At 48.0% G+C, this 56,959-nt stretch carries 58 protein-coding genes and 1 pseudogene (1 of these 59 cut by a window edge); 33 read left to right on the forward strand and 26 right to left on the reverse strand.

Translation table 11 applies throughout. The features are described 5' to 3' along the window. The 12 genes from EZMO1_RS27050 to EZMO1_RS28325 form a co-directional block, all read right to left on the reverse strand. Positions 1-49, reverse strand: the start of a protein-coding gene (locus EZMO1_RS27050; RefSeq protein WP_160174104.1) for a hypothetical protein. 89 nt of this gene lie to the left of the window's left edge; only the first 49 of its 138 coding nucleotides appear in the window; the start codon lies at positions 47-49; its stop codon lies off the left edge, out of view. Between the two features lie 178 nt (positions 50-227). Then, a complete protein-coding gene (locus EZMO1_RS21400; RefSeq protein WP_034878799.1) occupies positions 228-704 on the reverse strand; it encodes an ImmA/IrrE family metallo-endopeptidase in 477 nt (158 codons plus the stop codon). 80 nt (positions 705-784) lie between these two features. Further along, the gene (locus EZMO1_RS21405) at positions 785-1,168 is read right to left on the reverse strand and encodes a helix-turn-helix domain-containing protein (protein WP_051790471.1); all 384 of its coding nucleotides are present in this window, start codon (positions 1,166-1,168) and stop codon (positions 785-787) included. 204 nt (positions 1,169-1,372) lie between these two features. After that, the gene (locus EZMO1_RS21410; RefSeq protein WP_034878237.1) at positions 1,373-2,284 is read right to left on the reverse strand and encodes a hypothetical protein; all 912 of its coding nucleotides are present in this window, start codon (positions 2,282-2,284) and stop codon (positions 1,373-1,375) included. Between the two features lie 17 nt (positions 2,285-2,301). Beyond that, positions 2,302-2,589, reverse strand: coding sequence for a hypothetical protein (locus EZMO1_RS21415; RefSeq protein ID WP_034878238.1), 288 nt, complete (start codon positions 2,587-2,589; stop codon positions 2,302-2,304). Beyond that, the gene (locus EZMO1_RS21420; RefSeq protein ID WP_051790473.1) at positions 2,586-3,023 is read right to left on the reverse strand and encodes a VRR-NUC domain-containing protein; all 438 of its coding nucleotides are present in this window, start codon (positions 3,021-3,023) and stop codon (positions 2,586-2,588) included. The genes EZMO1_RS21415 and EZMO1_RS21420 overlap by 4 nt, the downstream gene beginning before the upstream one ends. A gap of 2 nt (positions 3,024-3,025) precedes the next feature. Then, positions 3,026-3,574, reverse strand: coding sequence for a helix-turn-helix domain-containing protein (locus EZMO1_RS21425; protein ID WP_034878239.1), 549 nt, complete (start codon positions 3,572-3,574; stop codon positions 3,026-3,028). A gap of 100 nt (positions 3,575-3,674) precedes the next feature. Continuing rightward, positions 3,675-4,439 (reverse strand): replication protein P, encoded by a 765-nt coding sequence (locus EZMO1_RS21430; RefSeq protein WP_145912692.1) that lies wholly within the window; start codon positions 4,437-4,439, stop codon positions 3,675-3,677. Continuing rightward, positions 4,342-5,367: a DnaT-like ssDNA-binding domain-containing protein gene (locus EZMO1_RS27055; protein ID WP_034878242.1), complete on the reverse strand. Its 1,026-nt coding sequence runs from the start codon at positions 5,365-5,367 to the stop codon at positions 4,342-4,344. The genes EZMO1_RS21430 and EZMO1_RS27055 overlap by 98 nt, the downstream gene beginning before the upstream one ends. Then, the gene (locus EZMO1_RS21440) at positions 5,364-6,197 is read right to left on the reverse strand and encodes a phage antirepressor KilAC domain-containing protein (RefSeq protein WP_082212293.1); all 834 of its coding nucleotides are present in this window, start codon (positions 6,195-6,197) and stop codon (positions 5,364-5,366) included. Before EZMO1_RS21440 ends, EZMO1_RS27055 begins: the two co-directional genes overlap by 4 nt. Positions 6,198-6,233: 36 nt before the next feature. Continuing rightward, a complete protein-coding gene (locus EZMO1_RS21445; protein ID WP_034878244.1) occupies positions 6,234-6,443 on the reverse strand; it encodes a hypothetical protein in 210 nt (69 codons plus the stop codon). Between the two features lie 22 nt (positions 6,444-6,465). Continuing rightward, a complete protein-coding gene (locus EZMO1_RS28325) occupies positions 6,466-6,666 on the reverse strand; it encodes a Cro/CI family transcriptional regulator (RefSeq protein WP_034878247.1) in 201 nt (66 codons plus the stop codon). A 110-nt stretch (positions 6,667-6,776) separates the two neighbouring features. Between EZMO1_RS28325 and EZMO1_RS28330 the strand changes: the two are divergent. The 15 genes and pseudogenes from EZMO1_RS28330 to EZMO1_RS25930 all read left to right on the forward strand — a co-directional run. Further along, positions 6,777-6,950 (forward strand): annotated as a pseudogene (locus tag EZMO1_RS28330) (helix-turn-helix transcriptional regulator); the annotation flags it as partial. Between the two features lie 120 nt (positions 6,951-7,070). Then, positions 7,071-7,334: a hypothetical protein gene (locus EZMO1_RS27710; protein ID WP_244886714.1), complete on the forward strand. Its 264-nt coding sequence runs from the start codon at positions 7,071-7,073 to the stop codon at positions 7,332-7,334. Positions 7,335-7,522: 188 nt separating this feature from the next. Continuing rightward, entirely contained in the window at positions 7,523-7,705 is a 183-nt protein-coding gene (locus tag EZMO1_RS21460) for a hypothetical protein (RefSeq protein ID WP_034878250.1), read from the forward strand. A 34-nt stretch (positions 7,706-7,739) separates the two neighbouring features. Further along, positions 7,740-8,000, forward strand: a complete 261-nt coding sequence (locus tag EZMO1_RS26350) for a hypothetical protein (protein ID WP_145912693.1) — start codon at positions 7,740-7,742, stop codon at positions 7,998-8,000. A gap of 81 nt (positions 8,001-8,081) precedes the next feature. Further along, positions 8,082-8,789, forward strand: coding sequence for a hypothetical protein (locus EZMO1_RS21470; protein ID WP_034878258.1), 708 nt, complete (start codon positions 8,082-8,084; stop codon positions 8,787-8,789). Between the two features lie 33 nt (positions 8,790-8,822). Further along, the gene (locus EZMO1_RS21475; protein ID WP_034878260.1) at positions 8,823-9,392 is read left to right on the forward strand and encodes a 3'-5' exonuclease; all 570 of its coding nucleotides are present in this window, start codon (positions 8,823-8,825) and stop codon (positions 9,390-9,392) included. Positions 9,393-9,429: 37 nt separating this feature from the next. Further along, positions 9,430-10,350: a recombination-associated protein RdgC gene (rdgC, locus tag EZMO1_RS21480; protein WP_082212295.1), complete on the forward strand. Its 921-nt coding sequence runs from the start codon at positions 9,430-9,432 to the stop codon at positions 10,348-10,350. Next, positions 10,347-10,691: a hypothetical protein gene (locus EZMO1_RS21485; RefSeq protein ID WP_034878262.1), complete on the forward strand. Its 345-nt coding sequence runs from the start codon at positions 10,347-10,349 to the stop codon at positions 10,689-10,691. The genes rdgC and EZMO1_RS21485 overlap by 4 nt, the downstream gene beginning before the upstream one ends. Then, on the forward strand, positions 10,688-11,008 hold the full coding sequence (locus EZMO1_RS21490) for a hypothetical protein (protein WP_034878264.1): 321 nt from the start codon (positions 10,688-10,690) through the stop codon (positions 11,006-11,008). Before EZMO1_RS21485 ends, EZMO1_RS21490 begins: the two co-directional genes overlap by 4 nt. Before the next feature lie 123 nt (positions 11,009-11,131). After that, positions 11,132-11,380 carry a hypothetical protein gene (locus EZMO1_RS21495; RefSeq protein WP_034878265.1) on the forward strand — a complete coding sequence of 83 codons (249 nt, stop codon included), beginning with the start codon at positions 11,132-11,134 and terminating at the stop codon, positions 11,378-11,380. Positions 11,381-11,477: 97 nt separating this feature from the next. Next, positions 11,478-11,717 carry a hypothetical protein gene (locus EZMO1_RS21500; RefSeq protein ID WP_034878266.1) on the forward strand — a complete coding sequence of 80 codons (240 nt, stop codon included), beginning with the start codon at positions 11,478-11,480 and terminating at the stop codon, positions 11,715-11,717. Positions 11,718-11,821: 104 nt separating this feature from the next. Beyond that, positions 11,822-12,046, forward strand: a complete 225-nt coding sequence (locus EZMO1_RS21505) for a hypothetical protein (protein WP_034878267.1) — start codon at positions 11,822-11,824, stop codon at positions 12,044-12,046. Beyond that, a complete protein-coding gene (locus EZMO1_RS21510; RefSeq protein ID WP_034878269.1) occupies positions 12,043-12,249 on the forward strand; it encodes a hypothetical protein in 207 nt (68 codons plus the stop codon). The genes EZMO1_RS21505 and EZMO1_RS21510 overlap by 4 nt, the downstream gene beginning before the upstream one ends. 164 nt (positions 12,250-12,413) lie before the next feature. Then, positions 12,414-13,652, forward strand: coding sequence for a phosphoadenosine phosphosulfate reductase domain-containing protein (locus EZMO1_RS21515; RefSeq protein WP_034878271.1), 1,239 nt, complete (start codon positions 12,414-12,416; stop codon positions 13,650-13,652). 23 nt (positions 13,653-13,675) lie between these two features. Further along, positions 13,676-13,930: a helix-turn-helix domain-containing protein gene (locus tag EZMO1_RS25930; RefSeq protein ID WP_034878272.1), complete on the forward strand. Its 255-nt coding sequence runs from the start codon at positions 13,676-13,678 to the stop codon at positions 13,928-13,930. Here EZMO1_RS25930 and EZMO1_RS21520 read toward each other — a convergent pair. After that, positions 13,888-15,162: a site-specific integrase gene (locus tag EZMO1_RS21520; protein ID WP_051790476.1), complete on the reverse strand. Its 1,275-nt coding sequence runs from the start codon at positions 15,160-15,162 to the stop codon at positions 13,888-13,890. The genes EZMO1_RS25930 and EZMO1_RS21520 overlap by 43 nt on opposite strands. 515 nt (positions 15,163-15,677) lie before the next feature. Here EZMO1_RS21520 and EZMO1_RS21525 point away from each other — a divergent pair. Continuing rightward, on the forward strand, positions 15,678-16,001 hold the full coding sequence (locus EZMO1_RS21525) for a VOC family protein (RefSeq protein WP_034878274.1): 324 nt from the start codon (positions 15,678-15,680) through the stop codon (positions 15,999-16,001). 7 nt (positions 16,002-16,008) lie between these two features. Here EZMO1_RS21525 and EZMO1_RS21530 read toward each other — a convergent pair whose 3' ends face one another. Continuing rightward, a complete protein-coding gene (locus tag EZMO1_RS21530; RefSeq protein WP_034878814.1) occupies positions 16,009-17,130 on the reverse strand; it encodes an RNA-guided endonuclease InsQ/TnpB family protein in 1,122 nt (373 codons plus the stop codon). Positions 17,131-17,225: 95 nt separating this feature from the next. On the opposite strand from EZMO1_RS21530, the gene EZMO1_RS27060 reads away from it, so the two are divergent. Then, positions 17,226-17,396 carry a VOC family protein gene (locus tag EZMO1_RS27060; protein ID WP_160174105.1) on the forward strand — a complete coding sequence of 57 codons (171 nt, stop codon included), beginning with the start codon at positions 17,226-17,228 and terminating at the stop codon, positions 17,394-17,396. A gap of 78 nt (positions 17,397-17,474) precedes the next feature. Here the strand turns inward: EZMO1_RS27060 and putA are convergent, their stop codons facing one another. Then, positions 17,475-20,645: a bifunctional proline dehydrogenase/L-glutamate gamma-semialdehyde dehydrogenase PutA gene (gene putA / locus EZMO1_RS21535; RefSeq protein ID WP_034878276.1), complete on the reverse strand. Its 3,171-nt coding sequence runs from the start codon at positions 20,643-20,645 to the stop codon at positions 17,475-17,477. Between the two features lie 704 nt (positions 20,646-21,349). Between putA and EZMO1_RS21545 the strand changes: the two genes are divergently transcribed. From EZMO1_RS21545 to EZMO1_RS21570, 6 genes are all read left to right on the forward strand, one after another. After that, positions 21,350-21,622 carry a DUF4212 domain-containing protein gene (locus EZMO1_RS21545; RefSeq protein ID WP_034878280.1) on the forward strand — a complete coding sequence of 91 codons (273 nt, stop codon included), beginning with the start codon at positions 21,350-21,352 and terminating at the stop codon, positions 21,620-21,622. Continuing rightward, on the forward strand, positions 21,619-23,421 hold the full coding sequence (locus EZMO1_RS21550; protein ID WP_034878282.1) for a sodium:solute symporter family protein: 1,803 nt from the start codon (positions 21,619-21,621) through the stop codon (positions 23,419-23,421). Before EZMO1_RS21545 ends, EZMO1_RS21550 begins: the two co-directional genes overlap by 4 nt. 120 nt (positions 23,422-23,541) lie before the next feature. Then, positions 23,542-24,300: an SDR family oxidoreductase gene (locus tag EZMO1_RS21555; protein WP_034878284.1), complete on the forward strand. Its 759-nt coding sequence runs from the start codon at positions 23,542-23,544 to the stop codon at positions 24,298-24,300. A gap of 744 nt (positions 24,301-25,044) precedes the next feature. After that, on the forward strand, positions 25,045-27,099 hold the full coding sequence (locus EZMO1_RS21560; RefSeq protein ID WP_051790478.1) for a protein-disulfide reductase DsbD family protein: 2,055 nt from the start codon (positions 25,045-25,047) through the stop codon (positions 27,097-27,099). Between the two features lie 87 nt (positions 27,100-27,186). Then, positions 27,187-27,864, forward strand: coding sequence for a DsbA family protein (locus EZMO1_RS21565; RefSeq protein ID WP_160174106.1), 678 nt, complete (start codon positions 27,187-27,189; stop codon positions 27,862-27,864). Between the two features lie 25 nt (positions 27,865-27,889). Continuing rightward, positions 27,890-28,396: a protein disulfide oxidoreductase gene (locus EZMO1_RS21570; RefSeq protein ID WP_034878288.1), complete on the forward strand. Its 507-nt coding sequence runs from the start codon at positions 27,890-27,892 to the stop codon at positions 28,394-28,396. A gap of 104 nt (positions 28,397-28,500) precedes the next feature. Here the strand turns inward: EZMO1_RS21570 and EZMO1_RS21575 are convergent, their stop codons facing one another. From EZMO1_RS21575 to EZMO1_RS21590, 4 genes are all read right to left on the reverse strand, one after another. Further along, entirely contained in the window at positions 28,501-28,929 is a 429-nt protein-coding gene (locus tag EZMO1_RS21575; RefSeq protein WP_034878290.1) for an H-NS family histone-like protein, read from the reverse strand. 266 nt (positions 28,930-29,195) lie between these two features. Beyond that, positions 29,196-30,269 carry a hypothetical protein gene (locus EZMO1_RS21580; RefSeq protein WP_034878292.1) on the reverse strand — a complete coding sequence of 358 codons (1,074 nt, stop codon included), beginning with the start codon at positions 30,267-30,269 and terminating at the stop codon, positions 29,196-29,198. A 533-nt stretch (positions 30,270-30,802) separates the two neighbouring features. Further along, the gene (locus tag EZMO1_RS21585; RefSeq protein WP_034878294.1) at positions 30,803-32,497 is read right to left on the reverse strand and encodes an AMP-binding protein; all 1,695 of its coding nucleotides are present in this window, start codon (positions 32,495-32,497) and stop codon (positions 30,803-30,805) included. 44 nt (positions 32,498-32,541) lie between these two features. Further along, positions 32,542-33,267 carry a hypothetical protein gene (locus EZMO1_RS21590; protein WP_034878295.1) on the reverse strand — a complete coding sequence of 242 codons (726 nt, stop codon included), beginning with the start codon at positions 33,265-33,267 and terminating at the stop codon, positions 32,542-32,544. 267 nt (positions 33,268-33,534) lie between these two features. On the opposite strand from EZMO1_RS21590, the gene EZMO1_RS21595 reads away from it, so the two are divergent. Next, positions 33,535-33,984, forward strand: a complete 450-nt coding sequence (locus tag EZMO1_RS21595) for a hypothetical protein (protein ID WP_145912694.1) — start codon at positions 33,535-33,537, stop codon at positions 33,982-33,984. Here EZMO1_RS21595 and EZMO1_RS21600 read toward each other — a convergent pair. Continuing rightward, positions 33,981-34,274: a GIY-YIG nuclease family protein gene (locus EZMO1_RS21600; RefSeq protein WP_034878818.1), complete on the reverse strand. Its 294-nt coding sequence runs from the start codon at positions 34,272-34,274 to the stop codon at positions 33,981-33,983. The genes EZMO1_RS21595 and EZMO1_RS21600 overlap by 4 nt on opposite strands. Positions 34,275-34,657: 383 nt before the next feature. Between EZMO1_RS21600 and EZMO1_RS21605 the strand changes: the two genes are divergently transcribed. Continuing rightward, a complete protein-coding gene (locus EZMO1_RS21605; protein ID WP_034878299.1) occupies positions 34,658-36,445 on the forward strand; it encodes a hypothetical protein in 1,788 nt (595 codons plus the stop codon). 255 nt (positions 36,446-36,700) lie between these two features. Here the strand turns inward: EZMO1_RS21605 and EZMO1_RS21610 are convergent, their stop codons facing one another. Further along, on the reverse strand, positions 36,701-37,912 hold the full coding sequence (locus EZMO1_RS21610) for an amino acid permease (RefSeq protein ID WP_034878300.1): 1,212 nt from the start codon (positions 37,910-37,912) through the stop codon (positions 36,701-36,703). A gap of 336 nt (positions 37,913-38,248) precedes the next feature. Here EZMO1_RS21610 and EZMO1_RS21615 point away from each other — a divergent pair, with 336 nt between their 5' ends. Next, positions 38,249-39,382 (forward strand): tRNA nucleotidyltransferase/poly(A) polymerase-related protein, encoded by a 1,134-nt coding sequence (locus EZMO1_RS21615; RefSeq protein WP_034878302.1) that lies wholly within the window; start codon positions 38,249-38,251, stop codon positions 39,380-39,382. Between the two features lie 424 nt (positions 39,383-39,806). Here EZMO1_RS21615 and EZMO1_RS28335 read toward each other — a convergent pair. Further along, a protein-coding gene (locus EZMO1_RS28335; RefSeq protein WP_420809906.1) for an IS1 family transposase occupies positions 39,807-40,564 on the reverse strand; the annotation gives its coding sequence in 2 pieces (ribosomal slippage) (positions 39,807-40,297 and positions 40,297-40,564; 759 coding nt in all). A gap of 267 nt (positions 40,565-40,831) precedes the next feature. Between EZMO1_RS28335 and EZMO1_RS21630 the strand changes: the two genes are divergently transcribed. Beyond that, positions 40,832-44,608 carry an RING finger domain-containing protein gene (locus tag EZMO1_RS21630; protein WP_034878305.1) on the forward strand — a complete coding sequence of 1,259 codons (3,777 nt, stop codon included), beginning with the start codon at positions 40,832-40,834 and terminating at the stop codon, positions 44,606-44,608. A gap of 266 nt (positions 44,609-44,874) precedes the next feature. Here the strand turns inward: EZMO1_RS21630 and EZMO1_RS21635 are convergent, their stop codons facing one another. The 4 genes from EZMO1_RS21635 to tsaD form a co-directional block, all read right to left on the reverse strand. After that, positions 44,875-45,318: a 2-amino-4-hydroxy-6-hydroxymethyldihydropteridine diphosphokinase gene (locus EZMO1_RS21635; protein WP_034878307.1), complete on the reverse strand. Its 444-nt coding sequence runs from the start codon at positions 45,316-45,318 to the stop codon at positions 44,875-44,877. Further along, positions 45,315-45,698: a dihydroneopterin aldolase gene (folB, locus tag EZMO1_RS21640; RefSeq protein WP_034878308.1), complete on the reverse strand. Its 384-nt coding sequence runs from the start codon at positions 45,696-45,698 to the stop codon at positions 45,315-45,317. Before folB ends, EZMO1_RS21635 begins: the two co-directional genes overlap by 4 nt. A 30-nt stretch (positions 45,699-45,728) precedes the next feature. Then, positions 45,729-46,160, reverse strand: coding sequence for a bacteriohemerythrin (locus EZMO1_RS21645; protein ID WP_034878309.1), 432 nt, complete (start codon positions 46,158-46,160; stop codon positions 45,729-45,731). Between the two features lie 221 nt (positions 46,161-46,381). After that, entirely contained in the window at positions 46,382-47,410 is a 1,029-nt protein-coding gene (gene tsaD, locus EZMO1_RS21650) for a tRNA (adenosine(37)-N6)-threonylcarbamoyltransferase complex transferase subunit TsaD (protein WP_034878311.1), read from the reverse strand. A 466-nt stretch (positions 47,411-47,876) separates the two neighbouring features. Here tsaD and rpsU point away from each other — a divergent pair, with 466 nt between their 5' ends. From rpsU to pykF, 6 genes are all read left to right on the forward strand, one after another. Beyond that, entirely contained in the window at positions 47,877-48,092 is a 216-nt protein-coding gene (gene rpsU, locus EZMO1_RS21655; protein ID WP_034839300.1) for a 30S ribosomal protein S21, read from the forward strand. A gap of 146 nt (positions 48,093-48,238) precedes the next feature. Beyond that, positions 48,239-48,688: a GatB/YqeY domain-containing protein gene (locus tag EZMO1_RS21660; RefSeq protein WP_034878313.1), complete on the forward strand. Its 450-nt coding sequence runs from the start codon at positions 48,239-48,241 to the stop codon at positions 48,686-48,688. A 135-nt stretch (positions 48,689-48,823) separates the two neighbouring features. Next, positions 48,824-50,896, forward strand: a complete 2,073-nt coding sequence (gene dnaG, locus EZMO1_RS21665; RefSeq protein ID WP_034878314.1) for a DNA primase — start codon at positions 48,824-48,826, stop codon at positions 50,894-50,896. Between the two features lie 318 nt (positions 50,897-51,214). Further along, complete coding sequence (rpoD, locus tag EZMO1_RS21670) at positions 51,215-53,047, forward strand: RNA polymerase sigma factor RpoD (protein WP_034878316.1); 1,833 nt, start codon at positions 51,215-51,217, stop codon at positions 53,045-53,047. 203 nt (positions 53,048-53,250) lie between these two features. After that, positions 53,251-54,732 carry a sodium/proline symporter PutP gene (gene putP, locus EZMO1_RS21675; protein ID WP_034878318.1) on the forward strand — a complete coding sequence of 494 codons (1,482 nt, stop codon included), beginning with the start codon at positions 53,251-53,253 and terminating at the stop codon, positions 54,730-54,732. 589 nt (positions 54,733-55,321) lie between these two features. Next, a complete protein-coding gene (gene pykF / locus EZMO1_RS21680) occupies positions 55,322-56,743 on the forward strand; it encodes a pyruvate kinase PykF (RefSeq protein ID WP_034878319.1) in 1,422 nt (473 codons plus the stop codon). Positions 56,744-56,959 lie beyond the last annotated feature (216 nt).

The following is a 56,959-nucleotide window of genomic DNA, read 5'->3' on the forward strand; positions in this document are numbered from 1 at the left end:
GCCTGAAGCTTGTGCAATACACAACTTCATAATCATCATCATTTTTCATGATGTGAGTTCCTGTAGTTGTGTGGCGGCCTTTTAACTCAGGAGGGGAGCCAATGATATTTATTGACCCTGTCGCAAAGGGTGCTATCATTTAGCTCAAGAGTGTCCAACTCTGAGTTCCTGAGAAAGATGTGTTTCACCACGTTAATCACATCTTTTTTATACTCAATAAAACGGTTTCAAGGTCGCACTTGAAGCCGTTTTTGCTTTCTTTTTACATGATTTCTATACCTTGTCTCAGCTGCTTCAATAGAAACACCATATTTCTCACACAACTCTTCAGGATTATCACACGACTCCACTGCACTTGATGGAATCAACAACGCTCCTGCAAATTCATCTGCTTGCCATTCAGAGTCTTCAAAGATTTGATGAGCTTGATTTCCGTCCCTAGCAAACTCTGGCGTTACACCTTGATGCAACAATAAGTGGCCTATTTCATGAGCGATAGTAAATCGACCCCGAGGATCACCTTTACAGGCCGCTTCATAAACATCTAACCTTATTTTTATACTGCGATCATCTGGTCGTGTAAGTCCCTCCTGACTCATTTCGTCTTTAGGAGGGTATTCATACTCAACACCGTAGTTGGTGACAAGAAAGTGCTCTAAAACCCTCACAATATCTATTGGACTACTAATAACAGTTGCAATCATTGCTCTAAAGCAAGACGCAATGTCCTCTATTTCTTGTGAACGTCTAGGGGGTACTCTCTGTCCCAACTCACGGAACTTCGTCATGCATGATCCTTCGCTGTTGATTTCAGTGTTTCAATGAATTCCAAGAATTTCTGAGCTTGGTCTTGGTTTAAGTTCATATCCGGCACATCACGAGCAAATGCAGCAACCGCTCTTCTTGTTTCTGTTCCTTTAGTAGAAACATCAAGAAAAAATTCTTGTGTTGACTGATCTGCAGCCTGTTGTAGTGAGAACCTTCCCTCCCTATCAAGGTTCAAAAAGTTGACAACCCTATCAACCAATCCAGGTGTAATGCTCCGCTTCCCTGTTTCGATGGAAGAGAGCAGAGCGGAAGACACATCCAGACCATCAGCCATAACTTTTAGGGTCATGTCTTGCTCGATCCTGTGCTTTCGAACTTCTTTTCCAAAAGGGGTCAGCATAGTTTTCTCCGCCGCGTTCTTTACTTTTTATTATTTTTTTATGTAATAAATCTTAAAAATAAATTTCATCGTTAAATCTGTTCACATCGACAGGTATATAGTTGCACAGCGAAAAAACATAAGCAACAGCTATAAGAAATAATTTCACAATGCTGTGAAATTGCACTATCAAGGTGTGATATTTAGTATCGTAATGGGTGAACACTAAGCTGCAAGTACTATTGTCGCTACAGGCACCAAAGCCTCCCGATCCAACTCATTACAAACGTCTGTCGTCCAGTTCATCCACCAGCGATAATCACGCTCAAAGTTTTCCGCAGGTACACCAAACTTCTCACACATATCCCGTCGAGACAGAAACGGCTTTAGGCCGTGACCATAAACCCGGACACGATAGTTATACACAGAGGCAATCACCACATCCTTAATATGCCGACGTGTTTTCGGACGAACCTTCTCATCAATCGCATCTTCCACCAGCTCATCCAGCCAACGCCAAAGCTCAGCCGAAAAACGATCACCCAGACGCAAAGCATTCTCAATCCGGTCAGCTTGTTGCTCTAGTCTTTCAGCCTTCAACCGCAACTGGTCTTCATCCAGTTCCAATAATTCGTTTAAGCGTTTGATGTTCTTGCAGCGTTTAATTCGGGCTTCGAGTGTATAGGCAAGCTCTTCCAGTCGTTCTTGCTCATTACGCAAGGCAACGACCTTTTGTCGATCATCTGTAAAATCCAGCAGGGATTGATTAGAACTATTTTCTAGCTGACCTAGTGGGGAATAACACCAATAGCACCAGCTCTTCAAATGAGCAGGCAACTTTTCAACAACAGCAATGATTTTACCCGCCTCCGCACCATCACTGATCAGCCGATTGGCATCTAGCTTTACCGAGCGGTCTTCCTGATAAAATCCAACAGGTTGAAACTGTCCCAGCATCTCAGCGCGCCTCTTTTCATCGCGGGCTTCATCATCGTGATGTTTCCGGTGAGCCTTTCGCAAGTAGCCGCTAAAGTCAGGTTCCCGTAGCGCATCAGTTAACTTAACTTCAAAGCCCTTGCTTTTGAGGTGAATGAAATACGCCTCATGAATCGCCTGCCGTGCTGAATAAAATCTCATCCCTTTCCCCGATCCCTTTAATGACGACGCTCATAGTCATTCAGTCGCTGCAACTGCTTCCGGACACCTTCTGAGTACTCCTTAAACTTCCGCTTTTCTTCTCTTAGCCGGATCAAAAGCTGCCTGATAATTTCCCGTTTGGGTAATGCCTCGCCAGTTTCTGCATCCACCAGCCCCAAACCATCACACTGGGCGCATTCGCTAACAGTGCCGAGCATTGCCCTGACCATCCCTTCGTCACAATCCTGATAGCTGCACTTTTTCAGCAGCCGTTTCTGGATGCCGTCCTTGCCACGCTGAATCAATACGGCACCTCATCCGCCATCAGGTAATCCGTGATTGCTTTCTTGGCTTCTGCCACTCCCTTGCAAACGACTGCCAGATAACCCGCTTTATTCAAACGCTCTAACCATTCTTTTTGTTCTGGTTTAACACTGGAGTCATAAGGCTTAGCCGCTTTAAATTCGATGAACAAGGCAGGCCACTGCCCATTGGAAAGCGCGACCATGATGTCAGGCACACCACGCTTCACACCTTCACGCTTCATCTTTGCGCCAGCCTTACCGCTACGTTGCCCACCATTGGGGATGTGAAAGGTGTGCTTGTATACGTCAGGGTGGGTAAATCTAAGCCAATCGAAAAAAAGCTTTTGTTGTGAGCCTTCACGATCAACAGCCGGTTTCCTGAACTTCTTGGCAATGGCTTTTTTGTAAGCCTGTGGATCTGCATTAATCGCCATGTTCAAGCCTCCACCAGCGACCGATCAATACAAAAAGTTTGCTTCCATGACTGCATTAACAGCTGGTTGATCAGTGATGGAGCTGGCACAGGGTCAGACGTCAATCTTTTAGACATTGAAGCTCCAGACTTTGCGCTCTCTACTATCCTGCTAACTGTCGTCCAGTGCAGTTGCATTTGTCTTGAGATTTCCACTTTTGACAATTTCTCAACCGTGAACAGATGCACAATGTGTTTACGCTGAGCCTCAGTCAAAGACTTACGCTTTTGGTTTAAGCCTAACCTCTTCCGATAGTTACTCACCGTGGCTCTGTTGACTGATAACAACCAGGCAACGCCATCAACTGACCGATCCGGATTCTCCGTGAACAAACGCTTTGCTTCATTGAAGAGGTATTCATTTCTACTTGGAATACCCAGAGCACGCCGAAAGGTAGTTACTGTCGTTTCAGAGACACCCACCATGGCAGCCACCTGATTGTTGAACATGCCCGGATTGTCTTTTAACATCCTTTCCACCTGCTTTAGTTTTTCTTGATCTCTGTTTGACATACTCACCCCTCCGCCATTGCCATCATCAACACAAAAATCAAACCCCAGAAGATGGCGCCACCCAGTAATGCCCACCCCAAACCATTACCGCTTGAATCATTCATGAGCTCAGCCCCATCCGCTTTTTGAATTCTGCATAGCCACCAGCAGGATTAATCCCTTGTGCCTTCATGGCGTCCCGCTGTTTCCGATCGTTGTACTGCGCTGATCGTTCTGCCGGATTTACAGGCTTTTTGTTACTGTCGCTTTCCAACAGAGCCTGAGCAGTCTGTAATGACTTGCCATCCATCACCCGGCCTGCCAGATAACGATAATGACGCTCAAAGGTATCTTTCAGACTTTGACGACGCTTGTCCGACACTGCTCCCATGATTTCAAACCAGCCTGTACGCTTACCTGCAACTCTGACCGCCTCATGGCTCCACCGATGTTTATCAACATGATGACAATGCTGTTCCGCTTCCTCCCAAGCTTGTTCTGTATTTGGCATTCCGTAATCTTCAGGCTTTGGCTGGCACAGAGCGGCAATCAGTGGAATATTGACCCAGAGATAATCCTGATCTTTCGCCACCAGCAACGCCTTCAGCTTATCGACACCACGGTCAATGTCGGTTTTGCCCAGATTCATCACCTGTCCAGCCCACTCTGCCTTGGAGAGTTTTACGTCCTCATCACTGGGAAACTGGGATTTAAACTTTGAGCCGTACACCGCCTGAACCCGTCCATAGAAATAATTCACCGCCTGACGCTGGGTTTTATCCAGCTCATCACCACGTAGCGTCGAGGTCGAAGTCTGCTTCGGTGAAGGGTCTGGACATTGCCGAGCCTGAATGTTGACCTGAGCCTTTTCGATGGCCGTTTCCATGAGCGTTCCCTCTCTGTTGTTCTAATTCCCGTTTCAAACTGGTCTGTATGAATTTCTGTTGCCAAAGACGTTGAGTGTTAATTTCGCTGGGATTGGACTCCATCCGGTAGGTGCGAAATTCCACAAGCGCCTGCTCGATACGTTCACCCTGTTCGCTGTCCAGTGTCGTCAGGTCTAGGCCGAGTGTTTTTGCCTGGTCCGTGAAGGTGTGATCCGGCTGCCAGTCGGAATACATGGCGAATTTGCGGCTAGCGGGTAAGTCAGGCTGAGACTGGTTAACAGGGTGAGCATCCACGCTGCCACCAAAGCGCTGATCAAACGATGCCAGCGATTCAGCCTCGCGCGCGTTATGTGTGTGTGATGTGTTAATAACGGAAGAAACGGATGTATGCCCTTCCTCTTTGCCCTTCCTTTGTCCTTCCTCTTGCCCCTGCTCTTGCCTCTGCTCTTGCCCTTCCTCTTGCCCTTCATATGATTCAATCCTTTGTTTTATAAGGGTTTCTGCTTGCCCTTCCTCTCGCCCTTCCTCTTGCCCTTCCTCTTGCCCCTGCTCCTGCCCTTCCTCTTTGCCCTTCCTTTGCCCTTCCTCATTTGGACGGTTTAAATCTGAAGTAGCCAAAGGAAGACGGAAAACCATGTAATCCATTTTGAAAGGCTTTGGCATACGCTCAATCAGGCCAACCCGCTCAAGCTCCGCCAAATAGCCCCTGATCATTTTGGGCTTAGGATTAAAAGGGTCTTTGGTTGAACCTCTTGGTCGAGAAATACTGAGGTACTCCATAAAGTGTTTCATGTCCACCCGTCGTTTAGCCGTACCTACCAAGCCGGTCTTATAATCCATATGACGACGGAGACAGAGAACATAAAGAGTGCGTGCTTCATGAGTCAGATACTCATCTTCAAAGGCTTCATATTCACGCCTGTTCATACCCACCTCCTCGTTTCCGCCTGGCTACGCTCCTGTTTCAGTTCCAGCTGTTGCCGGATCTCAATTTCCCGAAGGTGCTGCCCCAGACGAACCAGCCCCTTACCTGTCACCATGGTTTTTCTGTACTCGGTTCTACCTTCGTCTGGATGATTAAACGACTTCAGCCGTACCGTAAAAAAACCCTGGTCGATATAACGCTGATAAGGCAGGTTACGATCAGAGGGCTGCTTGGAACCCATCATCAGATAACCGTATTCCCGCAGAAAATGAAAAAGCCGTTGCGAACCTGTACCAAGTAGCTTTGCAGCTTCCTGAACAGACACTTCCTGATCACTGGCAGTCACCGAATCATGGAATTCAACCTTGGGGCGATCCTGTTCAATCTGGTGTTGTTGCTGCTCAATCTGCCGGTTTTTACTATCCAGCTGCTTCTGTGCCACCAGCACGGCCTTAGCCAGAAAGTCACTGTCATTCTCTGGCTCTGCCGGTACAGGTTTCAATTTGCCCTTTCTATAATCAATAAAGGTTTGATTGACCTGCAGCTGAAACGACGGGCTGATCCACCCTGCATAAGAAATGGCAAGCAACTCATGGGCAAAAGTGCCAGGCGTCACACCGCCTTTTACAGAATTGACCGGCGCACAACCTAAGTGGGAATTCCCGCTTAGCTCGTCCACCAGCTCCTGAACCTGTTTTGAGCGCAACCACTCACTAGGCTTTTTACTATCAATGGCACCAGAAGCATGATGCAGGGCATTCAGATTAAACCGCCCCTGATCGTCCTGGTGAATAGTGATACCGGCAATCACCGGCATGTACGATACGTCCATACTGATTCCCCCTCAGCTGGATGTTTTATTATGGTGCTAGCTGGCACTTCGAACGGCTGATTTCCAGCTGTAGAGAATGCTGATTGCCTTTTTCAACGAAAAGCAAAAACACGCTTTTTGAATTTGGCCTCCCTCGGGCTTGAGCGGATTAAAAAGCCATGAAAGCGCGATAGAATCATCAATCGTTCCTGCGAGGAACTCTGCCTTTACATGGTCGAGTGTTATGACGGGCTCTTCTGTTTGCATGCTGGTGGCTCCTTACCAGTGGCTATTTATTGTTGTGAAGGTCGTAATCGCTCACCACGTCGATAGCCGCAATATCACCGTTTGTAAGGCGCTCTATAGTTTTTGCATGCTTTACCGGTATGACCCCCTTCCATTGGGAAATAGACGGTTGTCTCACTCCCAGTGCTACCGCTATGCGCTCCTGCGTCCGGAAATAGGCTAAAAGTTTTTTATAAGTATTCATAAGGACAAGCTATAGTGTGCTTTTATACAAAATGCACACTTTTATAAAAAAATGCAATCACTTTATAAGCACACTGAAATGCCCACCCAATTAAAAATAGAATTTGTAGTATGAGAACAACACTGCAAGAGCGAGTCAGGCTCGCGAGAAAATCAGCAAAAGACCGGTTACAGCTTGAGCACGCTATCACTCAGGCTGATCTAGCCGAAGAGTGCGGAATAACCCGCAACTCTATATGGAAAATAGAAGTCGGCGAAACAGATAACCCAAGGTCGAAAACACTCCATAAAATTGCGGACACTCTGAGAGTTAACGTTGAATGGCTAATGCACGGAAAGGGCGTCATGGATTCTGAGTCGCCAGCGTTTGACTCAAAAACTGTACAGCAAAATTTAGCGAACAGTATGCTGAAAGGAAAACTTGCCAGTGAAAACAAAAACCAGGTGCTTAATAACCAAACCGTTGTACTGATGTCTTGTAATCCTGACAGCAATAAAGACTGGATGGTTATTATCCCGAGCATCAGCGCTGAAACACTTCCAGCCGACCTTGCCCCTAGCATTGACACCGCACACGCCAGCAAAGAAACAATTGTTCAGTCTGACGTACTGGTCACCATCACCAATACAGATGACGTCAAAGTATTTCTGCTAAACATCCTCGCTTAAAACACCATTTACCTGCAAAGTTTCACATTGCCATACACATATGGAGCTTTTGCTTTTCACGTTCTTTTTTATACTTATAAATCAAGAAATTATAAAAAGTACTCAGCAAAAGCATACCTTAAAGCACACTTTATATTGCTTTTATCTCTTGATAAGTTTACTTTATATCTAAACACAGGAGGCTACCCATGACAGAAGAACAAAAAGCCATCATCCACCGCGCCATCGCCCACGTCACCATCAGCGCAAAATCCGTCGAGCGAATGGCAGGCAATAAGGACTACAGCGAAACAACGTACCAGTGGTGCATTAATCAGGCAGCACAGGACCACCAACTGATCAAAGACCTCGAAAGCCTGCTGACCCCTTAATAAAAACAACCCATAAGAACAATAAGGCGACACCATGCAAGCCATAAGAATAAAAGACACAAACCAGCTGGTGGCCGTACAGAAGTTAAGAACCCAACTGGCAGAGCATGACCAGAACAAAAGACAGAACACAGGCGTTATTCGTCGCCTGGTCAGACTGCTAACCACTCAGGGAACGGGGATCGTTATGAATGGGAGCCTGCAAAAATGCCTGCATTGTGGCCGTACGGGTCAGGAGAAAATCCCCGTGTGCTGCCGGCACTGCAAGCCCTTCGGTCGTTCAGGCAGAAGCTGAGCTGCTGAAGTGGCTGGATGAGTTAGACGAGAAAGAAAAACAAATCGCCCTACAACGGGCTCAAAGAATCTGGAGATAAAAATGAAAGAGTTGCAGCAAATCATCAACAACAAGATTGAAGACATGATTGCTAATGGGGATATCAAAGTCGTTATTGAAAATAATATTCAGAAGGCAGTAAACGAGGCTATTTCCAATCAGTTTCGCTCTTACGGCTCCCTTACCAAACAGCTTGAAAAAGAACTGGAAGAAGGGCTTCAGATTAGCCTGAAAGATATCTCATTTGAAACCTATAACCAACAAATGCTGGTAGCAGTTAAGCAAAAAATGGGCGCTGTTTTTGCGTCTGAAGCATCTTCTAAATTCATGACAGAAATGGATGAATTGTTGAAGCCTGCCCCTAAAGAAATATCAATTAATGAGCTTGTCGAAGTCATTGCAGAAAGCTGGAAAACTGACGAGCCATGGAATTCTGATGACCTGGATGACAGGGCGTCAGTCGAATTGGTTGATCATGACTGGAGTCATAATAGCTACACCTTAAAAATGTGGAAGAAAAAAGAGCCATCTTCTCTATATAGCTCACGCTCCAAAATCTCAGACCTTGATCTGTTTATCTCTGACGGCAAAATCAGAATCAGCCATAGACATTCCTATAACCCCACCTGTTTTAGTGAACATGAAGCCTTTGTATTCAAACTGTACGCCGCAGGAACCAAACTGACGGGGCTGGAAAATTTCGACCCTGACGAATGCGATCTGACCCTGAAGGAAGGTGAAGACTACTGATAGATCAATACTAAAAAAAATATGGAGAAAAGTATGGACTCTGCAAAACACTTAATGGTTGATGTTGAAGCTGCCGGTAAAAACCCCAGTGCTGCACTGCTAAGCATTGGTGCAGTCTTCTTTGATCCAGCCACTGGCGGTATGGATGAAAGTTTTTACGCTCCCATCAAGCTTTCCAGCTCGCAGTATTACGGCGGGGACATTGATGCATCAACCGTTGAGTGGTGGATGCAGCAAAGCGACGCTGCCCGCGCCGTCTTTAGTGACGAGAACCGCTCCAGTCTGAAATACGTGCTGGAAGAATTCAGCAAGTTTATCAAGGTCTGTGCCGGTGACCATGATGTTTATGTCTGGGGGAATGGTCCTGCTTACGACAATGCCATTTTATCCCATGCCTTCCATAAAACATGGGTCAAGCAGCCTTGGTCATTCAGCAAAGATACCTGTGTACGCACCATGGTCATGCTCGGGCGAGAGTTGGGTATTGATCCCAAAAACGAACTACCAAGGGAAGGTGAACACCATAACGCTCTGGATGATGCGATTCATCAGGCGCGGTACGTGAGCCTTATCTGGCAGAAGCTGTTTGCAGTTCATCAGTAAAAAATGAAGTAAAACAAAAATAACAGGAATAGCCATTATGAAAGCATCAAGCTTGCTGTTTAAAAATCTGATCTTCTACCGCTTCACTCAGCCATTCACCCTGAATGCCATGGAGCTGCAAGACCGACTCAGGTCTAAAAAGTTTCGCCCCTGCGGTACTCAAGATATGACCTCCTATGGCTGGGTACCAGCACTCAGCAAACGATCCACCGCCCTGGTTCACGAAAACAACCACTGTCTGCTGATCTGTGCCGCCAGTGAAGAAAAGCTGCTGCCTGCCTCTGTCATTAATGATGCCCTGGAAGAACGGATTGAACGGATCGAGCAGGAACAGGACCGGCAGGTATTCAGCAAAGAACGCCGAACCATAAAAGACGACATCATTATGGAGTTGCTGCCCAAAGCGTTCACAAAGCAGAAGTTCACCAGAGCCTACATCGATAAGACGGAAGGCTGGCTGGTGGTCAATGCCTCCAGTTTCAGGCAGGCTGAAGACCTGACCAGCTACCTGCGCCACACCCTTGGCAGCCTGCCTGTTGTAACGCCTGCTCTCAAAGAGTCGCCCAATGCGGTTATGACCCAGTGGCTGAGTAGCCGCCTGTTGCCCAAAGGGTTTGCCCTCTGTTACGACTGCGAACTGATTGATCCCGGTGAAGACGGCGGCAAGATCATCGCCCGTAACGAAGAGCTGAACACCGATGCCATCCACCAGCATTTAGACGAGGGCAAAGCGGTGAGCAAGCTGGCGATTGACTGGCGGGAAACCCTGCACGGTTATTTAACCGACGACGTACGATTCCAGCGGCTGAAATTCTCAGACCTTTTCCATGAGCAGATTGATGCTCAAAGTCTGGAAGGTCTGGAACAACAACTGGATGCTGACTTCATTGCAATGTCTGGCACATTACGCCACTTCCTGAAAGAGCTAGTGAAAGCACTGGGGGGAATGCCGTCATGAGCAACATCATTCATTTTCGCCCGGCTGAAGAACATAAAATCCGTTTCGAGAAGCGAATGGAAAAAGCTATCCAAATGGCTATTGAGGTAGTACACGGCTCAGGTGTTGTAGTGAACAACGTCGTTTACACCATCGATGATGTGGTGACTTACCTGACGACTGATCAGGAAAACCGTGAAGAGCTGGTCAGCCTGTTAACGTCACTGCTGAACGCTAAATTCGGTGATGAGGTGGACAACGGCGTCAGACGTTTAAACCGGTTCCTGATTAACGGTACAAGAGAGCTGGCATTTCAGCTTGCAGGCGACGCCCTGAAAGCACCACTGGGTAAAGGCGCGTGAGTAGCTGTTTAATTAATGACTATTCATGGGGCGTTGACGGGTATGGCCGTCAGCACATCTGCCTGAACAGCGGCATGGTTGTACTGCTCTGTGTGATACCGGGCTGTTCACCACTGGAATGCATTGACCTGCTACTGGAACAACAGAAGAACAATAAGAATGAACAGAAAAAAGAAGCAGAACGAGATACCTGCAGAACAGCGGTCAGTGTCGCTGATGGCTCAGCAGCAGAAAGACCTGAAGCGGAAGGTCACAGAGTTTCTGGCAGCAGGCAAGCATATAACGTTTGTGCCGTTTGGGGTGTCGGGGGTGGGTAGATAACGCAGAGCTAACCAGCCGCCGCCGGAGGCGGTCGGGTGGAGGTGCGCAGCACCGGAACGAACTGGAAGCATTTGTTATGTGCTTTGGCACGATGCCTGAAAATTAACGGAAAAATAATTATGTTTGATCTTGATCTGGAATCCGTTGAAGAAGCCTCTATCAATGAAGATGCTGCAAAAATCATTATGCAGCTTGAAGCATGGTTTGAATCTCGAACCGACAAACTTCAGGAAATTGCCAGAAGTCAGCCCGATACAGTGAAAATCAATGACTTTGAAAACAGCAACCCTGATTTTATCAATGGTTTTAAAGCTGGACTCGTTGCAGCAGTGGAAGTTATGAGAAAGTTTCCTGTAAACGTGGAGTAGCAGGAGGCACATAACGCCGTTTTCAGAGGCGTGCCGTAGGCGCGTCCGCTGGAAAACATGGTTAGGTGTAGCCATTGCACGAAATTGGAGAATAAAAATGATTGATGAACAAACTGACCGACTTTCAAAACTGGAAACTGAAGCAGAGCGAGCTGCTTACCTGCTGTCTATTGGTGTCACAGCAAAGATTACTATTGAAGATTTGACTCCTGTGTATCGTGCCGTTGTAGGTTCAATGCAGCTTTCTATTACTAGCGACTCAGAGGAAGAAGCGATACGAAAGGGAACCGAATGGTTAAAGCAAAAAGCTGATCCAACCACATATCGGAGATGCTGATTTCAGCGACATAACGCTGTGGGTTCAGCCGCCGCCGGAGGCGGTTGGATGGAACCCCTGGTTAGTTGGCGTTTTGCAGAGGACTACCAAAAAAGGACAAACGAATGCTCTCTGATATAAGAATACCTCGTTGCCCTGAATGCCACGCTGATAAAATGTTTCATCGTTGTGTTAGTCACGTTCAGGAAAGGGCAGGATTTAAAAAAAATGGTTGGTACTGCGAGCATTGTAATGCTGGGCCTTATCAACTGGGAACAATGACAGAAGCAAAAGCAGCTAAAACTGCCAAAGCCCTTTTAAAGAAAGCGTCGGGTGGAACTCAAGTATGAAGGATTTCTTTAAAACTCCGCTGGCTTCAATGGTTGCTTTCTTCCTGATCGGTTGCCTGATGATGTCTGGAATGAAAGCTGTGGAGTGGTTAATACCAGCTCCAGAAAGGACTGTAAATTTGCTGGTTTGTGTTGCTGATACTGATGGAGTCATCGGCCACTGCAAACCCTTCACTAACTACATTGCTGATTCAGCGAACTAACCCTTAGTAGCGGGACAGGTACGGAATCCACGCAAACCCCGTTATTTTCTGTACTCGTCCGCATAATCACGAAACAAGAGCAAAATCCGGACGTGTCCGCTTTTTCTCATTAACAACCGTACGAACAAAAATCGGCACATTAAGCCGAGGGGATGCTTTGTACCATGAAAAAACAAACCCACAATCAACAGGCGTCCGTCTTCGAAGGCTTCTCCAAACGCCTGCAAATGACCGAGGCTATAGAACTGACCAAACAATCACTACAGGCTCATGGTGAAAGCCACCAGCATTGGGGAATCGCCTGGAGCGGTGGTAAAGACAGCTCAGCCACCCTCACCCTGATTATCTGGATGATTGAATCCGGCATGGTCAAAGCCCCTGAAAAGCTGACTGTCTTCTATGCCGACACCCGCATGGAACTGCCGCCCCTGTCCTTAGCCGCCTACCAGATCATCGACGAACTGGAAGAGCGAGACATTGACGTCAACATCGTCATGGCTCCCATGGACAAACGCTTTATGGTCTACATGCTGGGCCGTGGTGTTCCCCCACCTAATAACAACACCCTGCGCTGGTGTACCCGCCAGATCAAAATAGACCCGATGCAGGACGCATTAGCCGAAGCCCTGTCCACCAGCGACTATGACGGCAACATATTAATGATTACTGGTGTTCGACAGGGTGAAAGCGCCATCCGTGACCAGCGCATCCTCATGAGCTGCGGCAGGGACGGCGCTGAATGCGGACAAGGCTGGTATCAGGAATTACTGCCCAACGCCAAAAGCATTCGCGGCAGAGTCGCGACTCTTGCCCCTCTGCTTCATTGGCGAGTCTGCCATATCTGGGAATGGCTCAAACACTGGGCGCCACAGGCTGAGTTTGGTGACTGGTCAACCGCTGCCATTGCTGATGCCTACGGTGGTGACGAAGCTGAAGAGCTGAGCGCAAGAACCGGCTGTGTCGGCTGCCCACTGGCACAGGAAGACAAGGCATTGGATACCGTGATTGGAATGCCTCACTGGTCGTACCTGGCACCACTGAAAATGCTGCGCCCACTCTATCGGGAACTGAGAAAGCCACACAACCGGCTGCGCAAACCCGGCACCGACCGCAACAAAGACGGAACGCTGGAAACCAACCCGCAACGAATGGGACCACTGACCCTTGAGGCCAGACAGGACGCCCTTAACCACATTCTTGATATTCAGAACGCCGTCAACCGTGTAGCCATTGATCGTGGTCGACCCACCATCAGCCTGATCAACCCCGAAGAAGAAACCCGGATCAGAGAACTGATCGCCGCCAAAACATGGCCGAACAAATGGCGGGGTGACGAGCCCAGAGCAGATGAAGCTATGGATTTGATACTGGCTGAAGGTGTGGTTCAGCCGTTGTTGGTTTGAAAGCAATCAAAGGACTAAATCAAATGAAAAAGACAGATCGGAAAGCCATAAAAAAGGAAATCGCACCTGCTGCCCTTTCTTCAGAAGAAGCTGCTCTTTATCTGGGCTTAAGCAAGTGCGATCTGGATCAGTCAAGAATCAGCGGAGACCTCTCAGGCCTGATACCTCCGAGATTTATTCGTATCGGTCGAAGAGTTCGATACCGGATGTCAGACCTGGAACAGTGGCTTAACAGTCATGATAACTTTACGACTTTGGCTGAAGAGTCTTCATCCTGAAAAGCCATCTGCTCCAGCTTGGCAACAGCATCAACTTTCAGTTGGTTTGAGGTGTGCAGGTATATCTGCGTGGTCTTGATGTCTGAGTGGCCCATAAGATCACGCAAGGTTTCCAGATCGACGCCCCGTTGTGCCAGACGGGTACCAAAAGTATGTCGAAGATCGTGAAAGCGGAAGTTTTCTAAATCAGCTGACTCCATCAGACTCTTCCAGGCATTCTTAATATTGTCAAACCGTTTGCCCGTATTCGGGTTAGCAAATACCAGATCGCCACGCTCCAGCTTGTTCTGCTCAACCCACTGCTTCAGTACAGAGTAAGCCTCTTTATTCAGGGGGATGTGTCTTGACTCACCTGATTTCGCACCGCCACCAGCAACAGTCAACACCCTGGCAGAAAAATCAACATCCCTGACCTTCAGGTTGAATACCTCACCACGGCGGATACCTGTATGCAGAGTCACAAGCGTCATCGGCTTCAGATAGTCAGCAAATTTCAGTTTTGTTAAATCAGGCTTTAGAGGCTTACGTCTCTGCAGCAACCATTTGTTGTACCGGGTTCGTTTTGCCCTTAGTTCCTGCTCCCTGTCTCCCAGTGCCTTTCTGAGTCGAATTTCTTCTTCAGCAGACAGGTAACGAACCTTTTTCTTTTTATCAACCTTATTACCTTTAACACCTTCAAGAGGATGTTTTGTCAGAAGTCCCGCTTTAACAGCTTTGGTAAGAACACCGCGTAATGATTCAAGTATTCGATTACAACCAGCGGCTTCTCCTTTATAAGCCTTTTTCCATTTCTCTATTTTCCACGCCGTGATTTCACTCATATCTTTTTCAAGATATTCAGAGAAGTGATTCTTTACGGTTGGAATAACATCATTGGCTGTTTTCTTACTGGTGACCTCCTTGTATTCACCATCAAGGAATATTTCCAATGTGGCATTTTTTGATCGAGCCACCTCGATCCGTGCGGCTTCCTTTTCTGCAATTGGGTCTTTCCCAAGCGCAACTTCACCTGCCATTGACTGTGCCACTTCTCTGGCCTGGACAACAGTCAGATCACCATAGCGACCAATAGATGCTTTTCTCTTTTGTCCGGTTGATTTAACCCGGTAGGAATAATAAAAGAACTTGCCACTCGCCCGCAGGCGTACATGAAACCCCCGAACATCCGTATCCCAAAGTTCATCGTCTTTCAGGTTCTTAACCACTGTTTCCGTAAGCTTTTTCTTTGCCATGACATCCCCCACCAGCCACTGCTTTCATCAGTATAACTTATCTTTTTTACGGGGGGACACTGGGGGGACACGAAAAACAAAATCAGTTACAAACCAATACCAACGTATCCGGATCAAATAACCCCTTTATTACCAGTATTTTCAGTGGTTTATATCCTGTTTTGTTGTGACTAGTGGTATTTAAAATACAAGATACCTTCCATTCGTAATGCGAAGGTTGGGGGTTCGATTCCTCTCGTCGGCACCATTACCCCGCCATTTTTTATCTGAAAAGATCCTCTTTCTTTCTGGACGACATAACCCTTCTTTAGCTCCTTAAAGCCTAATCTGAATAGGTTATGTATTGGCTGTTCTTATCCTGCATAGTTTAGAAGATTAATAGCTGATGTTACGCACCTTAAACGAAGGAATCAGGGCTACAGAGCAATGACCTCGTTCGGAAACCTTGATGATTCGTAGAGGGTGCGTAACTCCAGTTAATAGTTTAAAAAAATAACAAAAAGAGACCTGCAAACATGATCGGTATTGGACAGTTTTGCATTAACGTCAGTGACCTTGAACAGTCAGTGACGTTTTATACACAAGTGCTTGGACTCAAAGTGGAACACAGGATTGAATTACCGGGATTAACTGAAGCGGTACTGGTAGGCGACGACGGAGCAGCACGCATCCAACTGGCTCAACAGCTTGAGCAAGACGCGCCTATTGAGCACAGCAATGGCTTCTGGAAGCTCTACCTCAATACAGACGACTCTGACACTCCCCGCCCGTCGCTTCGCTTTGGGCGAGGGTTCTTGAATCGCTCCAAGAACCTTCCTGCTTCAACACGCCTTCCCTAGATTGCAGCTAGGCTGCAATCCCCGTTCCAGTCGCTCCACAGGCTAACCCCGCCAGTCCGGCGGTTTTTATATTCTGTGCTGCATTAATATCTCTATCGTGATGGGTTTTGCACTCGGGGCAATCCCATTCACGTATAGACAACGGCAGACTTTCATTAACGAATCCACAGCTTGAGCAACGCTTTGAGCTTGGAAAGAATCGGTCTATTTCAGAAACAGTACGATCAGCCCATTCGGCTTTGTACTGTAGCTGCCGGACAAACTCTCCCCAATTAGCATCAGCTATATGCTTTGCCAGCTTTGGATTTTTGATCATGTTCTTCACTGCGAGGTTTTCAACACAAACAACTTGGTTCTCGTTTATGAGTTTGCGGGATGCTTTATGGGTAGCATCCATCCGGCAATCGGCTATTTTCGCATGAAGACGAGCAACCTTGAGCTTTGCTTTTGCCCTGTTACTGCTGCCTTTCTGCTTTTTCGTCAGTTCACGCTGAAGGTAGGCGAGCTTTCGCTCGTAGCGTTTGGTATGCCTTGGATTACCGGATTTTTCACCATTGGAAGTGATGAACAGATCAATTAAACCTAAATCAATACCCACGGTATTCTTACTGATAGGCATTGGTTTAGCTTCAAACTCACACAGCATGGATACAAAGTACCGTCCGGCTCTGTCCTTGCTGATAGTGATACTGGAAGGCTCTGAAGGTAGTTCTCTACTCCAGCGGATATTAAGGGATTCTTTGCTCTTGGCAATGAATAGCTGTCCATCTTTTACGCTGAACGCAGCTTTGGTTAAGCGGATACTCTGCCTTGCGTTTCTTTTCTTGAACTTGGGGTATTTGGTTCTACCTGCCCAGAAATTCTTGAAGGCTTCCTGCTGATCTCTGAGAGTCTGTTGAAGTATCACACTGGAAACATCTTTCAGAAACGGAAATTCAGCCTTGAGCGACACAAGCCGCTTTTCAACTTGTGAGTGAGAGACACTGCTTCCGTCTTTGTAATATGCGTCAGTACGAAATCGGAGAGTATTGTTGTAGACGAATCGAGCGCAACCAAACGACTGAGCAAGTAGTTGTTCCTGCTCAGGTGTCGGATAGAATCGTTCTTTATAGGCTCGCTTCGTCTTCATGCGAAACATTTTACAGGAAGAATCAAATTTCGTAAAGTCGGATAATTTCAATCAGTCCTGCGGACTGACCACTTGTATCACCGCCCGATTGGGCGATGCTTTACGTGGAATTTGGTAAAGATCTGTATAAAAAAGCCATCGACAGCGGCATTGAGTCCGTGTCGGAACCCCAGGTACTCGAAGAGTGGAACGTCACCATTGCGTTCATCAAGGATCCTGACGGCTATGTCATTGAACTGATGGAAAAGCACCCTGTAGCAGCCTAAGTCTTGCCAGGAAATCAGTACCCGGCCGGATAAGCATTTCACCGCACATCTGATCGGGTCTGATTTCAGGTAAAACGCCTAATGACTGTCCCCCAGAGACAGCAGCGTTGCATTACCACCAACCGCTGTCGTATTAATGGTTCGGGTTCTTTCTGTTGCAAACCGGTAAAGATAGTGCGGCCCACCCGCTTTTGGCCCGGTTCCTGATAACCCCTGACCACCAAAAGGCTGTACCCCAACCACAGCACCAATCTGATTACGGTTGATGTAAGTGTTGCCGACTCTCAGCCGCTGTTCAATATAACCGGCTGTCGCTTCGTTACGGGTATGTATCCCAAGGGTCAAACCATAACCCGTGTCGTTAATCTCATTCAGAATGCGCTCAAGTTCAGACGACTGGTAACGTATGACATGCAGAATCGGGCCGAATTGTTCTCTCTCAAGCTGCGCGATGCTCTTGATTTCAAATGCTACAGGCGCTACGAAGTAGCCCTTTTCACAACCATCGGATAAAGGCGTCTCGGCAATCAGTCTGGCTTCCTTCTTCATTCTTTTCACATGACTTTCAAGACCTGTCAACGCATCCGCATCAATCACAGGCCCTACATCCGTTTCGTGCCGTGACGGGTCACCTACCTGCAACTCTTCCATCGCCCCTTTAAGAAGCTGAATCACCCGATCGGCAACATCATCCTGAATATATAATATCCGTAAAGCTGAACATCGCTGGCCAGCGCTGCCAAATGCCGAGTGAATGACATCCTGTACCACCTGTTCAGGCAGTGCTGTTGAATCCACCAGCATGGTATTCATCCCTCCGGTCTCGGCAATTAAAGGCACAATAGCGCCCTCACGGTTAGCCAGAGTCTGGTTGATACGCTGTGCCGTGTCAGTCGATCCGGTAAAGGCAACCCCCGCAATCCGCGAGTCTGCCACCAGACGATGACCAACGGTTGCTCCGTCACCCGGCAACAGTTGAACAACCTCTCCCGGAACACCGGCTTCCAACATAAGTTCCGTTGCTCTGGCAGCGATCAGACCCGTCTGTTCTGCCGGTTTGGCAATCACCGTATTGCCTGCGACCAGAGCTGCGACTATCTGTCCAAGGAAAATCGCCAGAGGGAAATTCCACGGGCTGATGCAGACAAAAACACCGCGTCCGGTGAGATACAACTCATTCGACTCACCCGTAGGCCCAGTCAGCACCATAGGGTCAGCAAACTGTTTTCGAGCCTGCACGGCATAGTACCGACAGAAATCTACCGCTTCACGGATCTCATCAATGGCATCGTGGATGGTTTTTCCGGCTTCCCGATGGCAAAGTGCAACCAGCTCGTCGCGATGTATTTCCAGAAGGTCCGCCAGCCGCTCCAGGCAGGCCGAGCGCGCACTGACATCCGTACAGCGCCAATCATCAAAGGCATTCACCGCTTTATTCAGTGCCTGATCAACTTCTGCACTGCCCGCCCAGTGAATCGCTCCAACCATTTCCTGCTGTCGATACGGACTTAATACTTTGGTCACTGCAGCGGCTTCCAATGACTGTCCGCCAATGACCGGCCCTTTCTTCCACTGTCGTGTCATGTGTTGCAGCACACCTTCCGAGAAGGTCGTCCACTCATGCTCAATATCGATATTGGTGCCTCTGGAGTTCACTCGCTCACTGCCAAAAACAGCTTCAGGCAGAGGAATACAATCATTCGCCAGAATCTTATACTGCTGGAGTCGTTCAACCGGATGATGTACAAGATCTTCCACAGGTGTTTTGGCATCCACCAGCCGGTGTACAAACGAAGAGTTAGCGCCGTTTTCCAGCAAGCGCCTGACCAGATAGGGCAACAGGTCTTTATGACTGCCTACGGGCGCGTAGATTCGTACATTCAGCAATTCCTGCTGCATCACCGTGTTGTAAAGCGCATCGCCCATCCCGTGCAGTCGTTGGAATTCGTAAGTCTTTTTACTGCCAGCCATACACAAAATGGCGGCAACGGTATGCGCGTTGTGGCTGGCGAATTGTGGAAACAGCAGCGGCTGAACAAAGTCCTGAAGAAGGAAACGGGCACAGGCTAAATAGGCAACATCCGTCGCTTCTTTGCGGGTATAAACGGGATAACCATCCAGACCATTTTGCTGAGAGAATTTTATTTCGCTGTCCCAGTAAGCGCCTTTTACTAACCGTACCGGGATTTGATCCCCCTGCTCACTGGCCAACCCTGCCAGCCAGACCAGCACCGGCAAAGCCCGCTTTCCATAGGCCTGAACCACCAGACCAAAATTTCCCCAGCCTGCACACTCGGGATGTCTGTACAGCTTTTCAAACAGTTCAAGGGAAAGCTCCAACCGATCCTGTTCTTCTGCATCAATGGTAATCCCGACGTCCAGCATCCGGGCAGCCTTTATCAGCTCCAGCACACTGCTGAACAGTTCGGTCATGACTCTTTTCTTCTGAGACACCTCGTAACGGGGGTGCAGAGCTGATAATTTGATTGAAATGGTCGGGCGTGGACGCTTTGACTGGGTAGATTGCTTTCCGACTGTGTTGATAGCAGAAAGGTACCCGGCATGATAGCTGGCAGCATCTTTAGCAGTAAGGGCGGCTTCGCCCAACATGTCAAACGAGTAGGTATAGCCCTGCTCCATGGCTTTGCGACCATTCTTCAGGGCTTCGGTGATGGTTCGCCCGAGAACAAAATGCCTGCCCATGATTTTCATTGCCTGATGAACAGCCTGACGAATGACAGGCTCACCCATTTTATTCACAAGGCGATTGATGACACCGGTTGGGGAACCATCTTCATTACGATCAAGGCTGACGACTTTACCGGTCAGCATTAACCCCCAGGTAGAAGCATTCACCAGCAACGATTCACTCTGACTCAGATGACTGTTCCAGTCAGCCACACTGAGCTTGTCTTTAATCAGCGCGTCAGCCGTTTCGGAATCGGGTATTCGCATCAGCGCCTCGGCCAGACACATCAGTAAAATACCTTCTCTGGTGTCCAGACTGTACTGCAACAGCAAAGCATCAATCATATGAATAGCGTCATCGCGCTCACGGACTTTGTCTACCAGACCGGTTGCCCGTTGCGAAACCGATCGGAGTTCCTGTGCCGTAGGCTGAACTTCGGTCAGCAGCTCCGCCAGCCAGCCAGATTCATCAATACAGTAGTGAGGGGAAATGTGTTGCCACAGTTGGGCCGGGGTTGAAGCAATAATATCGGGGATAAATGCATCGCAAGCTTTGAGCATATTCTTATCTCTCACCTGTTAGAAGCCGGGAAATCCTTTTCTAAGGATTGCCTGTGAATCAACGCTCCCAACAAAATAATGCACAAAAAACAGGGAGGTGCATAGTCAATATGACTGCGAGGTAACATTATGGGCTTTAATAACGGTGCGAATCGGCTTATACCCTGTGCCTTCTATCTCTGCAGTGTAATACCAACTCCACCTTCTAAACATGAATTGCGCAGCCATTCTTGTTCAGGGAAATCCCGATCAAACTGATCAAAAATAGCCAGATTTTCATCCAGCAGAACACCCAAACCTAAGCCTTCACACTCAGACTCCGGCAAGTGCTGTAAAAACCGGCTTGCCATACGAGGCCCGAGAGCAACAAGTCTGAAAATGTGATCTGGATTCAGAAGCCTTTTATCCAAAGCGCTTTTGATAGCACCACTGTGAATGATCAGACTCAGAAAAGCAGGTTGGCGGTAATAATGACCATTGAGATGCGCAAGAAAACCAACGCAGAGCCCGCCATAACTGCTGATTTGAACAGGTAGATATAGCCTACTCCTGACCATATGACCGAAAACTCGCAATCCGCTCCGTCACTCCGGCTTAAGCTGCACACGTTAGCCTAAAGTCTAAAAGCCCGAGAGGTCAGATCCTGATAGTGTTGGGTCGTCTCATAATAATAAGAACAATAAAAGAAACAAGAGAAACCTCCCATGCAAGATAAACAAGAGGCTCACGCCTACTGGAAAGAGAACATAAAGCTGTTACTCAGCCTGTTGGTTGTCTGGTTTGTGGTCTCATTCGGTTGCGGCATTCTGTTCGTCGATGAACTCGACAAAATCACGGTCTCCGGCTTTCCTCTGGGATTCTGGTTCGCCCAACAAGGCTCCATTTTCTCGTTCGTCGCCATTATCTTTTTCTACATCTGGCGCATGAATGTCCTTGATCACAAATACAATGTCTACGAAGAGGAGGAGCAGTCATGAGTACCGCCATGATGACTTACCTCTTTATCGGGGCAACATTCGCCTTGTATATAGGCATAGCGATCTGGTCAAGAGCCGGATCAACCAAAGAATACTATGTGGCAGGAAAAGGCGTTCATCCGGTGGCTAACGGTATGGCCACCGGCGCTGACTGGATGTCAGCCGCTTCGTTTATTTCGATGGCCGGTATCATTTCCTTTATGGGTCGTGATGGTGCTGTCTATCTAATGGGCTGGACCGGTGGTTATGTGTTGCTGGCCATGTGTCTTGCACCCTACCTGCGGAAATTTGGCAAGTTCACGGTGCCCGATTTTATCGGTGAGCGTTACTACTGTCAGACAGCCCGGATGGTTGCAGTGATCTGCGTCATCTTTATTTCCTTCACCTACGTTGCCGGTCAAATGCGCGGCGTCGGTATTGTCTTTTCCCGTTATCTGGAAGTGGACATCACGCTGGGTGTTATTATCGGAATGGCCATTGTCTTCTTCTACGCCGTTCTCGGTGGCATGAAAGGCATTACCTATACCCAGGTAGCTCAATACTGCGTCATGACCTTTGCCTTCATGGTGCCCGCCATTTTCATCTCCATGATGATTACCGGAAATCCGATCCCTCAGCTGGGCTTCGGTAGTGAAGTAAGGGGAACAGGACTGTCGGTGTTAGAAAAACTCGATGGCCTTTCAGCCGAACTGGGCTTTGATCAATATACCAGCGGCAGCAAATCGACCATTGACGTCTTCTTTATTACCATGGCTCTGATGGTGGGAACGGCAGGTCTGCCCCACGTTATCGTCCGCTTCTTCACCACGCCAACCGTTCGTGATGCCCGTAAATCAGCCGGTTACGCTCTGCTGTTCATCGCGATTCTTTACACCACAGCACCAGCCGTTGCCGCTTTTGCCCGTATCAACCTGCTGAATACCGTGAGCGAAAGCTCTTATGAAAAACTGCCCGAGTGGTTTGCCAACTGGGAAAATTCCGGCCTGATCGCCTGGATGGACAAGAACGAAGACGGCAAGATTCAGTACACTGCCGGTGCAGCCATGGCCGGTAAGCCAAGCTTTACCGAAGAACGTGGCGACCATGGTCAGCGTCTGGTTAACAACACCGCTACCGACAATGGTAACGAGCTGTATGTTGATCATGACATCATGGTTCTGGCTAATCCGGAAATTGCACAGCTGCCTTCCTGGGTCATCGCCCTGATTGCTGCCGGTGGTCTGGCAGCGGCGTTATCCACAGCTGCAGGTCTGCTGCTGGTAATATCTACATCGATCTCCCATGACTTGCTGAAAAAGAACCTGATGCCCCATATCACGGATAAGCAGGAACTGTTGGCTGCACGCTTGGCCGCTGCCGTCGCAGTGGTGGTTGCCGGTCTGTTCGGTATCTATCCTCCGGGCTTTGTGGCACAGGTGGTGGCCTTTGCCTTCGGGTTGGCAGCCTCGTCGTTCTTCCCTGCCATTCTGCTGGGCATCTTCTACAAGCGTATGAACCGCGAAGGCGCTGTGAGCGGCATGATTGCCGGTCTGGTGTTCACCTTCTCTTACATTGTGTACTTCAAGTTCATTAACCCGGCTGCCAATACTGCAGATCACTGGTTGTTCGGTATTTCTCCGGAAGGCATCGGTACTCTGGGCATGCTGATCAACTTCAGCATTGCCATGGTTGTTTGCCACCTGACTGCAGCTCCACCCAAAGAGGTACAGGATATGATCGAAGATATCCGTATCCCAAGTGGCGCTGGCGCACCGGTTGAAGAAGGCATTACCAGCCGTCCGGCAGACAGTGTCAGTTAATCCAACACGTTAAAAGCACCTATGGGGGAAGCACAGGCTTCCCCCATTGCTTTCTGCCCCCCATCATTTCCTGATAGTCTTTCCTACTTTCTACATCTCACGCAATGGAGTGACACTCACATGCCTAATACTGTTTTTATTACCGGAGCCACTTCAGGATTTGGTGAAGCCTGTGCACGCCGATTTGCCAGCGCAGGCTGGAATCTGGTGATGACCGGCCGTCGTCAGGAACGACTGAGTGCTTTAAAGGAAGAACTGCAGCAACAGTGCAAGGTTCATACAATCACCCTGGATGTCAGACATCAGGAAGATATTCAGCGCGCCGTCAGCGAACTGCCCGACGATTTCAGTGATATCCACACACTCATCAACAATGCCGGACTGGCACTGGGCACAGAACCCGCTGACGAATGTGACACAGAGCAGTGGATAAACATGATTGATACCAACATCAAAGGGCTGGTAATGATGACTCATGCCCTGTTACCTGCCCTGAAGAAAAACAACAGTGGCAGTATTATTAACATTGGCTCGGTGGCAGGAACATGGCCTTACCCTGGCGGCAACGTTTACGGAGGCACCAAAGCGTTTGTCAAACAATTTTCCCTGAATCTGCGCTGTGACCTGTTGGGAACCGGTGTACGAGTGACGAACATTGAACCGGGACTGGCAGAAACCGAATTCTCTGTGGTTCGATTCAATGGCGATCAGTCCAAAGCCGATGCAGTTTACGATGGCATGCAGCCTTTGACGGCAGACGATATTGCCGACACCGTTTTCTGGACAGCCAGCCGTCCGGACCATGTCAACATTAACAGTCTGGAAATTATGCCAACACAACAGGCATGGTCAGGCTTTGCGGTTGATCGCAAAAGTTAACAGTGAATACCACAAAGCTTTCGGTAAAATGTCACTAAAAGTTGATCTGTGACATCAAACTATCAGCAGAATTCAATAATACTTACTCACGTCAGTCCTGAGAGGTCTTCTGGCATTCGATACATGGGGTGAATGTCAGAAGATCGCTTTAAATGCCCACATCGTATAACTACGACTGTTCAAGGCAGTAATACCCAGACCTTGAACTCTCTTTGGTTATTTTTTAACCAACCTTATAACTTCCAGCATTTATAATTCATTCCTCACTTATCCACAGGAAATCCAGTGTGTTGATCAGTGTTTCTGTTAACAAACCATGAACAAGTTTTTTATACACAGGTAGACATAAACCACTAACACAAAACCGCATCACCCGTATTCACCGCAAAACCACTGCAACCAACAACGATTAAATAAAATAAACCGACGTTTTATTCTGTTGATTGAAGACGGTCTCTAATACCAATTCCGTTTTCTAAATATGACTATGAGCAAGTCATTCCAAATCGCTGGGCAAGGAAGAATAACGAGTAATAGCTGGGTATTGCGAGGAGTTCTGACGCAAAACCAGTGGTTTGGAATGGCTGCGCAATTCATGTTTAGAAGATGGAATTGGTATCATTTACAAGAAACCGATACGAAGCATTCAGGCTTTCTGATAAGGTCGATATAAAGTTCGCGATTATTTCCATGCTTTACCGAAATACATTTTTATCAATATTCCGGCTGCTGTCTGTTTGCCTGATGCTTTTCTCTGCCAATCTGATGGCAGACACTACCGACTGGATATTTAGCTCGGAGCAGCCCAGTGCCAAAATTCGGTTACTGTTTTCCGGAGACATTAATGAAGCTGAAAATCAGGTGTACGCCGGCTTACAGGTAGAGCTGGACTCCCCCTGGAAAACATACTGGCGTTCTCCGGGCGAAGCGGGCATTCCACCAGCATTTCGCTGGCAGGAAAACCAGAACATTATTGATGTACAGTGGCTCTGGCCGACTCCGGAGCGTTTTGATCTGCTCGGAATACAAACACTGGGCTATGAGGGCAGCGTCGTATTTCCTCTACTGATTACGGTTAACGACCTGAATGCACCCGTCACAATGGATGGTCTTCTCAGGTTATCTTCCTGTACGACCATCTGTGTTCTGAGTGATTTCAAAATACAGAAGTCGTTTATTCCCAGTCAGCTTAAAGCAGACTTCGAAGCCGCTTCACTCATTAATAAAGCCCTTTTGCAAATACCGAAAACAAATGGCTCGAACCAGCTCGCTGTAGAGTCGGCTCACTGGAAGGCATCAGGCAGCACGGTAGTCATCAGCGCATCAGCCCCCAACGGATGGCACAACCCCGATATCATTATTGATGGTTTGCAGGACATCAGCTTTTCTGAACCGGAACTGCGAATAGAAGGAACCCGGTTACAGGCCTTCATAACTGCTGACAGCTGGCTGGGGGATGTGGACCTGCAGGAAAAGACTATCATCGTGACACTGATCAACGGAGAACAGGCGGTTGAAGCCAGTATCCTTATCAGTGATAGCCCCATTACAGAATTACCATCACACCAGTCACCTCTCTTAGTCATGCTCCTGTTTGCCTTTCTGGGTGGCTTTATTCTCAACCTTATGCCCTGCGTGCTGCCCGTGCTGGGTATAAAACTGTCGTCTGTGGTGCAGGCAACGGGGCAGGGTCAGAAAACCATTCGCTGGCAATTTCTGAGTTCTGCTGCTGGCATTCTGGTGTCCTTCTGGCTGCTGGCCGTTTTTCTGTTGATATTAAAATGGACAGGAAGCAGCCTTGGCTGGGGCATTCAGTTTCAAAACCCATGGTTTATCAGTTTCATGGCTCTGGTGACGGGTGGGTTCGCTGCCAACCTGCTGGGAGCCTTTGAAATTCAGCTCCCCTCTTCACTGAATACCCGTCTCGCCACATCAGGAAACAACAGCCTGAAAGGCCACTTTGTGCAGGGAATGTTTGCCACTCTGCTGGCAACACCGTGTTCTGCGCCTTTCCTTGGAACTGCAGTCGCCTTTGCCCTGAACACGGGCGAAGTGCAACTGCTGGCTATTTTTTCGACCATGGGTATTGGACTGGCAGTGCCGTATATTCTGGTCGCAGCGTTCCCTGCCGTACTGTCATGGTTGCCAAAACCCGGTCTCTGGATGATAAAGCTGCGCAAAGTCCTTGCGTTACTACTGATCATGACAACCCTGTGGCTGGTCAACCTTCTTAAGGTTCATCTGGTTCAGCCGTGGCAGCTAATTCTGATGCTTGCCACCGTTACTGTTTGCAGTTACCTGCTGTTAACGTCTTTTTTAAAATCATCTCAGCCAATCAGACTGATAACCAGCCTGTTAGCCGCTACTTTATTAACTTTTTCATGGCAGGTGTCTGATCAAAAAAACGCACTGTTTGCCGCCTCATTTTTAACACCTGCACAGCCTTTGCATTGGGAAGCACTCGATGCCAGTGCTATTGAAACTTACGTTAACGATGGGAAAACCGTATTTATTGATATCACGGCTGACTGGTGCGTCACCTGCAAAGCCAACAAACTGCGAGTGCTTGATCGCGACCCGGTTTTCTCTGCATTGCAGGACGAGCAAATTGTTCTGATGCGAGGGGACTGGACGACACCGTCAGAAGCTGTAAACCGATATCTGGAGCAAAACCATCGGTTCGGTGTACCGTTTAACAAGGTATATGGACCAGCCGCTAAAGAAGGTATTCCTTTACCGGTTTTGCTCGACCACAACTCTGTACTGGATGCACTGACAAGCAGTCAGACAATACAATAATTCGTAATGGATAACGCTATGAAATGTTCGATGAAAAAACTGTTTTCTACAATAACGCTACTGACAGCTGTAAGCACCATAACTCCCTTGTCTGCTGCACCTCTCGACGCAGATCAGCAACAGCTGGTTCGGGAACTGGTTCGTTCAACTCTGATTGAAAACCCGGAAATCTTTGTCGAAGTGATGGGCGAACTGCAAAAACGCGAAAGACAGGCACAAGCCGATGCTCAGAGAGCCAGTCTGGATAACAATAAAGACCGTTTGTTTAATACCTCTGGAGACCCTTTCATTGGAAACCCGAAAGGCAAACTCAGCATGGTGTATTTTGCCGATTACAACTGCGGTTTCTGCAAGCGTCAGGATCCGATTTTGGAACAAATGGTCAAGCAGTACCCGGATCTGAAAATCATTTATAAAGAGTTACCTGTGCTAGGAGAAACATCACGGGAGGCTGCAGAACTGGTATTGGCTGCTCATCAACATCATCCGGATATCTACCAGAAATTACACCAGCGTCTGATGGCTAAACCGGGCGGACATGACAGTGCCTCAATCGCTGCAGCCTTCAAAGCAGAAGGGCTTGATGTTGACGAACTCAGAAAAAAGGTAGACGGCACAATCAAAGCCACAATTGACAACAACCAGCGACTGGCTGCCGAATTAGGCATTCGCGGTACACCCGCCATGGTGTTTGCTGATGAAATTCTGGGTGGTTTTACCAATGCCGATCAGCTTTCAGACAAGGTTAAATCGCGACTGAATTAAGCCTACCAACAAACCGGCGAATACTATGAACCTGAAATTGCGCAAATGGACGATTGAACTGCTCCTCACGGTTTTTTTCGCCGGAGTCGTCGTTACCGGCTACAACATTTATCTGCAAAAAGATATGCCGAAAGGTTTGGCTCCCCAGATCGTGGCAAAGACGCTGGACGGTCACGCCGTTGATCTGCACAAGTTGTCGGAATCGGCACCGGTACTGGTCTATTTCTGGGCCAGCTGGTGCCGTGTCTGTCAATGGACCAGCCCGGCAGTCAGTAAACTGTCTGCCAATGGCAATTACCCCGTTGTCACCGTCGCCTTGTCCTCGGGCACCAATGAGCGAATTTCCGCATATATGAAGGCGAAAGATATAAAAATGCCTGTCATTAATGATGACGATGGAATCATCAGCAGAAACTGGGCAATTAGCGTAACACCCTCTTTTTTTATCGTTCGTAATGGTGAAATAACATCGGTGTTGACCGGAGTCACAACAAAGCCCGGACTTATGATTCGATTATTTTTAAATCGTTAACATTCAGGCAGCGCTATTTTTTATTAGCGGGTTAATTCATTTTGAAGGTATGAGGAAAAGTCAGGAGAATAAGGAAGGTTTAAAAAAACCTTCCTTAGAAAGACTTAAAGTTCGGTAACAATGCAGTCTTTGCGTTCTTTACCGGTACGCTTCAGGTAAGCAGAAAATTCGGCAGGAATACGACCAGTAGTCGCACCTTCCCAGGTCACAGTGGAGCCATCTTCAGCCTGGTATTCAAACTGGTAACGCTGACGGGTTTTGCCCTTACGGTTTGATTCGGCACCCTTGCCAACAACCGCCAGATCACCAATATCCAGACCTTTGTCCTGCATTTCTTTCAGAACCGCCTCAATCGCTTCACGCTTGCGCTCCTGTTCCTGCTCAACTTCTTTCAGAGCTTCCAGCTTTTCTTCATGGATGCTTTCAATTCGGCTAATCACACGCTGAATGTCTTCTACGTGCATATCCTGAAACAATTTGCGCAGCTGAACTTTGGATTTCAGAACATTCAGGGATTCTTCAAAAATATTCATTGAAAAGTAACCGGTAATAATGGATAAAAATTGCAAACGCCAGAATTTAACACCAGCTCTTGATAGATGCAAACGAGCATTAATTTATTTTTATCGACTTTTTATCTAATTCAAAGCAGGTGCAGGCTGTTTCAGCCATTAAACAGTTTTATCTGATAGTTATATTGGCTGGTCAAATCAAATATGGCGGCTTAAAAAATGAGTTCCGCCATATTCTTGATTCAAGTAGTCAAACTACATGATTAAACCATTCTCTTAATCTCTTTTTACTGCTGCAGGTGTGTTCCTTTCAGTCTTGCGATACCCCGGCCGAGGCTTAATGTGTACAATGTACCCAGACCCGCCATAATCTGTGGAACAGGGCCATAATAAACCGTAGCGAAGCCCGCTGCCCAAGACATAATGCTATCACCAACAGTAAAGTCTGTACCTGTATAAGGGTTTCTGGTCACGGGATATTGCCAGACACCCAGAAGACCACCTGCATTCGCAGTCACGTTGGGAGCAAAATCTCCATATAAGATCTTACCTGTGGTTGTATCCCACCACGCACTGGACGGTACCCATCGAAATAGCCAGGCTCCGGGAGCAGCAAGCGCTATATTCTTAATACCAAACCATGTCCAACCTGCGCCGGTGCTTAAAAACATCCCCAAGCCATGCATACAACTCTGCATGCAGCCTCTGATGCTTCGTCCGGCATTAGACTGGAGAGGAGCATTTTCCTTAACAAGAACCAGCTCACAGAGCTGATTATTGTGTACAGTTACAGCGTAACGGGTCTCACCAAACAGCTTTTTAATATCATCTTCAGCCTTTGAGACCACTTCAGGCTGTTCCGCTCTAATCGCTTTATTGGGGGCAATCCGGGTCATTGCCTCAATGTACTTAGACAGTCTGGTGTAGTCACCCTCTTTGGACTGAATCGGAAAGCATGTCGTTTTTTCTGGCTGATGTACGCCAGGCAAATAAGCATTGACATAATCAGCCACTCGCTGACCGACTGCCTCAAGCACCTGAGAACCTTGCGTTCCAGCTTCGAGCTCTTGAGGAGCTTCCAGAATGCCACAACTCTGAGAGCCCCGGATCAAAACCCTGTTTCTCGAGGTCGTATCGTTATCAGCATAAACACATTCAAATATCCTTTTTTCAACCAATTCCTTATCAGGGTTCACAGTCAGTGTGCTCGACTCTGACTCCTCTACGGTTTTTGAAGTCTGCATAACCAGATCTTGAAATGTCGCCGCTGTCGTCTGACGCTCTGTATCTAATGGCATACCCCAAGCAACCGTTGCTACCAGAGCAGCAAACAGGCCTGTCGCCCAAACTGTCTTTTTCACAAATTACCTCCCATTAGCCTGTTCTGACCACTGTTGACTCTGATAACAAAAGTACAGCGCTCATCGAATGAATAGATGAACCGGCTACTCTCTATCAGCTATCAGAAATCACTATCGCGGTTTGCAGCAGAAAGGCTCCGGTCACTGATTGCTGAAACCCGCCGGGAATAATCAGAGTGAAAAGCGCCTGCCAGCTACATCGCATAGAGCGTGTAATTAGCCCTGTGGTTTGTCTGAAAAGAGTCTAGAAGAGAATGGGCGTTGTTCCAGTGACATTTTAAACGAGCCGTTTTAATAACGGTTCAATGCAGCATTGTCAGAGAATTAATACCTCTGGCAATGTATTCCAGCCCCATTTGAATAGTGAGTAGATCAATCCTGTTGATCGAGCCAAAATCCTCTCAGCAGAGTCAATCTGTTTAGAAGAGAAAAACGGCAAATAGTTCCCAAAGGCATTTTACGGGGGGTTGTCGCAGATTAAGCCGAAACAATCGTTCCGGCTTGTATTTCATACGCTCAGGAGGCTGACCAATTTAAGAGGATTCCATCCGAAGCTCCTTACGCAGCACCTTGCCTACGGCTGACATGGGCAGCTCCTGCCGGAACTCGATATATTTAGGTACTTTATAACTGGTCAGCTGTTCACGGCACCACGCCCGAATATCGTCTTCGGTCAGAGAGGAATCCGATGTCACCACAAAGAGCTTAACCGCTTCCCCGGCTTTTACGTCGGGTACGCCAATAACGGCACACTGGTCAATCTTTTCATGGGCTGAAACCACATTTTCAATTTCATTCGGGTAGACGTTGAAACCGGAGACAATAATCAGATCTTTAATGCGATCCACAATGCGGATGTACCCATCTTCCTGAATCACTGCAATATCACCGGTATGCAACCAGCCTTCAGTATCCAGCACTTCAGCTGTGGCGTCAGGACGGTTCCAGTAACCTTTCATAATCTGTGGCCCTTTTACACACAGCTCACCTGGCTCGCCAGTGGTCATTTCCTGACCATCAGAACTGACCACTTTTATAGAGGTTGACGACAGTGCCGGACCCACCGTTCCCAACTGAGTTAATTCGCCTGCGGGGTTGGCTGCCACAATAGGCGCCGCTTCGGTAAGACCATAGCCTTCAGAAACAGGGCAACCTGTCACTTTGTGCCAGTGACGGGCAACAGATTCCTGCAACGCTGTACCGCCCGAATTGGTCACAGCCAGACCGGAGAAATCAAGCCGGTGGAATTCAGGGTGATTGAGCAGCCCCGCAAACAGCGTATTCAGACCAATGAAAGTATTGATCTGCCAGGGCTTCAGGGCAGAAATCAGGCTGTCCAGATCTCTGGGATTAGGGATAAGGATGCTATGAGCACCCAGCTCAAAGAATGAAAACAGATGCACGGTGAAGGCGTACACATGATACAGCGGTAGCGGTGCCACCACGATATCACCACGCAAATCAGAGATCAGCCGCCCTTCGCTATCAACCTGATGCCGAAGAGCCGAAGCCTGCAAGACGTTGGCAATGATATTTTTCTGGGTGAGCATGACCCCTTTGGCCACTCCGGTGGTACCACCGGTATATTGCAACAGCGCCAGATCATCCTGTTCATTCTCGGGCACCGGACAATAATCCGCCATCATGCCTTTCATCATGGCATCGTTAAACGACACGGCTTCAGGAAGACTGTATCTTGGCACCATCTTTTTAATGTGTTTAACCGCAAAATTGACCAGCAGCCGCTTCATCCAGGGCAGAGAATCCCCCATTTCGGTAACAATGACCTGCTCAAGACCGGTTTCAGGCAGAATCTCTTCAACAATATGTGCCACCGTGTTCAGGCACACCAGCAGTTTTGCCCCCGAGTCATTAAACTGGTGCAGCATTTCTCTGGCGGTATACAGGGGGTTGGTATTAACAATCACCATTCCTGCTTTGATCGCACCATAGACGACGATGGGGTACTGAAGCACATTGGGCAACTGAATGGCTATCCGGTCACCGGGCTGCAACGACGTATGCTTCTGCAGATAGGTGGCAAAGCCATTACTGAGTTCATTGATTTCGCCATAACTCAGGGTCTGGTTCATACAGGTGTAGGCAGGTCTGTCAGCAAAGCGCCTGACCGATGTATTAATCAGATCGGCCAGATTTCGATACTTCCCAAGATCAATAGCGTCTTCAATACCCGGAGCTCGTTTACCTTCCCAGAAACTGGCCTCCATGAAACACCTCTCATTGTTATCATTATTGTTAAAGGCTTTTTGACCTAATTGTTCAAGCTGATTTCCAGTATCTCACTCATAGACAGTGCATGTCGCCTGACTACATCCGGTACCCGAAAATCCATCTTTAAAATCACCGGCTTAATGAATCGCCACTTGGCCATAAATCGCCGGTCATCAACGGGCAGAGTCGTTAACAGTTTGTCCAGTTCTGCCACCATGGCCGGTAAGTCGTATTCATCGGTCAGCGGGTGAAACTCTCCAATCTCACTGGCCATAAAAATATAAACAGATGTCATCTGCAATAACAGGTCAATCTGTTCAGCGCGGGTATTGGCCTCTTTACTCTCGCTGATCTGGGCTCTGGCTATGGCGCTGAACGCCGCCATGGCATTCTCCACCCCTTCACCATAATGCCACCGGGGCAGCCCCTGCTGCTGCCAGTCCAGTGCATAGCTCTGAATGGCAGTCTGCAAATCGCCCATTGCTGACGCCAGTTGCTCATCTTCATCACTGACACTGAACAAATTCGTCGTAATGGTTCGCTCAAGCCTCAGGGCATCGGCTCCCGGACCATCCTGCTGATAGACGTCCGGCACCGACCATGCCTGAATTTTCAGACGATAACCGTCCATCATCAACGACAACAGATGATAGTCATTACCGGTGTAAGACCACGCAAGACCCGGAAAAAGTAACAGCGTTAAGAATAATTTTTTCAGGTTGGATAGCCGGAAAGCTTTTGATCCCTGAGACCATGTTCTGTACATATTTTGCCCTGAATGATTGTTATTATTTTTAAAAAGGTACTGCAGCTTTAGCCATTGTGGCTGCCTGCTATTCAGGCTCATATAAACATACGACAGGAGAATAACGATTTATTACTGAAAATGCAGTATATATTACTGAAAAAGTCGCTAATAGAGTGAATCTGAAAAGCCTGAAGTATTCAGCTGCTATCATAGAATACTGTTACCCCACTAACAGAACTGACAATGTATAAAGCTCCTCTGTTTGCATTCGCTTCTCTATGCATAATGGCAGCATACATAAAAGCTGAACCTTACAGTTATGAACTGGTTAACAGTCCAAACGTGGAGCTACTGACATCAGTAGCGCCCACCAACGTAGACATCACTATCAATAATAAAACAAAACATGACATACCCGTCTACGTGGACTTTGGCGGTCTGGAAAAAGTTCCGGAGCAAACACCCAAACCAAAAACCGTATACACAATCAGCTCAGGAAAGGAAACCACCTACACCTTGAAAAAGCCATCTGACGGTGGCTATTTCATTGTATACAGTGCCAGCGATCATAACTTTCCCATAATTGCCGTTAACGGAGCCAGCTATGGCGGACCGGTCAACAGCTTGCTGAACAAAGTACCCTGCGGGGTCGAACACATCTGTACAGAAACCTATAAGCCAATTATCAATAATGACGAGTTAGAGCTTTATGTTTCGCTGGAAGATAATCACTAAGTCGCTGTTGGTAGCAAGCCGTTCAGTTGCGACACCTGATTACTGTCAGATTGCAGCAATGCCTGCTTCTTCTGCTTCGGCCACTTTTTGATTTCGGCTTCCCGTCTTGATGCCGTTGAACGGTCATGCCCCGGCTCAAAATACGCCAGCCATGTCGGTTTTCGCCCACGAAAATAACGCGCTCCGCCTTTACCATCACTGTGCTGCTTCCAGCGTCGGCAGATATCGGTGGTGATTCCCGTGTAAAGGGAATGATCGCTGGCAATGATGATGTAAACAGACCAGTTCATAAGTACCTGATTCAATAGCTGACCTTGCAAATGTAACAGAGAACCTAAGAGTGACAGAAGTAGAAACATGCTTTTTTTGATGCCAGAGAGATCTTGAACCGGGCCTGAAATATGGAAAATTGCTATTGCTCAGGCTGCCTTTCAAGGAAAGGCGAACAAAAGAACTGGTAGGTCCCTCACAACATCAGGCAGAGTCATCATAGCCTGGCACTTGGGACCAGGTTGAATCATGGCTACAGGCGCTCAGAAGCGCTATTTCTCAACGGTGGCACAAAATTACAAAAATATTTGCTTATTTACAGGGCTGAATAGTTAGGATTTTTGTCTATATTGAGCATCCTGACCAAGAAATCAATGAAATACATCGCATGAAAGGATAGGGCATGATTAATATACATCAGCTGGGTTTATCATTATCACTTATCGGAGCCTGCTGCCAGGCTGCTGGAACAGAACCATTAACGGACACTCCAACTCCAGCAGACATTAGAGATTTGCTTTTATATTCCTATTCAAAAAAAGCAATCTTAAATGAAATAATAAATCAACCTGACTGGAGTCACTTGATCCACCTTTCAAAACAATCAATTCTGGCCTATCCAGTCTCAGGAGGTTCTCGCCCTGACGAACCTGGCAGAACAGCTACCCCAAGCACCAGCGGAGAGAACTTATCCCACCCACACCAAGTGGCTCCTGATGCGAACTGGGATGACTATTATGATGATGAAGAGGATGACGCGATAGGCAGTGGAGGGCCAATGAGTTTAATTTCAGCAATGGCAGGTAGCATGTATGAAAGCATGATAGCAAATCCTGTAGGTGCCGACCTTAGTAGCGAAGAAAAAGATGCTGTTGAGTTTAATGCAACCGTTAATTTATACATAGATTCCTCAATATACCCCTATTTTTTCGATCTGATACAGTTGGCTGGGCATGCTGCCGAAATCAGAGGCCGATTGAAGCCAGCGTTGATGGCGGATATAAACAGTCTGATAGAGAAAGTTCTGAAACAGGAAGGGAAAACTCTCGAAGAACTGACTAGCAACCATAAACTTTTCCAATGGATTCGATGGCTCAGAGCATCAAATATCATACATACGCTAAACAGGATCTACTGTGACATTCAGAACCAGCCTGACGGTATGAATTCTGCGCGGCTAATGGTAACGTATTCAGACCTGAGAAGTATGATCCGATTCTATAATGCGCTAGCTGGTCTGAACTTGGATGATGTTGTTTTTTCAGATGTGGTTAGGAATTTTTTGTCGCAGATGGTAGAAGGCAACATTCCCTCCGAAGAGAGTGGTATTATACCCATCATGGAACAACCTTTAACCATTGTAGTAATCGCCATTGTTTATCAATCTTCTTTAATTGATGCCTTGATTAAGGGAAATCACATTATCTTTAATTTAAACTCATTTATAAATAATAGAGCGTTGTATAGAGAACGTTATTCAAGCTTAGTAGCCAGCCTTAGAAAAGTCATCGCAAATTTATTAGTTGTCGAAGAGGAAGATCAAAGTAAGAAAGATAGGAGAATTGAACGGTGTGCATTAGCTATTATTCATATTCTGTTAAATGAAGCACCCCTTATGTCACAATTATCTTCTGGTTCATTAACATCAGTAGCTGAGCAACCTGCATCTGTCGAAGCAGCTAGTGAAACCCTGTTTGCAATACTGAACAGTTTTGCAGTGCATTCTGAAGCACAATCTGTAGCAGTAATTATTGCCATGCTGAATATGCCTTATTTGATCGGTATACTTAATCGGATAGTAGCGAGCAATCAACATCAAAACCTTCCACAGGTATTTAACTGGATATCTGAACGATACACGACCATTGTCAACAACACCAGCGACGACTCGAGTCGGCTTATACTCGAAGGAGCTATTGAAGCACTTGCTCATCCACCCGAGGTTTTAGAATGCGATAATGGCCCACTAACCAGTTTGGTTAACGAGTGGTTAATCACAATTCAACCGGAATCCTTGTCAGATGCTGGTGACTTTGAAGTAACAGATATAGAGGAGCATACTGTTAAAGTCGATGCTAATGCTGTAATTTCAGCATTGAAGAAATTACATCCCTCCATCGTCAAATGGACAAATAAAGATGCCTCAGAAATCAAGAAAAGAATGAGTACCCTATGGAAAAGAAGTTATTAGGTTCGTTATAAGCCTGACTTTTCGGCTACAACGGATGCAATAAAATTACTAATGATTTCAGAGTGGTGTTCTATCCATTTATGATTCTCATCAAGATCAATGTAGGGTATATATTTTGAGCAAACCGGCCATTGGCTGGTTTCATTGTTCCCATGTGCTATTGAAAAAAACAGGCAGGCTACCAACAAAGAGTACTTCATTACCTCAGGGTTGTTCCAAAGTTCCATATGAAAATGCGAGTATAGCTGTCAACCATTAACCCAATAGTGGCAAAATGCTCAGAGAGACTCCAACCTGGGCAGCCACCACAACAGCACCAGTGATTGTGGCAATGGCCAGACCAACAATACCACCCGGTGCCTGGTAAGGCTCTTCCATATGCAGTCGGCGCACTTTCCAGACCATCAGAACGGGAAGAAATACGGCCAGCACAATCAAAGCTACCGCAGCATAACCAAGGGCAAGAATGAAACCATCAGGGTAGTAAATCGCCACCAGCATCGGAATCAGCAGTGTTAACAGAATGGTTCGCTCCCGACCGGCAAAGCCGCTGCGGCTGTTATGGGATAGTTCTGACAGATAATCAAACAACCCAAGCGCCACACCAAGAAACGATGTTGCCAGAGCAAACGCTGCAAACACACTGATCATCAGGCTGAAATACCCAACAGACGACACTTGACCAACGGTAGTCATCAGACTGTTCACTGAATCTGGCTGGCTCGCCACCTCCAGAATAGTGGTATGTGATAGCGCCCCCACCGTCGATACACTCCAAAGAGCGTATAAAATAAAGGGCAGAACACTGCCTATCAGCAAAGCCTTGCTGAACTTGGCCGGACAACCCTCAACGTAGCGAACCACCGTGGGCACAACAACATGGTAACCAAACGAGGTATACAACACCGGCAGAGCTGCCAGCAACATGGGCGCCGGACCACTTTTAATCGCCAGATTTTCCAATTGTCCGTGTGGAAACAAAGACACCAGAATAACCAGCATCAACAGCAACATGGAAACAAACATGACCCGGTTGCAAATATCCACCAGCGCCGTACCCACAAGAACCACAAACCCGACCAGACAGGTCACCACCACTACGGATAGCCAGTAGGGCACCTTGAGGCCCGCCATCATTAAAATACTGTTGAGCTGAGAAGCACCACCGGCAATGTACGCAGCACACAGTGCATAATAAAGAAACAGCATGGCAACAACCGCCACCGCCTGACCATTTCGCCCCAGCAACAACCCGACCACACCATGCAGGTTCTCAGCCTCCGGGCAAGCCCGACAGGCTTCAGCAATCAGCAAACCTCCGTAGGCAGCCAGCAGCCAGGTAAGGAACATCAGGGTCATTGCAGCCCACAGCCCGGTCAATGCAGAGATGATAGGCAGTGCCAGCATTCCGGCACCGATGGATGTGCCAGCAATAAGCAAAGCACTACCTAACGTTTGGCTCTTCATTCTTATTAAGGGTTCGCATGACTGAAGTAACTGATGTTACGCACCTTAAAGGAAGGAATCAGGGCTACAGAGCAATGACCTCGTTCGGAAATCTTGATGATTCGTAGAGGGTGCGTAACTCCAGTGAAGTAATAACCTTACAAAGTAGCAGCTGAATTGACTTAGAAACAAAGCAAATATAAGCCCACCTTGATAAAAAACCGAATAAGCCACCGTTCATCTGGCCAGTGATGGTTGAATATCTATTGCCTGACCCTCTTATCCCGTTACCATTAACCAATAACGTAATGAGGTGTGCAGTGGGCAACTCACACCTGAAAGCAGGATTTTTACTCTATGATGATTTATCTGGTAGGCGGCGCTGTCAGAGACAAACTGCTGGGGCTACCTGTAAAAGACCGGGACTGGGTGGTGGTCAACAGCACACCCGATGAAATGCTACAACGGGGCTTTCAGCCAGTTGGACAGGACTTTCCGGTTTTTCTGCATCCGGACACCAAAGAAGAATACGCACTGGCCAGAACCGAGCGAAAGTCAGGACACGGTTATGCGGGTTTTACCTTCCATACAGATCAGAACGTCACCCTGGAGCAGGACCTGATTCGCCGGGATTTGACCATTAACGCCATGGCTGAATCCCCGGAAGGTGAGATTATCGACCCTTATCAGGGGCAGCAGGATTTAGAACAACGGTTACTCAGGCATGTTTCCCCGGCTTTTCAGGAAGACCCTCTGAGAATTCTGCGTGTGGCACGTTTTGCCGCCCGCTTCGCCAATCTTGGGTTTACCATTGCCGACGATACCATGGCTCTGATGGCACATATGGTCAGCGAGGGAGAAGCCAGTTATCTTGTGCCGGAAAGAGTCTGGCAGGAAACCGCCCGTGCCCTGATGGAGCAACGCCCTGAAATCTATTTCCTGACTCTGATGAGCTGCAATGCCCTGAATGCGGTTCTGCAAGAATGGCAACCCTTCCTGATGGGTTCTCCCCATTGTCTTGCAGCCTTGCAACGAGCCGCTGAGCACAACGCTTCTGAAACAGTACGCTTTGCCTGCCTGTTTGCACCGAATTCACAAACAGAAGAAAACAGCCTTAAACGCTTCTTTAAACGCATGCGCTTCCCTTCCTCACACAGTGAACTGGCTTTGCTGGTCTACCAGCAGGCCGATAACGTGCCGGGCATTCTGGATAAACCCGATACTGAAGCCATTATGGGTCTGTTCGAAACAACCGACGCTCTGCGCCGTCCAGACCGCTTTAGGGAGTTCATTGCCGCAGCAGGTTACATTGCACAGGCAAAAGGGCTGAATGCTCCCGCATCCAGCCAGAACAGATTGTTCGATCTTTTGAAGCAATGCCAGGCCATTAATGCCAGAGAGATTGTTGCACAGGGGATAAAAGGCAAAGCTGTTGGGGAAAAGCTCCGTAAGTTGCGTCTGGAAGCATTGGAGCAGGCATTAAGCCGCTAAATTCAAGCAATTATACCAATTCCGCCTTCTAAATATGATCGTGAGCAAGCCATTCTGGGTCGCGGGACAAGGCGGAATGACGAGTAATAGCGAGCTATTGCGAGGAGTTCCAACGCAGCTCCCGTGATTCAGAATGGCTGTGCAATTCATGTTTAGAAAGGGGAATTGGTATTATTACCCTGACAATTCAGTGTGTCATCACAGACATGAATGCGCTTGTGCATATCAACGGTCGTACCAATGGAAATATACCCATCGCCTTTGAAGATAAGGTGAGGGGGTGGAGGTGGGGGGAAGGGGTGGGGGGAAGGGGTGGGGGGAAGGGGTGGGTGGTTGCCTGTTGAGATTTTGGTGTTTGCCTTCACAATCACTTCAGGCGTATTTGCCTTGACTCTGGTCAAAATATGGTAGTGGGCCAGAACTGTTATATCGCGTGAATATTGACCCCAAACTCAACTTTATTAATCAATAATCCAATAACAATATCGTGCATCTTTTCGAGCTTTGAAAAACAAATTGTCTTTCTGGCCAACCGTTTAATCCAAGTCCGAAAATTAAGGTTTTTACGCTCTATCTTCTGAGTGTTTGCTTTACCAATAATATGCATGTTTTCATCAAGGTGTCGCTCATAGGCTCCCCAATCATCGGTGTAAAATTTATTAATACCAAATGGCTTCAGAAGTGTTTTGAGTTCTTTAAAAACTTCATCTTTCCGTTTTCCGAAAACATAAGCAAGCACGGTATTTGTAGCGTGATCAACAGCATACCAAAGCCAGCGTTGGTTCGATTTATCATGAACATACGACCACTGCTCATCTAGCTCAGCCTCTTGGCAGACAAGCCCTACATGAATAATTGCATCTGACTTGAGATCAATAGTTTGAATATTTGGGTTGACCTTTACCAGACCGCTTTCTTTTTTTTTAGAGTCTTTATTACTGTTGTCTTGCTTATTCCGAGTACTTTACTTGTATCCCTGATTCCGCTGCCATTTATTGCCATATCGATGATTTTTTCTTTAACGCCAGGCTCACAGGCCTTGTAGCGATATTCAAGCATGAAGGTTTTGATTTCACATTTGTCATTACAGCAATAGTATCGTGGAACATCATGAGTGCTGTATCCGAAAGGCCGAACTTGGTTACTGCCACATGTTGTACAGAGGACTTGCGTAAGGCACATTTTTAAACCGCATTTTTCAAAGTTGCCGAATGTCGTATTTTAGCAGACAGGGCTAGAATCACAGAACTGTGCCACTACCCAAAATATTTCTTGCTCAATATTCAATTCGATCTATATTCATTGTGCGCTAATGAGTGAACCCGAGCACTTAATATTCCCATCGTCCACACGGGATATGCTCGACACGAACTTTACTGCTGCCTGCTGTCATAGCAAAGAAAGAACACGTAGCCAGTATTATTGACCAGGTTGCGTAGAGAGATTTCAATGCATCTTTACAGCTCATTCATAGCACTTACCCTTTTCCTGCTAGCTATGGTGGCTGTGCAGCTCTGCTATTCCTCAACCATCATTGACCGGCATCATACCGATGGGTACAAGGTTCGGATTGAAATCAATGTTGATACAGACTCTCGGGATGTGAGTCTGTGGCAAGTGAGTCTGCTGCTCCCGAAAGATTTCAATGACAGAAGCAGCATTCTTTGCTTTAAGGCACCCGTGGTGCCAGCGGATTCGGAGAGTATCGCAATATTGGTGTCGAACGACCTGAGCAACTATTGCTATCAGCTAGTGATCGTGAAAGGTGAACAAACACCAGCCACTCAACATGTCGTTGAAAATAGTACACTGGTTCACTTGAAATCCATGACGGAAGTGAGGCCGGATCCTGTTTTCTCACCCTATGCCAGAGACAATGAACCCCGTGCTCCACCAATAACCTTCCTGGTCTACCCCGACAATGTGACTAACCACGGGCTGGAAGCCGGACAAACCCGAAATAACACACTGGCATTCACAGGAGGCAAACCCGCTGGTACCTCCGGCTTGTCCGGTGGCGAGGGTGGGGGTTCCTTCTACTCGCCTCCCCCACCACCCCGGGGAGGTGGTGGGGGACGGCCCTCGGGATTATTCGAAATAGACCTGATTATCCTGAAACCTGTCACCAAATGGCTGATGTCCATAAGCAAGGATTCTGTCTTGTTTGAGGAACAGCCTTCTCCGGCACTTCTCAGAATTACACGCGTTAATGCTGACGGATCTTCCAGCGAAGTCACCATACCCTTTGGCTGGTCTGGCTTCATCAACACTGAACAACTGACCGATGTTAATTTCTGGGATATTATCCTTCGGCATGCCACCAACTCTTGTCTGACTGGCGAAAACCTTCAGCGACAACCTGCCTGTTTAAAACTATCTCTTGAGCGCACGATTCTGAAGACAAATCATGGTAGTGGCCGAAAGGCCGCCAATGGGAAGGGAGAACCATCCGGTAGCGCAGCAGATACACCAGATAATGGATCAAAGGGCGGAAATGTCTGCAATCAAACAGAGGAAAGAGGTGAACCTGAAGGTCAGGAGGGCGAACCACCGGGAAGGGGCAGCGGGGACGGAAATGATGGCAGCGGGGACGGAAATGATGGAAAGGACAACGACAACGAACAGGCAAGTCAACAAAATACGAAGACTCGGGACACCCAGCTACTGGCGAACCAACTTGTGGCCATCATTGAAAGCGACGAGCCCAACGCCGTTTCCAAGCTAAGGCACATACTGGACAGCCTAGACATGCTTTTGCGTTTGCAGGTACTGAACACTGCAGGCATGGATAGCAATGGTAATAATGTTACTCCCGTAAAGGCGATACTGCGCCTGCAACGCTCTGACGACGAGAATTCATTGCGCAACGGGCTTATCCAGCAGCTGATAGAAGCAACGAGCAAGCAACCAGCGGTTTCGAGTGATCAGGATATTTCCGAACTCCAACAGATAACTCAATCTGACCAATTGCTGCCCGAAGCTGTCAGACACAAACTATCAATTTCGCGTGAGATTGTTCTGGATATAATCCATAAGATAAACCAGCCCGGTCAGAAGCTGCCTTTAGGAGACTTTGAAAAACGTTGCTTTGCTGAATACTTCATTCAATTGCTCCTGTACAATTCAAGCCCAATTGAATCTATTCGTGAAAGGTTAGAGGAAATATCAAATTTAGCCATACGCCATAATATTCTGTTTAGTGCAACATCATTTACACTTCCCACCACCACTTTTGCAGATGCTTCTACAAAATTTCAACCGCGACTGTCTTTTTTTGATGAATTACAAGAATTTTTAAATCAGCTGTCAGACCAGATGCAATTTTACCTTCCACTGGAGGAAGGGCCTGAAGCTAATACCGCAGCTACAAGGCGGGCTGCCGAACACAAGGAAACGACAGAAACAGCGTCCACCGACAAACCCGACGAACCAGTTACCAGCAATGCTGATATCGAACGGGGAGCAACGGGATATACGACTGTGGATCCGCATCAACCCACCATAAAACAGATATGGCACAGTAGTCATTCCTCCAACAAAGAAAGTGATATTACCACGGATAAGATTCAAAAAACGCTTAATACAATTCTTAATTGTATTGATGCAAAATTACGTGCTGACTATTTTTTCGAGTTATTCGTAGCTCTGAAAAATATACCCAATCTCCTCGACTTACGGCTTGGTAATCGCCCTAGCCTGAACCAGAAAATAGATGCACTGACCGATGAGAAATACCGTCAGAGCATCAAAGCTTCCTTTAGAATTGCTACTTCCAAAGAACTGGTTACTTCCAAAGAAGTTACTGAAAATAGCCAAGGAGCCTCTGTATCACCAAACTATGAACACCTTGAAATAGCAGTGCCTCACAATGGAAATAGATCCACCGGCTCCATCCATCCAGAAGCCATTAGGAAAGCCGTTAGGGATGCAGTTAGGGGATTACAGAACCATCATCCCCGCGAAGGTGGGAATCCACCACAAACAGTGGGTTCCCGCCTTCGCGGGGATGCGGCACAAGACAAACCCAGAGGATTATATCCAGATTTTGTACGTAGACATTCGGTTTTTGCTTGCGACTCCTATTCCTATGATGAACACTCTTGTAACTCTACTCAAGCGTGGACTGATATCCAGATTAGTGATTTAAGTAGTCAATTGGATGCAGTGAGACGTGAAAGCCAAAGCTTGGAACAAGGAATCACAAACCTGCGATTGCTAGCCAGAAATGACGGTCAGGACGTTGCAATTACAGCGTTATGGAATAAGTTGTGTTCAGTGAATTGTGAGAATCATCTCTTGGAGCAAGAGATCATAAGCCTGCCATTGAATCAAGCCATAGCTGGTGACCAGACTACAGAGATTGAAACGTTAAGGATACGCTTGAATCTGGTAAATATTCATAACCAACGCCTGAATCAAGAAATCACAGGCCTGCAATTAGCAATCGTAACGGAGAATGAAGAGTATGCTCGTCAACAGTCCGAAGACCGACAATTTGCAATCGGAATGCAGCATGAATACGACCGAATGCAACGTGAATACGACCAACAGATGCGAAGAAACGACACTTATGCAACAAGCGATTATGCAACAAGCAATGGTGGAGAAAATGGTCCGTCACACTCATCTCGGCTGACTGCAACTCAAACCCAACCGCAACGGAGGTGTGAACACTATAACAGGAAATGCCATGTAAGTTTTTCCTGTTGTGGACGGTTTTACGCCTGCCATAGGTGTCATAATGACAGTCCTTATTGTGAAAACGATGATCGGAAGGCTTTAGATGCATTAAATTACAGATGCTCTGTCTGCTTTTATGAGTGTGAAATTACGGAGAACTCACAGAAATGCGGACTTTGCTACGCAAAAATGGCGAACTATTTCTGCAAAACATGCAAACATTACACCGATTCGGATAAAAATCCGTACCACTGCGAAAAATGCGGCATTTGCCGAATAAACAAAGGTAAATCCTTTCACTGTGATGTTTGCAATGTCTGTCTGGATAACAGGTTAAAGGACAATCACAAATGTCGGCCCGGCTCAGGGCACGATGAGTGCGGCATCTGTCTGGAAGATGCCTTCTCTGGTTGCCAGATACTGCCCTGCTCCCACAAGGTTCATAAAGAATGTGTCATTGCGATGATTCAACACGGGATAAGAACCTGTCCTGTTTGCAGGCAGCCTCTTTACCCACCACAGGAAGGTCATGGTCAGGATCAGTAAGATCAAGGTCAAAATCAGGATGATCGAAGGTCAGGGCAACAATACCATCCAGGCTGACTAGGAGGCTGTCCGAGAATAGTCTGCCCTACCGGCAACTGCTCCTGCGTTGCCCTAGCTCCGGCATCCATGCCGTCGTGCGGTAGTAGTAAATTGGTCTAAAAATCCGATTTTGTTCGTCAAATAGCTCGCTATTCTCCTCTCAAAACCGAATTTTTATCCTCAATTTTCTACGATACTCGCTACGGGCGCTATTCTCGGACAGCCTCCTAGTTCTGAGAGAAATAACAGGGGGCATCCCCCACCCTCATCTGCTCATCCAGTTGCAAAGCCACTGTTTCAAGATTAACAGTGCTGACCGTACCTTCAAGAAAAGCCTGCACCTGTAAAATCAGTGGTTGGAAAAACGCTTCGCTGACCTGACCCGGCTCCAGAATATCCAGATCGGCTTCACAGACGCCTTTCCGGTTCCGGGTTCGACCTAACTGTTTTTCCAGCGCTTTACACCAGCGATGCAATTCGGAAAGTGATAAGGACGCTTCGAAGCTAACGACAGCATTCAGATAGTTCGGAGCATCCACACCGCAGGCCGGAGTACGAACCACACTACTGACACAGACAGACTGAAAAGTAGAACAGACAGCCCGAATCATGGCCGCGCAGTTCTGCACGGCTTTCTCATTAGAACCAATACCAACAAAATATCGGGTCATAACTGGTCCATCAGTTTCTGAACATCCATCTGCTCGCGGGTGCGTTCGCACCATACCGTTGCCAAAGCACCTTTCAGGGCTTTGGGTTTGCGAATCAACGCTCCGACTTTCTCCACAGGAAAGTTATCCAGCACCAGCTGAATGATGCCTCCCGCCAGTGCTTCAAGCAGGGCATAACGGGAAGCTTCGGTAAACTCGCGCACCCTGTTGCTGATCACTTCATAGTCAAGGGCATCGTTCAGGTCATCACTGCGAAATGCGTTGGTAAAGTCCGACTCCAGTTCGAGGTCAATAATCAGTGGCTGCGGAGCTTCATGCTCAAACTCGTAAACACCAATAATTGCCTCGGTTTCCAGTTGTTCGATACGAACCTTATCCATTACCTGAACCTTTCAAACAGAAAAGCAGGATTATACTGCATTCCATGCATTTATGAATTCACCGTGCTTGCGACAGTGTTCTACAAACTTTTTATCTTCTCCGTTCATGTGTTTGCGCCACCACTGGCTTAAAAATCGCAGAGCCCGAATCGCACCCTCGGGAGTGGCTTGTTCGTATAAAATTTGACGGGCATTTTCCAGCAGGGTCTGGTGCATTTTCCTGTGTTCATCAAGCTGCTCATAACCCGTCTGAAGCATCATTTCTTCCTGTGTTGCAAAATGCAAAAGCGCAAATTGCTCAACCATTTTCATAACAGGTTTAAGAAACTCGTCGCCCCTGTCCTGACCAATGAAGTAATAAAGAGTATTAATCATCGACACCATACTGCGGTATTGCTCATCAATAACCGGTATGCCAGTGGCTTCGTCTTCATCCCAAACTATATACAGTGCATTATCCAATCTCCCCCTCCTTGTGCTCCAGCGCCTCTTTCGACACTTAGGAGTACAACTCTTTTGCAACAACTGTCGATGACAGGAATCAGCTGCCTGGTTATTAAGCAATCGTCCTGATTTTATTTATCCATCGACCACTAATTTACATAAAACCCTAACAATTTCAAGATATTGCAGACACATAAAACCAGCCACGAGGGCTGGTTCATCTGCAACTGACAGCGGGTTTACACCGCATCAAGTTCTTCCATCGGCCAGCGCGGTTGCGGAGCCACCTCAAGGGGTTCAAGCTGACCTGCCAACAATCTCTGACAACCGGCATAGGCTATCATGGCACCGTTATCGGTACAGAACTGCGGGCGGGCATAACGCAGTGTTGCTCCCTCTTTCGCCACCATTGCTTCCAGCCCCTCACGAAGACGCCGGTTGGCGCTGACACCACCGGCAATCACCAGCTGCTTCAGGCCGGTTTCACGTAAAGCACGCCGACATTTAAAGGAGAGTGTGTCTACCACTGCTTCTTCAAACGCTCTGGCAACATCGGCCCGATCCTGATCGGTAAAATCGCCATGTTCTTCACGACATTTTGCCACGGTGTTCAGCGTAAACGTTTTCAAGCCACTAAAGCTGAAGTCCAACCCGGGACGATCACACATCGGACGGGGGAAACGGAAACGCTCCTGCGTACCCTGCTCTGCCAGTTTGGAGACTTTAGGCCCGCCCGGATAACCCAGATCCAGCATGGCAGCCACTTTATCAAACGCTTCGCCCGCCGCATCATCGACAGATTCACCCAACAGCCGGTACTGACCAATACCACCCACATGCACCAGCTGGGTATGCCCGCCGGACACCAACAATGCCAGAAACGGAAATTCCGGAGGGTTCTCTTCCAGCATCGGTGCCAGAAGATGGCCTTCCATATGATGCACACCGACACAAGGAACGCCCCACGCCCAGGCCAGAGAACGACCAATACAAGCCCCCACCATCAAAGCACCAATCAAACCGGGGCCCCGGGTATACGCTACGGCTTCAATATCGTCACGCTGCATACCTGCCTGACTCAGCACTTCATTGATTAAAGGCAGAACGCGCTGAATATGATCACGGGACGCAAGTTCCGGTACAACACCGCCGTACTCGGTGTGCATCTCAATCTGGCTGTACAGTGCATCGGCCAACAGACCTTTTTCACTGTCGTAAAGAGCAATGCCGGTTTCATCGCAGGAGGTCTCGATTCCGAGAACAACCATAGCCAACTCCTGAAAATATGAATTCTATAAAATGGTCGGGAGTTTACCACCAATCAGGTCTTTAGGCTGTTAGCGAACAAAAGACAGAGGAATTGCTTCAGGATTTATACCCACCAAACCAGGCAATTTTGAACAACCTACAGACCTGCTATCGCATTTTCACCGACCAGAAAGGCTAATTCTGCACTTCTGACGGTGGTTTCCCAGCATCTGCCACCAAGTGTCAGCCGATACAGCAAATGACCGCTTTTTTGCATTTTCCGGCGATTGGCTATAAAATTCGCACCCTTTTAAAATACGCGGCTAATCCAGTGACTGGTATGATTATCAGACACTGAATTTTTGCGGACCGGATTTCGCTTCATGCAGTTTTATAAAACTGTATTCAGAAGCACCATTGCTGCTGTATCATGCCGGGCTGCAAACTTCTATTGAATCAACGAATATTTAGGAAGGTGAGCTCTGCATGCCTGCTGTTAAAGTTAAAGAAAATGAACCGTTTGACGTAGCCCTGCGCCGCTTCAAGCGCTCTTGCGAAAAAGCTGGTGTACTGGCTGAAGTACGTCGTCGTGAACACTACGAGAAGCCGACTTCTGTTCGTAAGCGCAAAGCTGCTGCTGCCGTTAAGCGTCATCTTAAAAAACTGCAGCGCGAACAGCGTCGTCGCGAGCGTCTGTATTAAGATCGTAACGATCTGATACTCGCTTCAATGACAAGACGATTCAGCACTGGCTTTCAGAGGCGCTTTTATGGCGATCAATGAGAGTTAGAATCTGAGCACCTGACAGGCTGAATGCCTGTTTGTGGATTTATACACAGGAGAACACCATGAGCGAATGCACAGTCAAGGACCAGCTGACTTCAGCAATGAAAGAAGCCATGCGCAATCGTGAAAAGGCTCGCCTGTCCACTATCCGCTTGGCTCTGGCAGAATTGAAACGAATTGAAGTAGACGAAAAGTCGCTGGACGACACCCGTGCCCTTGCAGCTCTGGACAAAATGGCCAAGCAACGCCGCGATGCCATTACCCAGTTCAAGTCTGCGGGGCGCACGGATCTCGCTGAACAGGAACAGTTTGAACTGACCGTCATTCAGGACTTTCTGCCTGAACCACTCTCCCCTGAAGACATCGACCAGATTGTCCGTGATGCCATTGCCCAAAGCGGTGCAGAAGGCATGAAAGATATGGGCAAAGTCATGGGTCTGGTGAAACCACAGGTTCAGGGTCGTGCCGATATGGCGCAAATCAGCCAGTCGGTTAAAAAACTGCTGGGCTGACTCCCGCAACCCTGCGATACTACTTCAATCACTGGTGACGTCTTTCACAGAGCACCAGTGCTGCAACAGTTCCCTGTATATTGGCAACTGTGACATCCGTTTTTAACCACTATTTCAGGTACACCCTCGGTTTACATGGCTGGACGCATTCCACAGACATTTATTGACGACCTGCTGGCCAGAGTCGATATCGTCGATGTGATTGACAGTCGGGTCAAGCTGAAGAAAACCGGTCGCAATTACTCGGCCTGCTGCCCGTTCCACAAAGAAAAGACCCCCTCTTTTTCCGTCAGCCCTGACAAACAGTTCTATTACTGCTTTGGCTGCGGTGCCAGCGGCAACGCCATTGGCTTTGTGATGGATTTTGATCATCTCGACTTTCCGGCGGCTGTTGACAACCTCGCCGGCACTCAGGGCATGGAAGTCCCCAGAGAACAGAGCAGCCAACATAGCCGTCGCCCGGACTACTCCGAGCTGTATGAGTTGATGATCCGTGCTTCAGAGTATTATCAGGAACAACTGAAAACAGCCCCTGACGCCCCAAGAGTCATTAATTACCTCAAACAACGCGGACTCGATGGTCAGACTTGCAAACAGTTTGGTATTGGCTTTGCGCCCCCGGGCTGGGACAACCTGCAGAATCTTCTGGCCACCAGTGACGAGAAAGAACAGCAGCTGATTAACACCGGCATGCTGGTTGAAAACGAAGAAAGCAAAAACCGCTACGACCGTTTCCGCGATCGGGTCATGTTTCCCATTCGCGACAGCCGGGGACGCATCATTGCCTTTGGCGGACGCGTTCTGGGCGATGCAAAGCCAAAGTACCTAAATTCACCCGAGTCGCCCATTTTCCATAAAGGCAGGGAACTTTATGGCCTTTACGAGGCCAAAAAGAGCAATCGTTCTCTGGAGCGCATTCTGGTGGTGGAAGGGTACATGGATGTAGTGGCACTGTCGCAACTGGGCATCAACAATGCCGTCGCCACCCTGGGCACCGCCACAACGCTGGAACACATGCAGCGACTGTTCAAAACGGTTCCCGAAGTCGTGTTCTGTTTTGACGGCGACGATGCCGGACGACGGGCAGCATGGCGCGCACTGGAATCCACACTGCCCAACATGCAGGACGGCCGACAGGCACGCTTTCTGTTTCTCCCTCAGGGCGAAGATCCGGACAGCATGGTTCGACAGGAAGGTTCCGAGCAGTTTCTCCAGCGGATTCAGGATCAGGCATTAAGTCTGGACACCTTTCTCTTCAGAGAACTGGAAGATGGTCTGGATTTACAAACCATGGATGGCAGGGCTCGACTGACCAAACTGGCTGAACCCTATCTGGGCAAACTGCCAGATGGCATATTCAGGCAGTTACTGTTGCAGAAACTCTCGGGACTCACCGGACTGGAGACATCCAGACTGGAAGCTCATATGAGCAGCGAACCTGAGGCAAAACCTGCGACCGATCATACGACTCAGGACAAGCATCACAGTCAGTTCGAGTCATATAATCATGCAGGGCATAGCTACACGGAACACTACACGGAACACTATCCGGATATGCATGTCAGTGGCTACCCTGATCATTACCCAGATAGCCATCATGATAACTATACGACAGATTCGTTTAGTTATTCACAATCGATGAAACAGGGTGCATACAACCCTCATAAGTCAAAAGGTTTTTTTGACAAAAGGGCAAAAAACTTTAATCCTGTTTTAGAGAAAACACAGATAAAAGTCGGGCGTTCACTCTATGCCATACGACATTTACTGTGTAATCCACAGCTCGCGGCCGATGTAAAATGTGTTGATACACTGGCAGAGGACAACGATGCCGATACTGAATTACTCGTTGAGCTATTAAAAACACTGAAACAACAACCCAAACTGGCCACCAGCGCATTAATTGCCCAGTGGTATGGCACAGAAAAGGGTAAACGACTACAGCAGGTTGCCACTCTGGAACTTGGGCATGAGCCTGACGACGGAGAGTTCTGGGAAGCGATCAAACGCATTTCAGACAAAGTGGCAGACCTGAAACACCAGCAGGCTTCAAACAAGATTTCAAGCACGCTGGCGAATAGAAAACCAAACCAATTGGACGAAAGACAACGCAGCGAAATCGAAGAGTGGCTGAAAAATCATAAAGCACGTCTTGGTATTAGCACCACTGGCGCGTCCCAGGATAAAACGAAAGTATCAAAAAAATAACTGCACACATACCATTATTGGGTATACTTGAAGTTCACTGTGTGCAGTGGATACAACGTTATAGAGTTATAGACCACTATCTGATAAATCCGGTCTAACAACACCAGGGATGGGGGAACTGTGTCATGTTTGACCATGGCTTATCTGGAAATGGAAAGCACGCCGGTACCTCGCCCAGCGAAAATTGAGCACTTGTTCACGGAGCACCTACAGGCTTCTGCTGGAACTTGCCTTGATTTTTGAGCTATAATTGCCTGCTTACGTTTTTTCGTCCGGCACTTCATTTTTTCGCTGTTATTTCGCTGTTAAAGGGTTGATATGTCAGCTAATTCGCAACAACAATCCCGACTGAAAGAGCTTATCTCTCGCGGTAAGGAACAGGGCTACCTGACTTATGCAGAGGTAAACGACCATCTGCCGGAAGACATTTCTGATCCGGATCAGGTCGAAGACATCATCCGCATGATTAACGACATGGGTATTACGGTCTACGAAACAGCGCCGGACGCCGATACCCTGTTGATGGCAGAAGCCGAAACTGACGAAGCGGCCGTAGAAGAAGCAGCGGCTGCTCTTGCTGCTGTGGAGCAGGAAGCTGGTCGAACCACCGACCCGGTACGTATGTACATGCGTGAAATGGGTACTGTAGAACTTCTCACCCGTGAAGGCGAAATCCAGATCGCCAAGCGTATTGAAGAAGGTCTGCGCGAAGTCATGTCGGCTCTGTCTCAGTTCCCGGGTTCCGTACAAATCGTTCTTGATGAATACGATCGCATCAACGAAGAAGAAGGTCGCCTGACCGACCTGATCAGTGGCTACATCGACCCTGATTCCGACGTGACGCCACCACCGGCAGCACCGATTCCCAGCGTTGAAGAAATGCAGGAAGACTTCGACGATGATGAAAACGAAGATGACGAGGACGATGAAGAACCGGGCGGTCTGGACCCGGAAGAAGCCCGCGAACGCTTTGAAGCATTGCAGGTCAAGCATGAGCAGATGATCAACGTTCTGGCCGAGCATGAACGTGGCACACAAGCTGCGAAGCAGGCTCTGACCGAGCTGGCTGAACCGTTCATGCCACTGAAGCTGGTTCCGCGTATATTCGACATGCTGGTGTTCCGCATTCGCAACACGCTGGAAAACATCCGCAGCAATGAACGCGCCATCATGCAATTGTGTGTACGCCGTTCCAAAATGCCGCGCAAGATCTTCCTGAAGACCTTCCCTGGTAACGAAACCAATCTGGAATGGGTTGAGCAGATCACTGCCGGCAGCGCCGCTTACTCAGAAAACATCATAGCCTATCGCGATGAAATCATTCGCGCCCAGAAAAAACTGGCTTCGATCGAGAAGGATTACGGCATCACGCTTAACCAGATCAAAGACATCAACCGCAAGATGTCTCTGGGTGAAGCCCGCGCCCGTCGCGCCAAGAAAGAGATGGTTGAGGCCAACCTGCGTCTGGTGATTTCTATTGCCAAGAAATACACCAACCGTGGCCTGCAATTCCTGGACCTGATTCAGGAAGGTAACATCGGCCTGATGAAAGCCGTAGACAAGTTCGAATACCGTCGTGGTTACAAGTTCTCCACGTACGCTACCTGGTGGATTCGCCAGGCGATCACCCGCTCTATTGCCGACCAGGCTCGTACGATCCGTATTCCGGTACACATGATCGAGACCATCAACAAACTGAACCGCATCTCCCGTCAGATGCTTCAGGAAATGGGTCGCGAACCAACGCCGGAAGAACTGGCCGTGCGCATGGAAATGCCGGAAGACAAGATCCGCAAGGTTCTGAAGATTTCCAAAGAGCCTATTTCCATGGAAACGCCGATTGGTGACGATGAAGATTCCCACCTGGGTGACTTTATCGAAGATGCGACCATCCAGTCGCCCATCGATCGAGCTACAGGTTCCGGCCTGAAAGAGTCTACCCGCCAGGTACTCTCCGGGCTGACTGCCCGTGAGGCAAAAGTCCTGCGTATGCGTTTCGGTATCGACATGAACACCGACCACACTCTGGAAGAAGTGGGTAAGCAGTTCGACGTTACCCGCGAACGTATCCGTCAGATCGAAGCCAAGGCTCTGCGCAAGCTGCGCCATCCTACCCGCTCCGATCACCTGCGCAGCTTCCTGGACGAATAAGTTCCGGAAGATAAGGCGTTAACAAAAAGCTGCAAGACCTGAAAAGGTGTTGCAGCTTTTTTTATGCGCCATCGTTGATGCACCTTTTTCCTGCATCAGTCAAAAAGCCTCATTCATTTAACGACGATGGTCTGGCATCATAAGCACAAAGGAAACCCGAACAACAAAAAGTCTCTGTAATGGATTACAGACAGAGGTTAACCATGACAAGTAACACCCCCCTGATTATTATGACGTTCTTCGTCTATCTGGCCATCATGCTGCTGATTGGCGGCTGGGCATGGAAACGCACCAAAGACTCCTCCGACTATTTTCTGGGTGGCAGAACCCTTGGCCCATGGCCTGCTGCTCTCAGCGCCGGTGCCTCTGACATGAGTGGCTGGTTACTCCTAGGACTGCCCGGCTACGCGTTTGCTTCCGGTGTAGAAGCCTTCTGGCTGGCAGGCGGACTGTTTGCGGGCACCTGGCTAAACTGGCTGTTTGTTGCCAGACGCTTACGTTCCTATTCTCAAATAGCCGGCAACGCTCTGACACTGCCCGAGTTTTTCAGAAATCGTTTCCGTGACAACTCTCGTTCATTACAGGTTGTCTCTGCCTTCTTTATTTTGCTGTTCTTTCTGTTCTACACCAGCTCCGGTCTGGTTGCAGGCGGAAAACTGTTTGAAACCGTGTTTGACCTGAACTATCGCTGGGCCGTGATTATCGGCACTGCCTGCATTATCTCCTATACACTGTTTGGCGGCTTTATTGCGGTTTCCTGGACGGACCTGATTCAGGGCTTATTAATGGCCGCAGCACTGCTACTGGTTCCGGTGGTCGCCCTTCAGACAACAGGCGACACATCAATGACCAGTCAGCTTAAGGATCTGAACCCTGAGCTGCTGAACCCGTTTACAGCTGCAGACGGCTCAGCTCTCGGGTTCATTGCCATTATCTCTCTGGCAGCCTGGGGGTTGGGATATTTTGGTCAGCCACACATACTGGCTCGCTTCGCAGGTATTCGTTCAACAGCAGATATTCCTACAGCTCGCCGCATTGCCGTCGGCTGGTCTGGCATTTCCATGCTGGGTGCCATTATGGTTGGCCTGACCGGCCTGCTGTTCCTCAACGATAGCAATACTACTCTGGGCGATGGCGAAACGATCTTTATGGTGCTGGTCAACGCCCTGTTCCACCCAATGATCGCTGGCATACTTCTGGCCGCGATACTCGCAGCCATTATGAGCACTGCCGACTCCCAGCTACTGGTTTCTTCCTCCGCACTGGCGGAAGACTTCTATAAAGCGGTTCTTCGTCCTGACGCCAGCTCGGCTGAAGTTCTGATGGTCGGACGCCTTGCCGTAGTCATCATTGCACTGATCGCCCTGTCACTGGCCATGGTGCCAGACAGCTCGGTACTGGATCTGGTGTCCTATGCCTGGGCAGGCTTTGGTGCTGCCTTTGGCCCTGTACTGATCATGAGTCTGTTCTGGTCACGAATGAACCGTAATGGTGCTCTGGCAGGTATTATCATTGGCGGAGTCACCGTGGTTATCTGGAAACAGCTCAGTGGCGGATGGTTTGACCTGTATGAGATTGTGCCCGGCATGGCGTTTGGCTTTGTCGGCATCTACTTCACCAGCCTGTTGAGCGCACCTCCTTCTGAAGACATCACTACCGAGTTCAATGAAGCTCAATCTGCCTGATAAGGTCTGACGGCTTTTCCCTGCCCCTCGGGGAAAAGCCCTTCCGTTTCAGCTGATCGTTCGATTCAAAGTAAAGCCACTGCGTAGAAATTTATCCCGTTTCGATAAATAAAATCAGCCTTTTATACGACATATGACTTTTATTTAAGTTAATTAATGAAGTAAATATCCGGACATACGATTAATAAAACGCAATTTTAATAACGACTATTTCTAACAAAAACCATTCAATATCATCTTTTCTTACAATAACTTACTATTGATAACTACTTAGTTAAATAGCACCGAAAATATTGATCCACATCAATAGCGTATGGGTTAAAATTCAAAGGAATTTCATCTTGTTTGCTGTAATATTCGCGCTCCAAAGAATTAACCTGAGTACGTTTCCGAAGGTTTATGCGCCGGTCAGCTAATCATTTCGATTTCGACAAGTGCGTGAAACTTCCAAAACCGTTCTCGGGCCCTTTTTATCCGGGTTTTAGCTACAGATTTGCATAACACCTTGTTTGTACAGGGTTTTGTTCGCACAACCTGTTCATACAATACTCTGTAGCTACCCAGCTTCCCTCAAACGGAGATAAATGCAGTGAGAAAGACCAAGATAGTTTGTACTATCGGACCAAAGTCTGAATCCAGGGAAATGCTGACCAAGCTGGTTGACTGTGGCATGAATGTGATGAGACTTAACTTCTCTCACGGCAACTTTGAAGAGCACGGTGACCGCATCAACACTATTCGTCAGGTGAGCGCGGAAACAGGTAAAAAAGTTGCCATCCTGCTGGACACCAAAGGTCCTGAAATCCGCACTGTAAAGCTGCAGGGCGGTAATGACGTGATGCTGACCGCCGGTCAGGAATTCACTCTGACCACCGACGCCAGCGTTATCGGCGACAACACCAAAGTAGCTGTGACCTACAAAGGTCTGTGTGAAGACCTGAAGCCGGACAACACCGTTCTGCTGGACGACGGTCTGATCGAAATGACCGTTAAGGAAGTTAAAGGCACCGAAATCCTGTGCGACGTTAAAAACAGCGGCGAACTGGGTGAGAACAAAGGTGTTAACCTGCCAGGCGTCAGCGTTCAACTGCCAGCACTGTCTGAAAAAGACAAGGCCGACCTGGTATTCGGTTGCGAGCAGGGCGTTGACTTTGTCGCTGCTTCCTTCATCCGGAAGGCTTCCGACGTTCAGGAAATCCGTGAACTGCTGGACTCCAACGGCGGCGAAAACATCCACATCATCTCCAAGATCGAAAACCAGGAAGGCGTAGACAACTTCGACGACATCCTGTCTGTTTCTGACGGCATCATGGTAGCCCGTGGCGACCTGGGTGTAGAAATTCCGGTTGATCAGGTGATCTTTGCCCAGAAGATGATGATCGGCAAGTGTAACAAAGCGCGTAAGCCGGTTATCACTGCCACCCAGATGCTGGACTCCATGATCAAAAACCCACGTCCTACCCGTGCAGAAGCCGGTGACGTGGCAAACGCGATTCTGGACGGCACCGACGCTGTTATGCTGTCTGGTGAAAGTGCCAAGGGTAAATACCCGGCTGAATCCGTTAGCGTGATGTCCACCATCTGTGAAAGCACTGATGGCACCATCGAGTCCAAGGTTGAAGGCTACGATCTGGAAATCGAAGAACGTCGCAGCATCACACAGGCCGTTTGCCGTGGTGCCGTTAAAACGTCCGAAACTCTGGAAGCCAAGCTGATTATCGTTGCGACCAAGAAAGGTAAATCTGCTCGCTCCGTTCGCAAGTTCTTCCCGGATGCTCCAATTCTGGCAGTGACCAGCTCCCAGAAGACTGCACAGCAGCTGTGCCTGACCAAAGGTGTTACCACCACGATTGTTGAAGGACTGGACAGCTCTGATCAGTTCTATAAGCTGGGTAAGGATATGGCTGTTGAAATGGGTCTGGCTAAAGCGGGCGATACGGTTGTTATGGTATCCGGCGCTCTGGTTCCTTCCGGCACCACCAACACCTCTTCTGTTCACATCATCGACTAATACTGTCGTTTACGTGTGACACCGTCCCGTATTGCAACAATACGGGACTCTTCCCTTCTCCTTTTCTCTTTATTCTTCCACTCCCCAAACTGATCAAAATACACCCGCCTTTTATTACTACGCAAACAGGTTAGTGCAAATATCAAGCTCTCAATCACGGGCAACTTACTATTTCAGAGCTAAACTCGTACATTTTTCACAAAAAATTATCATTAG

The sequence above is a fragment of the Endozoicomonas montiporae CL-33 genome (genome assembly GCF_001583435.1).
GTDB lineage: Bacteria > Pseudomonadota > Gammaproteobacteria > Pseudomonadales > Endozoicomonadaceae > Endozoicomonas_A > Endozoicomonas_A montiporae.

What these genes read in the sequence shown, in the direction of transcription:
- EZMO1_RS21400 (WP_034878799.1), bottom strand. Translation starts at nt 704, where the DNA reads ATGATTGCAACTGTTATTAGTAGTCCAATAGATATTGTGAGGGTTTTA.
- EZMO1_RS21405 (WP_051790471.1), bottom strand. Translation starts at nt 1,168, where the DNA reads ATGCTGACCCCTTTTGGAAAAGAAGTTCGAAAGCACAGGATCGAGCAA.
- EZMO1_RS21410 (WP_034878237.1), bottom strand. Translation starts at nt 2,284, where the DNA reads ATGAGATTTTATTCAGCACGGCAGGCGATTCATGAGGCGTATTTCATT.
- EZMO1_RS21420 (WP_051790473.1), bottom strand. Translation starts at nt 3,023, where the DNA reads ATGGCGATTAATGCAGATCCACAGGCTTACAAAAAAGCCATTGCCAAG.
- EZMO1_RS21425 (WP_034878239.1), bottom strand. Translation starts at nt 3,574, where the DNA reads ATGTCAAACAGAGATCAAGAAAAACTAAAGCAGGTGGAAAGGATGTTA.
- EZMO1_RS21430 (WP_145912692.1), bottom strand. Translation starts at nt 4,439, where the DNA reads ATGGAAACGGCCATCGAAAAGGCTCAGGTCAACATTCAGGCTCGGCAA.
- EZMO1_RS27055 (WP_034878242.1), bottom strand. Translation starts at nt 5,367, where the DNA reads ATGAACAGGCGTGAATATGAAGCCTTTGAAGATGAGTATCTGACTCAT.
- EZMO1_RS21440 (WP_082212293.1), bottom strand. Translation starts at nt 6,197, where the DNA reads ATGGACGTATCGTACATGCCGGTGATTGCCGGTATCACTATTCACCAG.
- EZMO1_RS21445 (WP_034878244.1), bottom strand. Translation starts at nt 6,443, where the DNA reads ATGCAAACAGAAGAGCCCGTCATAACACTCGACCATGTAAAGGCAGAG.
- EZMO1_RS28325 (WP_034878247.1), bottom strand. Translation starts at nt 6,666, where the DNA reads ATGAATACTTATAAAAAACTTTTAGCCTATTTCCGGACGCAGGAGCGC.
- EZMO1_RS27710 (WP_244886714.1), top strand. Translation starts at nt 7,071, where the DNA reads ATGCTGAAAGGAAAACTTGCCAGTGAAAACAAAAACCAGGTGCTTAAT.
- EZMO1_RS21460 (WP_034878250.1), top strand. Translation starts at nt 7,523, where the DNA reads ATGACAGAAGAACAAAAAGCCATCATCCACCGCGCCATCGCCCACGTC.
- EZMO1_RS26350 (WP_145912693.1), top strand. Translation starts at nt 7,740, where the DNA reads ATGCAAGCCATAAGAATAAAAGACACAAACCAGCTGGTGGCCGTACAG.
- EZMO1_RS21470 (WP_034878258.1), top strand. Translation starts at nt 8,082, where the DNA reads ATGAAAGAGTTGCAGCAAATCATCAACAACAAGATTGAAGACATGATT.
- EZMO1_RS21475 (WP_034878260.1), top strand. Translation starts at nt 8,823, where the DNA reads ATGGACTCTGCAAAACACTTAATGGTTGATGTTGAAGCTGCCGGTAAA.
- rdgC (WP_082212295.1), top strand. Translation starts at nt 9,430, where the DNA reads ATGAAAGCATCAAGCTTGCTGTTTAAAAATCTGATCTTCTACCGCTTC.
- EZMO1_RS21485 (WP_034878262.1), top strand. Translation starts at nt 10,347, where the DNA reads ATGAGCAACATCATTCATTTTCGCCCGGCTGAAGAACATAAAATCCGT.
- EZMO1_RS21495 (WP_034878265.1), top strand. Translation starts at nt 11,132, where the DNA reads ATGTTTGATCTTGATCTGGAATCCGTTGAAGAAGCCTCTATCAATGAA.
- EZMO1_RS21500 (WP_034878266.1), top strand. Translation starts at nt 11,478, where the DNA reads ATGATTGATGAACAAACTGACCGACTTTCAAAACTGGAAACTGAAGCA.
- EZMO1_RS21505 (WP_034878267.1), top strand. Translation starts at nt 11,822, where the DNA reads ATGCTCTCTGATATAAGAATACCTCGTTGCCCTGAATGCCACGCTGAT.
- EZMO1_RS21510 (WP_034878269.1), top strand. Translation starts at nt 12,043, where the DNA reads ATGAAGGATTTCTTTAAAACTCCGCTGGCTTCAATGGTTGCTTTCTTC.
- EZMO1_RS21515 (WP_034878271.1), top strand. Translation starts at nt 12,414, where the DNA reads ATGAAAAAACAAACCCACAATCAACAGGCGTCCGTCTTCGAAGGCTTC.
- EZMO1_RS25930 (WP_034878272.1), top strand. Translation starts at nt 13,676, where the DNA reads ATGAAAAAGACAGATCGGAAAGCCATAAAAAAGGAAATCGCACCTGCT.
- EZMO1_RS21520 (WP_051790476.1), bottom strand. Translation starts at nt 15,162, where the DNA reads ATGGCAAAGAAAAAGCTTACGGAAACAGTGGTTAAGAACCTGAAAGAC.
- EZMO1_RS21525 (WP_034878274.1), top strand. Translation starts at nt 15,678, where the DNA reads ATGATCGGTATTGGACAGTTTTGCATTAACGTCAGTGACCTTGAACAG.
- EZMO1_RS21530 (WP_034878814.1), bottom strand. Translation starts at nt 17,130, where the DNA reads ATGAAGACGAAGCGAGCCTATAAAGAACGATTCTATCCGACACCTGAG.
- EZMO1_RS27060 (WP_160174105.1), top strand. Translation starts at nt 17,226, where the DNA reads ATGCTTTACGTGGAATTTGGTAAAGATCTGTATAAAAAAGCCATCGAC.
- putA (WP_034878276.1), bottom strand. Translation starts at nt 20,645, where the DNA reads ATGCTCAAAGCTTGCGATGCATTTATCCCCGATATTATTGCTTCAACC.
- EZMO1_RS21545 (WP_034878280.1), top strand. Translation starts at nt 21,350, where the DNA reads ATGCAAGATAAACAAGAGGCTCACGCCTACTGGAAAGAGAACATAAAG.
- EZMO1_RS21550 (WP_034878282.1), top strand. Translation starts at nt 21,619, where the DNA reads ATGAGTACCGCCATGATGACTTACCTCTTTATCGGGGCAACATTCGCC.
- EZMO1_RS21555 (WP_034878284.1), top strand. Translation starts at nt 23,542, where the DNA reads ATGCCTAATACTGTTTTTATTACCGGAGCCACTTCAGGATTTGGTGAA.
- EZMO1_RS21560 (WP_051790478.1), top strand. Translation starts at nt 25,045, where the DNA reads ATGCTTTTCTCTGCCAATCTGATGGCAGACACTACCGACTGGATATTT.
- EZMO1_RS21570 (WP_034878288.1), top strand. Translation starts at nt 27,890, where the DNA reads ATGAACCTGAAATTGCGCAAATGGACGATTGAACTGCTCCTCACGGTT.
- EZMO1_RS21575 (WP_034878290.1), bottom strand. Translation starts at nt 28,929, where the DNA reads ATGAATATTTTTGAAGAATCCCTGAATGTTCTGAAATCCAAAGTTCAG.
- EZMO1_RS21585 (WP_034878294.1), bottom strand. Translation starts at nt 32,497, where the DNA reads ATGGAGGCCAGTTTCTGGGAAGGTAAACGAGCTCCGGGTATTGAAGAC.
- EZMO1_RS21590 (WP_034878295.1), bottom strand. Translation starts at nt 33,267, where the DNA reads ATGTACAGAACATGGTCTCAGGGATCAAAAGCTTTCCGGCTATCCAAC.
- EZMO1_RS21595 (WP_145912694.1), top strand. Translation starts at nt 33,535, where the DNA reads ATGGCAGCATACATAAAAGCTGAACCTTACAGTTATGAACTGGTTAAC.
- EZMO1_RS21600 (WP_034878818.1), bottom strand. Translation starts at nt 34,274, where the DNA reads ATGAACTGGTCTGTTTACATCATCATTGCCAGCGATCATTCCCTTTAC.
- EZMO1_RS21605 (WP_034878299.1), top strand. Translation starts at nt 34,658, where the DNA reads ATGATTAATATACATCAGCTGGGTTTATCATTATCACTTATCGGAGCC.
- EZMO1_RS21610 (WP_034878300.1), bottom strand. Translation starts at nt 37,912, where the DNA reads ATGAAGAGCCAAACGTTAGGTAGTGCTTTGCTTATTGCTGGCACATCC.
- EZMO1_RS21615 (WP_034878302.1), top strand. Translation starts at nt 38,249, where the DNA reads ATGATGATTTATCTGGTAGGCGGCGCTGTCAGAGACAAACTGCTGGGG.
- EZMO1_RS21630 (WP_034878305.1), top strand. Translation starts at nt 40,832, where the DNA reads ATGCATCTTTACAGCTCATTCATAGCACTTACCCTTTTCCTGCTAGCT.
- EZMO1_RS21635 (WP_034878307.1), bottom strand. Translation starts at nt 45,318, where the DNA reads ATGACCCGATATTTTGTTGGTATTGGTTCTAATGAGAAAGCCGTGCAG.
- folB (WP_034878308.1), bottom strand. Translation starts at nt 45,698, where the DNA reads ATGGATAAGGTTCGTATCGAACAACTGGAAACCGAGGCAATTATTGGT.
- tsaD (WP_034878311.1), bottom strand. Translation starts at nt 47,410, where the DNA reads ATGGTTGTTCTCGGAATCGAGACCTCCTGCGATGAAACCGGCATTGCT.
- rpsU (WP_034839300.1), top strand. Translation starts at nt 47,877, where the DNA reads ATGCCTGCTGTTAAAGTTAAAGAAAATGAACCGTTTGACGTAGCCCTG.
- EZMO1_RS21660 (WP_034878313.1), top strand. Translation starts at nt 48,239, where the DNA reads ATGAGCGAATGCACAGTCAAGGACCAGCTGACTTCAGCAATGAAAGAA.
- dnaG (WP_034878314.1), top strand. Translation starts at nt 48,824, where the DNA reads ATGGCTGGACGCATTCCACAGACATTTATTGACGACCTGCTGGCCAGA.
- rpoD (WP_034878316.1), top strand. Translation starts at nt 51,215, where the DNA reads ATGTCAGCTAATTCGCAACAACAATCCCGACTGAAAGAGCTTATCTCT.
- putP (WP_034878318.1), top strand. Translation starts at nt 53,251, where the DNA reads ATGACAAGTAACACCCCCCTGATTATTATGACGTTCTTCGTCTATCTG.